Raw genomic sequence first — 57,671 nt, forward strand, 5'->3', positions numbered from 1 at the left:
CGTTGAAAGAAGGGGTATATAACCTGACGGTTGCGGTTGATGATACGATATTGCAAGTACCGGTGAACATTGCTGTGGGAGAAGGCGCGGTAACTGATGCTCCTGTTGAACTGGCGGATATTGTACTTCCTTTAGACAGGGAAGGCAAAATGGATGACCGTCTGAATCGCAATACACTGGTACTCAGGGACCGGAGTTGGGATTATTATAAAAATCTGCTGCGGGGGAAAGGGGCCTCTAATCAAGAGGTAGAAGCCATTCATCCTCTTACCCATTTGGGTTTGGATATTAAAAATACTGCTCGTCAACAAAGATTGGTGCTTGCTACCATCCAGCTGCTTGATGTGAATACCCAGCAACCGGTTCCCGGGCTGTTCACCCCGGGAACAACCAGCGAAGATCATGAAGCAGGCTCGATGGGGGGGCATGATGACCGGCTGGTAGCCTTAATTGCACTGAACGGTGATATGAGGCAGCGGATACAATTGCCGGTTTATGCAGATGAACAACTAGTCAGCGGCGGCGGCCGTTATTTGCTGCAAGTGGAGCTGAAGGACAAAGAAACTCCGCTGCTTGTCAAATCAATACCAATTACAATTATAAAAAAAGATAGGAAAGCAGCAGCAGTTGTTGGCATTGCTGTTGTTATATTAGCTACTGCCAGTTTATTTGCCTTACGCCGTCTGCGGCAGGCCTTAAAGATAATGAAAACTCGCTGGCTGGTTACTATTGCCCTATTTGGAGCAGCGGCATTTGCAGTTGTAAACGTTCCGGCCACGTTATTGAATGACTTTTTTCATATTTTGCTGGGGCCTTTTGGATTTATGGTTACCGGTCTGTTTCATGGTGTTTTTTTGTATATGATGATTGTGGCTTTAGTCATGCTTATTCCATACCCTGGTGTAGTGGCCTTGATGACGATTATCCGCATGCTGCTTGGCATGCTTGCCTTTGGACAATTATCTCCAATTGGACTGTTATCCTATGGTACCCATGCTTTCATGCTGGAGGTGCTGCTTATCGGGAGCGGCATGTACGGGCGGATTCAGGTAGGACATGCGGTCGAGCATGTTTCCTTCCGGCAAATTATCCAGTTAGCACTGATATGCGGTATTGCTGACTGTGTCGCTACCTATATCAATTTGCAGGGCATGGCTTTTTTGTACCGGCTGTATTATGCGGATTGGTATATTGCGCTGATCTTGCTGTTGAATGGGTTTGTTTATACTGCCATTGGTGCGGCCTGTGGTACCTTGTTAGGCAGCCGTCTGTCCAAAGTGGGAGGTGACTAGTGAATTGAAGCCAATCATAGGCTTGTGCAATGTATCTTTTACCTACAAGCATCGCAGTGTTGCCAGCGTTTCAGACATCAGCCTCGAAATATTTCCTGGGGAATTTGTTCTTTTAACCGGTGCAACCGGTTGTGGCAAGAGTACATTATTAAAAATGCTGAATGGCCTTATTCCTCATGCAAGCAGCGGTAGCATGAGCGGTGAAGTCCACATTGCAGGACGTAATACGCGGCAATGCGGGATTGCTGAATTGAGTCAAACGGTGGGAATGGTATTTCAGAGTCCGGAAGATCAAATTTTTTCAACAACTGTTTTTGATGAAACAGCTTTTATTCTGGAGAATATGGGGATGAAGCCGGACGAGATTGCTTCCCGTGTTCATGAGACGCTGGAACTGGTAGGAATGCTTGTTTATAAGGATGCCAGTATTCATGCGTTATCAGGCGGACAGAAACAGCGTCTGGCAGTAGCGTCTGTGCTTGCAGCCCGGCCTAGTATCCTTGCACTGGATGAACCGATTAGTCAGCTCGATCCGCAGGGGGCAGCTGAACTGTTGGCGGTGTTGCAGCGCATTAACAGAGAACTGGGAATGACAGTTGTTATAGTCGAGCATCGTTTGCATGAAGTAATGCCCTTATGCCGCCGTGTTGTTATCATGGATCAAGGAAAGCTTGCCTGGCAGGGCACTAGAGAGGAAGCATTCGGGCAGCCGGAAATGTTTGATTCGTATGGGCTAAGACTGCCGCAGACAATTGATATTTGCCGTCACTTAGCCGTAAATACGCAATCATCCCAGGTTGATCATGCCGTTGCTGCTATTAAAGAAAAATATCAGGTACCCCAGGATAATGGCTGTTGTACGGAGCCCGTCAATACGGGATCTGCTGATCGTGCTGCGGCGGTAATCGTTGAGCAGCTCAGCTTTCAGTATGACAAAACAAAACCACAGGTATTGAATCATTTGCAATTAACAATTCCTAGAGGTCAGTTTGTCGCGTTAATGGGCAATAACGGAGCGGGAAAATCGACTTTGCTTCATCAGATCGGCGGCTTGCTGCAGCCGGCAGCCGGGTATGTACAAGTGCTTGGCAGTCGTGTTACGTCAGTTATGCCAAATGTGGGGATGGTGCTGCAAAATCCGGATTTTATGTTGTTTAATAACACAGTTGCCGATGAAATAGCGTTTGTTTTGCGGCAGAAGAAAGAGTGCAACAGTTGGCCTGCTGTGTGCCGGGAACTAGTTGACCAATTAGGCCTTAGCGGCATGGAAGAGGATTTTCCGCTGGCGCTAAGCAGGGGACAGCGGCTGCGTGTGGCGATAGCGGCGGTATTGGCTTCCAAACCGGCAGTTCTCTTGCTGGATGAACCAACTACCGGGCAAGATATCGGACATATCGAAGATATTGTTCTCTTGCTGAAAGCGTTTACCGCTCAAGGCGGAACAGTGGTTTTTTGTACGCATGACACGGAAGTGGCGGCTCGATTTGCTGATCGCATCGTTATTATGTGCAAGGGGCAGATTGTGGCAGATGGTCCGGGGAATGTTGTGTTTAGAGAGCAGGCTGTTTTGCAGTCAACCGGACTTAAGCCACCTGCTGCTTTACTTGTTGCCCAGAATTTGTATGGAGGAAGAGCTGTGACTGTTAAGGAGGTGGTTACCTATGTACGACAGAAATGTCTGGGAAGCAACACCGGGGAATACCCTGCTTCATCAGTTGGATGTCCGAACTAAACTGATTGTGTTGATTAGTTTTGCAGTAGTAACGTTAACCATTGACAGTCCCCGTTCTTTATTTCTATTATTTGCTATTACGCTGATCTTTCACGCAATTAGCCGCTCTTCGCTGGCCAGATGGCGTATACTGGCTGTTTTTGTCCTGCTGGGAATATGGGGATCGATGGCCAGCCAGGCCTTGTTTTACAACCAGGAACCCCGTACGGTAATGGCTTGTCTAATTTCTCCGGGGTTTCCTGTGTTGGGCAAAATAACCGCTGGTGTATTTGTCTATCGTGAAGGCCTTCAATACGGTGCGGTGCAAGCTCTGCGATCTGGGATTATGCTATCCCTGGGGCTCTTGCTTAGCTGGACTTCTGATCCGCGGCAGCTGCTCAAAAGCTTCTTATCGTGGCGAATGCCCTATGAATTGGCTTTTATGGTGATTACCAGCTTGCGTTTTCTACCGGTTATATTTCAAGAGACGGCAATCGTATTGACAGCTCAAAGGCTGAGGGGATTTCAGCCCTTTAAGACGGCCTCGCCCCGCCATTTAATTCAAATGGCCTTCCAGACGTTGTTTCCCATTTTAGCCCGGACATTGCGCAGGGCGGCAACTTTGGCGTCTTCCGTGGAGAGCAGGGGCTTTGGCAGGGAAACCCAGCGCAGCTACGACAATCCCTGGTCAACGCTGGAACGAAGCTTCTGTTACATCGCTGCTCTACTGGTGGCAGGCCTGGTTTCTTTGAAAATACTGGATGTATTGCAATTTAACGGTCTAGTATATATACCGGCATGGCGCAGCTTGTATGATATGATGAAAGTATGGATGTGAAAGAACAATGAGAAAAATAAATAATATCGTATTATTAGCTTTGTTTGCCCTAACCATAGGGGCGTTAGCAATCCATATTTTTGAATCCGATACGGGGTTGACCGTAGCAACGCGCCAGAGCAGCCAGCACAGCGGGGAATATGAAAAGATAGCTGAGGTTTCTTTAGGCAAGGTTGAGGCTCATAACTATCAGCGGATGGGATTTACGAAAGGGTTTATTCAGTTTTCACCTGATAATATGCACTTGGCTGTTGGTACGGAAAATGGGGAAGTACTGCTGCTTACCAATACTGGAAAAACAGTATGGCGAAAGAATATCGGGTTAGGGAAAATGTCAGCGCTGGAGTTTAGCAGTGACAGCCGTTACATTTTAATAGGTGAATCCAGCCAGCAAGGATATTTGTTATGCCTTGATGCAAAAGATGGCAGTGAAATGTGGCGTCAGGCAAGCGTAAGTGAATTAGGTGTAGAGATAAAAGACAAAACTTATCCGTCCATTGTGGCAATCCGGACAGATGAGCAGGGCCGGATTTTTGCGGTGGGGCAGCGATACATCCGTTTTGCTGATGGCCGCAATGAATACCGGGGACGTATTTATAAATTTGACGGGAACGGCAAGCGGCTGGCCATGTTTCCTGCCGATCATAATCTTGATGCCTGGGTGAGCTGGGTAAGTGTTGATCAAAAGGGAGAGCGGGCAGTATTTGGCACGGCTAACTGGGATGCAATACAGACTAACCGCTATACGGACAATATGTATTGTTTGGATGGCAGTCTTAACCCACTATGGAGCACTTTGATTCCGCCGGTGTATCCTTATCAGAACACAACAATGCGCAGCAGTCCGGAAATCTCCGGTGATGGCAGATATGTAGCCGGTATTGCGAGTGATGGCCGGTGCTTTTTATATGATGGGGAGCAGGGCAGGGAAGTGTGGCGGCGCAATCTCAGTGAGCCACAAAAAATCAGCGGAATTTATATGAATGCAAATGGCGCAAATGTGCAAATTGTTGATGAACATTTTATTTTTACGACTGGTAATACCTATAACCGGGCAAACTGGCAGCTGCCGACGCCGGTTGAGCACCCCGGCTCGAATAGCATGTTTGTTTTCAATTTGCAAGGCCAACTGGTGAACCGGCATCGCTTTGGTGGCATGATTGAACAAATTGCGGTTAGTAAAAAAGAAGCAGCAATTGCTGTTGGTCGCAATGTCCGTACAAAAGATCTCGGAGTACACGGTTTGTATATTACTTCCCTGCCAGGGGCTCAAATGATTGACTATATCGCAACAAATGGCCCCTGTGTGGGGTCTGCAATTAGCTCAGACGGACGGTATATCGCAGCGGTTGAAGCTCCATTGCAGCTTGATGACGGACAGATCATTGGTGAATACAAACTGGTCCTGGCCCAAAGCAGGAATTAAGAGGAGGTAAATGGAATCTGTCTGAAGAGTAATGTGATCATTGCTTTGTCTCAGAAAAGCCAATAATGGAAGGTGAGTATATGGTAGAAAAGCAGGGATTGATCCTTGTCAATACAGGTAATGGTAAAGGGAAAACTACAGCAGCCTTGGGCTTGGCAATGCGGGCCTGGGGACAGGGCCTAAAGGTTCTGGTTGTGCAGTTTATAAAAGGAAATTGGAAATACGGGGAACTGGAAGCTGCTAAACGGATGGGACCTGATTTTGTCATTCGTCAGATGGGGGAAGGTTTTGTAAGAGGCTGTACCGAAAGCGAGCGGCACAGTCATGAGCAGGCGGCGGCAGAAGCCCTGCAAGCGGCCAAAACAGAGCTTGCTGCTGGGAAATGGGATATGATAATCCTGGACGAAATCAATTATGCGATTAAGTTTGGTTTAGTTCCGGTTGAAGAAGTACTGAGTTTGTTAGAAGCAAAGCCTGTACACCTGCATGTTGTGCTTACAGGCAGGGATGTACATCCGCAGATTGTTGAACAGGCAGATTTGGTTACAGAAATGAAAGAAATAAAGCATCACCACAAAAAAGGGATAAAAGCGCAAAAAGGAATTGAATTTTAATTTTGCTGCATATCTTAAATAGTTTGCATAATATTGATAAAAAAGTAGTTTGACAGGCAGTGGGAACAATGGTATCATAAACGTGGATGAAAACTGAATATTACGAGATAGGTGCCCGACAGGGCTTAATAGGGAAGTCCGGTGTAATGCCGGCGCGGTCCCGCCACTGTAATAGGGAGCAAACCCGATAAATGCCACTGAGATGAATATCTTGGGAAGGCTTGGGTGAGCGATGAACTAGAGCCAGGAGAACTGCCTATTTAACAGTCACCGTTATACCCACGAGCGATGGGGAGGGGATTATTCGAGCAATCGAATCCTTCCTGGCTATATTTGTATGCCAGGTTTTTATTTGGATTGATCACTCTTATAAACATGACCTTCCTGTGTTCTACGGGGAGGTCTTTCTTTCGTCGAAAAGTTTCCTCGCTTTAGGTTTTGGTGAGGACGTTAGCCATAAATGTCATGTTGTCTTCTTTCAGCGTTACGCCTGGGAAACGTCTCGCTGGCCCCCCTTTTTTAGGGGGTCTTATTTTTCCAACACATATTTGACATATATTGTATTTTATTTGATTGTATTTGTAGCAGCGAGAGGGGTAATGAACATGCAAAGTTCAGATAAGAAAAAAGCGATAGTAGTAGTCAGTTTTGGTTCAACTTATGAAGAAACAGTGAAAAAAAGCATTGAAAGTACGGAGAACAAAATCCGTACTGCTTTTCCAGGCTATGATGTGTTCCGGGCTTTTACGTCCCGCATGGTAATCCGCAGGTTGTCAGAGCGTGGTATTCAAGTTGATACGGAAAAACAGGCGATTGAACGCTTACAGGCTGAGGGCTATCAAGAGGTTTATGTACAGCCGCTCCATATTGTAGCTGGCGAAGAATATGACAAGGTTAAGAAAATTGTTGTTGAGTATGCTCATGCCAAAGACAAGGCATTTGAGCGCATTGTAATTGGACGGCCCTTGCTTTTCTATATGGGCCAGGAAGAGAAGCCTGATGACTATCTTATTGTTATTGATGCGGTGAAAAATCAGCTTGCAAAGCTGGAAAAAGATCAGGCAATTGTTTTCATGGGACATGGTGGAGTTCATCCTGCCAATGCTGCTTATGCTGTCTTACAAATGAAGCTGGAGCAAGCCGGTTTGGAACATGCTTATGTTTATACGGTCGAAGGATTTCCTTCATTAGATAATGTGCTTGAAAAACTGCAAAAGCAGCAAGTGCGCAAAGTGGCACTCCTGCCGTTCATGTTAGTTGCAGGTGATCATGCCCAAAATGATATGGCGGGAGATGAGCCTGATTCAGCTAAATCTCAATTGTTGGCAGCTGGCTTTGAAGTAGAAGCTTATTTATATGGCTTAGGCGAGAATGCAGCGATTCAGGATATTTATGTACAGCACCTTAGAGATGCTATGCAGCAGCCTGGACACAAATGCCATAAGAAGTAACGATAAGTAACCCTGTCTGTCATGCGCGGAGAGGGTTATTTTAATTGTTTGAAGGCGCTGCCTGTATATAACGAGATAAAACTTACAACTGCCCATTGTCGGGCTGAACGGAGTCAGAATATGACAGAGCAAGCTTTGGAACTGCTGGAGGTGAGTGACAAGATGCTGGAACTCGTAAATTTATCGAATTTTTCGTCTGATATGGAAATGATTCATAACAGTCCGGCTTGTCTGGAAGCATTTTTAAACCACCACCATCTTGATGGTTTGGAAATGATGTTTTGTGCTCCATGGGACCGGCATGTTCACAGACGGGAATGGATACAGGGAGTGCATCTCCGCTTTTGGCCGAACTGGCTGGATTTTTGGAGGGGAGACCGAAAAGCCTTATTGCGCGAATTTCCTAATGAAGCAGCAATTGCTGCCTATTACGGCGGACAGACGCGGGAAGCCTGGCTTGCTATATACAGGGAGAATATTCGGTTGGCTGTTCAGTCAGGCGCCAAGTACCTGGTCTATCATGTCAGTCATGCCCGTTTGTCTGAGTTGTATAACTGGAAGTTCAATGCTTCTGATCGCGAAGTAATTGAAGCGACAATTGAAGTGGTTAATGAACTTGCCAGTGAAATACCGGAGAATGTAACCTTGTTATTTGAGAACCTGTGGTGGCCCGGACTCACGCTGACTGACAGCAAGCAGGTACCATTTTTGCTTGAAGGCGTAAGGCATGCTAATGTTGGCATTATGTTGGATACAGGTCACTTAATGAATACAAACTCACGATTGCGAACGCAGGAAGAGGGCGTTGCATATATTTTGCATATTTTATCGCAATTAGGCGATAACAAGCGATATGTTAAAGGCATTCATCTCCATCATTCCTTATCAGGAGAATACATTGACAATACAAGAAACGAAGAAGCCTCATCCGATTTGACGATTGAACAAATTATGAGCCATGTTATGAAAATTGATCAGCACTTACCCTTTAGCACGTCTGAAGCTCGGCGTATTGTGGACTATGTACAGCCTGAATACCTGGTGCACGAATTCCTAAATACTTCCTTAAACGGCTGGGTAAATAATCTTTTGTGCCAGCAGCAGGCTCTAAAGTCCGGTATAGACTAAAGCTACTGTTTTATTACTTCCGTTCCTGCTTTATCCAGGGAGCGTAGAAATAATAGTACTGGGGTACAAATATAAGTAAATTACATAAGAATGGTTGACAATATAAGGCAGGAGATGCTATCCTAAGCTTGATCCTTCTACTAGGATGTAATTTCATAATGAGGTAGGTGCCCTTCGGGGCTTAATAGGGAAGACCGGTTAAAGACCGGCGCGGTCCCGCCACTGTAATGGGGAGCAAACTCAATAGTATGCCACTGGGACTTAACGTCCTGGGAAGGTTTGGGCGCGCCATGATCCAGAGCCAGGAGAACTGCCTATCTGACGATCACCGTTTGACCCACGAGCGATGGGAAGGGGATTATTCGAGCATTAATCTTTTCCGGTGTATTTTGCGCCGGGGGCTTATTCAGGTTGATCTCTCTTATAATACTTACCCTTCCTGTAGAACTCAGGGAGGGTTATTTTAGTGTCGGACTTTTCTGGATTTTTTAACTAGAGGAAGGGTTGGACATAGTTGCAGGTTTACAACTGAATACAGCCGATCGCTGTTGACCCGCGAGCGATGGGAAGGGGATTATTTGAGCAATCAAGTTGGTCTCTCTTATAATGAAAACCCTTCCCGTAAAACTCAAGGGATTGTTTAAATGAGGAGAGGACTCACTATGGAACTCAGACATTTGAAGTATTTTCAAGTCGTAAGCCAGTTAAACAGTTTAACGAAAGCTGCCGAGGTATTGCACTTAACCCAACCGTCGCTTACGGTTGCCATGCAGAAGCTGGAAGAAGAGTTAAAAGTACCCTTATTTGACCGGAGCCAAAGGAGTTTAAGCCTCACATTAGAAGGCAATTTATTTTTACAGCATGTGAATGATATTTTGCGACGTGTTAATGATTCCGTTTCAGAAATGCAGGATTACCGTACTATGCAGACGGGATCAATTAAAGTGGGAATTCCACCGATGATTGGTGTATTTTTGTTCCCCCACATTTTCAGTAAATTCCGAAGTTTGTATCCGAATTTTGAATTGACAATTGTCGAGCAGGGAACGCTTTCCATTTTGCGGCTGCTTGAGCAGGGCAAGCTGGATATTGGTTTTGGCGTTCTTTTTGATAATCAGTTAACAGCAATGGAAACAATGCCTGTTGTTCAACGTCAAATTGTCGTATGTCTGCCTCATGAACATCGGTTGAGTGCTTTGTCGCAAATACCGATTGCAGCGCTGCAGGATGAACCGTTTATTTTGCTGCAGGAAGATACCTATAACCGGCAGATTATTATGGAAGAATGTAAAAAGCATTTGTTTGCACCAAAAGTTATTTTTTCAACAAGGCAAGTACAAACCATTATTAATTTAGTGGAACAGGGGATTGGACTTTCCTTTTTGCTTGATGTAGTTGCCCAAAAACAGACCAATATTAGCAGCCGCCCTTTGGAACATCCCCTTAATATTCAAACAGGACTTGTTTGGCGTAAAGACAAATATCTATCGAATGCATTAAAAGCATTTATCGATTTTATTAAAGATTCATTTCCGGTAGAAAACTAGTGTCTTGTCAAAGTTGTGAATTAGAATTAGACAGTGTAGATTTTTTTGCAATGCAAGGCGGAGGAGTCCGCGCATATCGAGAATATGTAAGGCGACGACAACGCAGCAGTGCGAAAAAATCTACGCTGGCTAAACTAAGATTTAACTTTGTCAAGACACTAATTGCTTTGGTAGAAATCGTCAGATTTAAAAGAGATTTGACAAATATCAATAAATAGTGCTATTATCAATACAATTTCATGAGCGAAATAGGTGCCCTGCGGGGCTTAATAGGGAAGACCGGTGTAAAGCCGGCGCGGTCCCGCCACTGTAACGGGGAGCAAACCCAAGAGATACCACTGAGGCGAAAAGTCTTGGGAAGGTTTGGGTAAGTGATGATCCTAAAGCCAGGAGAACTGCCTGTTTAACAATCACCGTCATACCCACGAGCGATGGGAAGGGGATTACTAGAGCGATTTTCCTTCTTGGCTTTCCGGCCAGTTCTATCTGAAGATTTCTCTAATAACTAGACCTTCCTGGGCTGATCAGGAAGGTTTTTATGTTTTTGCCGGATGTTTCGCTTATATCCGTCATTTCCATTTTGCACAGTACGAGAGGAGAATGAAAGATGAGTTTTTTTGAGTTATTTAATAAGGGTGGTCTGGTTATGTATCCGCTACTCCTGTGTTCGCTGTTTGTGGTTGCTATAGCAGTTGAACGTTTTCGTTATTATCGCAGTGCTGATACGGAGCTGGAAAAGCTGCTGGCAGCTCTCAAACCCAAACTGAAGGCCGCGGACTGGCCGGGGGCAGCTGCGGTTTGCACGCAGACCCAAGGGGCTGTTTCGCAAGTTTTGCTTGCCGGTCTGACAAGGATAAAATATACCAGCAAGCTGGAAAGTACGTTAGAAAATGCGGCTCAGCTTGAGGCTGCTAATTTGCGGAGAAACCTTGGTTATCTGGATACGATTGTTACTTTGTCGCCATTGCTCGGATTATTAGGGACTGTTGTTGGCATGATTCAGTCCTTCAGCGTGTTTAATGTGAAATCAGGACAGCCAATGGCCATTACCGGCGGTGTGGGGGAAGCGCTTGTTGCGACAGCGGCAGGCTTGTGTGTAGCTGTTCTGGCTCTGCTTGTACATAGTTATTACAGTCATCGGCTTGATGCCGTCGTAACCGATATGGAGCAAGCCTGCTCTGTTTTTCTAGACAGTGTGGCAGGTGATGAGTAATGAAGCTGCGCAGTTCACGACTGGAGCGGTCGCCTAAGCTGATGATTATTCCCATGATTGATATTATTTTTTTCCTGCTGGTGTTCTTTATGATGAGCACGCTGTATATGGTAGAACAAAAGTCAATTCCCGTCAATTTGCCGCAAGCTGCTGTTGCGCAGACAGACTTGGAGAAACCGATTGCGGTGACAATAACGGAGACTGGCAAAGTACTTGTTGATCAGGAAGAACTCCCTGTAGAGGTGCTGGCAAAACGGATGCAAATCGAAGTTGCACGAAAATCGGATCTAGCGGTTGTTCTCCGGGCAGACCGGCATACGGAGCATGGCCGGGTTGTGGCTGTACTTGATGAGTTAAAACAGGCAGGTATTCGCAGAATTGCTATTGCCACAGAAGCTAAGGCAAGGTGAGCAGTATGAGCAAACGTAATGAATGGCTGCGGGCATTGGCGTTTTCTATTGTTATACATATAGGGCTGATCATTTGTATTGGCTGGTTTGCGGCACATATCTTTACGATTCCGGTGGCCGAGCCTGTTGTGGTGGAGCTGGATCTAATTGCAGATCCCGGAATGCAGGAAAGCTCTGCGCCAGGCAGTCCGGCACTGGCGGCTAGTCAGACGGTGCCACAGCAGGAAATGGTTATGAAGACGACTGTACCAGTAAAACAGCAGGTAATTGCAGAGATCGCAGAAGCTGAATCGGTCATAACGGAGACTGAGGCAGCTGCTCAAGCGTTTTCGAGCTCAGCTAATAGGTTCTCGTCGCAGGGAACTGGAAGCGGAGGTGAGTTTGCAGGAAGCGGTTCTGGATCAGGCTCAGGAGCAGGTTCGGGCGGCGGCACCGGCAGCGCGACAAAAGGTCTCATTTCGCCTCCCCGGATTTTGCAGAAAGTAGAGCCCCGTTACCCGGAAAGTGTCAGGCGCGATGGAGTAGAAGGAAGTGTAACCGTTAAAATGGAAATCATGGAGAATGGCAAGCCCAGCAATGTTTGGGTTGTAGGTTCTTCAGGGAGAAACGAATTAGATGAGGCTGCAGTAAAAGCGGTTGAGCGGTGGCGATTTGTGCCTGCCCGCGATTCCGCCAATGGGCAGCCGGTAGTGTGTATTACTACGGTAGAAGTTAAATTTCGTCTGAATTAAGCATATTTAAGTGCAGGCTTTTCCGTTTAGCTCATATCCCTGGAAGTTGCTGATTGCAGGCAGCTACTCAGCTGCCAAGCAATGGCCAGCGGTGAAAATGAGCGCATCGGTTAGGTGATGGGGCAGAAAAATATTGAGGAAAACCTGTAACTGAAAAAAATAATGAAAAAAAGTCAGCATGCACAGAAAAAAACGCTTGACGAAGGGATATTGTTTATGGTAATATTCTTATGTCAGGTGCGTGAGATCACATCAAGTGATCGCCTCCAGGAAAGGAAAATTCTCTGGAAGCTCGCAATTGCTGACTTCATACATGCGGGAGTGGCGGAACTGGCAGACGCACTAGACTTAGGATCTAGCGCTTTACGGCGTGCAGGTTCAATTCCTGTCTCCCGCACCATAGGATATAGGGGGCTTCAGAGTTTTCTCTGGAGCCTTTTTCCTTTTTATAATCGCTGATTGCAGATAGAAGAAGTATTCTGAATTCAGACGCTGGGGAAGAAGCGGGGGACGATCGTGGAATAGACTTCGTATTTAATGTAATAAAATTCCGTTTCCTGGAAAAGTAAAAAAGGAGTGAATCCTATGAGCAGCAATTTAAAAACTGAAAAAAACCAAATCAGCAGCAATCCCCATGTAATAGACACAGAAACGGGTGAGTTAAAGCGAAGCCTGCAAGCACGCCACATGAATATGATTGCAATCGGCGGTGCTATTGGTACGGGCTTGTTTGTCGCCAGCGGTGCCTCTGTTAGTACGGCAGGGCCAGGCGGAGCTTTATTCGCGTATGGTGTAATTGGCATTATGGTTTATTTTTTGATGACCAGCCTGGGAGAAATGGCTACCTATTTGCCTGTCTCCGGGGCATTTGGCACCTATGCCAACCGGTTTGTTGATCCTGCGCTAGGCTTTGCCGTAGGCTGGAATTACTGGCTGAACTGGGCTTCCTGTCTGGCAGTGGAGTTAGTTGCCGGAGCTATTATTATGAAATTCTGGTTTCCGGATATTCCTGCCATGGTGTGGAGTGGATTGTTTTTAGTCATGCTGTTTATATTGAACTTATTATCTACCCGCGCATACGGTGAAAGTGAATTCTGGTTTGCCGGGATTAAAGTAATCACAGTTGTCGTTTTTTTATTTGTTGGTGTTGCCGTGCTTCTCGGCTTTGGCAACACTTCATCACCCGGCTTTGCCAATTGGCATACCGGAGAAGCTCCTTTTGTGGGCGGATTTGGTGCGATATTAAGTATCTTTATGATCGCAGGATTCTCTTTTCAAGGGACGGAACTGGTGGGAATTGCTGCTGGTGAGAGTGAAGAACCGGAAAAAAATGTGCCTAAGGCTATTAATACTGTATTCTGGCGCATTTTGCTGTTTTACATTGGAGCTTTATTAATTATTGGTTTTTTACTGCCCTATACGGATGAAAATTTGTTGAAGAACGATGTAGAGAACATCGCTGTCAGTCCTTTTACATTAGTGTTTTCCCGTGCAGGCTTAGGAACGGCTGCATCTATTATGAATGCAGTTATTCTTTCTTCGGTGCTTTCAGCCGGGAGCTCATCTTTGTATGCATCCTCGCGAATGCTGTATGCTTTGGCCAAGGAAGGCAAAGCGCCACAGCTTTTTGGCAAAGTGAATAAGCGGGGAGTACCGGCTAACGCTCTTTATGCAACAACTGTTTTCGGATTACTTGCTTTTCTAACCTCGCTTGTCGGTGACGGTACCGCTTACACCTGGCTGTTAAATATAACTGGTGTAATTGGTTTTATCGCCTGGCTGGGAATCGCCATTAGTCATTACAGATTCCGGCGGGCCTTCATTAAACAAGGGAGGGACTTAAGCGAATTGAAGTATAAGGCTAAATGGTTTCCCTTCGGACCGTTGTTTGCCTTTGCCCTTTGTTCTATCGTCATAATTGGGCAAAATTACAATGCCTTTTTAGGCGGGACTATTGACTGGTATGGTGTAGCCGTATCGTATATTGGTATTCCCGTGTTTTTAGCAGCTTACTTAGGCTATAAATATGTGAAAAAGACAAAACTGATCCCTTTGGAGAAAGTGGATTTGAGCCGCTCTTAAATAACTGGATAGCCGGCTCATACGAAAGCCAATCACTCCCAACTTTAGGTAAATTAAAGTTGGAGTGATTGGCTTTTCTTATTACATAGCAACCACCGGCTTTGTTTTCATTGAATAGCAAATATGTTTGTGGCATAATGAAATTACAGATTTTTCACGCTATGACGTGAAATGGTAAAGTTCTGCTAGAAATCTTATTTATTTTTGGAGGGGTGAACATTTTGGCAGATGAAAAATTTCAGGTTATTGTCATTGGTGCCGGACTTGCAGGCAGCGCAGCTGCTTATCAGCTGGCAAAAGCCGGGCGGGAAGTATTGTTAGTCGACCGGGGCAAAGGGCCAGGCGCAAAAAATATGACGGGCGGTCGTATTTATACATATGCGCTTAAAAAACTATTGGGTGACGAATGGCAGGAGGCTCCGCTTGAACGGGAGGTAACGAGAGAAATGATGATGATGATGACACCGCAAACAAGCGTTGCCATCGACTCAACATTTTCATCGGTCAACCAGCAGTCTTATACGGTACTCAGGAGCAAGCTGGACGCGTGGCTAGCGGCAAAAGCAGAAGATGCGGGAGCCATGATGATTCCGGCCAGTACCGTTGACACGTTTCTTATGAGGGACGGGAAGGTCTGCGGTGTTAAAATCGGAGATGAAGAGCTTGAAGCTGATTTAGTGATTAGTGCTGAAGGCGTTAATTCTCTTGTGGCGGAGAGATCTGGGATTATTAAGCCATTAGAGCTCAAAAATATTGCATTAGGGATTAAGCATATCGTTCAACTGCCTGAAGCGGTAATTAATGAGCGATTTAATACAGTCAGTGATGTTGGTACGGCAATGCTGTGTGTTGGCGAATGTACGAAAGGCATCAGCGGCGGTGCATTTCTCTATACGAATAAGAACAGTATTTCACTGGGGATGGTCGTTGATTCTCTTAGCTGGAAGAATGCGAAACTTCCGGTAGCGGATATCGCTGAGGCGTTAAAACACCACCCATCTATTTCCCGTTATATTGAAGGTGGAGAGGTTATCGAGTATTCTGCACACCTTATTCCGGAAGGTGGGATTTCAGCGCTTCCTCAGCTTTTTGCCGATGGTGTTATGATTGCCGGTGATGCAGCAGGCCTGGTTGTTAATAGCGGATTTACTGTTCGGGGAATGGATTATGCTATTTTATCCGGCATTGCAGCAGCTGAGACGGCTAATGAAGCAATAGATGCAGGTGATTATTCCAGAAATATGTTAAAAGGTTACGAGACGCGATTGCAGCAAAGTGTGCTAAAAGATATGCATACTTTTAAAAATGCACATGATTATATGGCACATACGAGACAAGTTTTCACTACTTATCCTATGCTCGCGGCTGACTTAATGCGCAATATTTACGGTGTAGACGGTACTCCGGCTAAACGGGTGCTTGGTGTCGCCAGAGAGACTGTTGCGGATAAAATATCGTATTTTGATGTGTTTAAAGATATGGTTAAGGGGGCGCGGTCACTATGAAAAATCTCTCGATGGATGATCGTCTAGCTAAAAATCGCTTTGACAGCGATGATCATAATCCTCATATTGTTGTCGACAAAATTGCGTGTAAGACTTGCAGTCACCGTGCCTGTACCTACTCGTGCCCTGCAGAACGTTATAAATGGGATATGGTGAACGATGTACTCAGTTTTGATCATGTAGGCTGTCTGGAATGCGGCAATTGCCGGCTTGTATGCGAAAGGCTGAATCAGGGACTTGAAGGTTATTCCTGGAATTATCCCTCTTTCGGAAAAGGCATTATTTTTCGCGAAGGATAGCTGCTGCCGCTGTAGTAGACTCTCTTGTGACTTAAGTACTGGTTGACAAATACTACCAGGGGAGTATACTTACAACTGAGTGACTTATTCTCAGGGCGGGGTGTGAATCCCCACCGGCGGTATCCCAGGTAAACTGGGGAGCCCGCGAGCGCTCTTCGTTTTGAAGAGGTCAGCAGAACTGGTGAGAGGCCAGTGCCGACGGTACAGTCCGGATGAAAGAGGATAAGGCAGTGATAGTTTTTATTACATCTGCCTATCTGATGCCCTGATTCGAAAGTAAGTCCGACTATATGAGTAGGAGGAATACTAATTGAATCAGAATTTACTAGTTCGATTTGGCAATCCCGAGGAAAGAGTGAAAAAGGCCATTGAAGCACTGCGTAACGGACAGGGGATTTTGGTGACTGACGATGAAGAACGGGAAAATGAGGGCGATATTTTCTTTGCGGCAGAGCATTTGAATGAAGCACAAATGGCAATGCTCATTCGTGAGGGCAGCGGTATTGTTTGCTTATGTCTCCCTGAAGAGCGAGTGCAGGCTTTAGAACTGCCGATGATGGTAGAGCATAATACAAGCAGCTTTCAAACGGCATTTACTGTTTCCATTGAGGCGGCCTGTGGAGTCACAACCGGTGTATCCGCCGCTGACCGCGTGACAACAGTGAAAGCCGCAATTGCCGAACAGGCCTGTGCTGCTAATCTGAGACGTCCCGGACATGTCTTTCCATTAAGGGCTAAGGCTGGTGGCGTGCTTGAGCGTCCGGGTCACACAGAGGCGAATGTTGATTTAATGCGTCTTGCCGGGCTAAAACCGTACGGGGTTTTATGTGAGCTTACTAATCCGGATGGAACAATGGCTCGTTTACCGGAGATTGTAGAATTTGCTATGAATCATAATATGACGGTTGTTACCGTGAATGATCTTATTGAATATCGCAAGAAAAATGTGGATGTACAATAGTTGGAATATCAAGTATAGTAATAATAAGTGAATAAGACAGCTAGGGGTGCCGAAATGGCTGAGAGGACACATGTCCAACTCTTAAACCTGATGTGGTTAGTACCACCGGAGGGAAGCTTTTTAATTAATACTTTAAAGCCTGCCTTGTGGTAGGCTTTTTTGTTATTTAGGATGAGGAAGGGGAGTAGCAATGAATTACACGACACAAATGGATGCTGCCAAAAAAGGGATTGTCACTGAGCAAATGCGCATAGTAGCAGAAAAAGAAAAGATGAGAATGGAGACGCTGATAGAATTGGTCGCGGCAGGGAAGGTGGTTATCCCTGCTAATAAAGGACACATTAGCTTAAGTCCCGAAGGTGTCGGCGCAGGCCTTAGGACAAAGATCAATGTTAACTTAGGTGTTTCCAAAGATTGCTGTGATATTAATTTTGAGTTGGATAAAGTAAAAAAAGCGATTGAGCTGAAAGCTGAAGCGATTATGGACCTCAGCTGCTATGGAAAAACACAGGAGTTCCGTCAAAAATTGGTAGAAATATCTTCTGCTATGATTGGTACGGTGCCGATGTATGATGCCGTAGGTATGCTGGATAAGGAATTAAAAGATATTACGGTTGATGAGTTTTTTGCTGTTGTGGAAAGGCATGCCCAGGATGGCGTTGATTTTATGACGGTCCATTGCGGTATTAATACTACGACTGCCGAGCGAGTGAAAAACAACAAGCGATTAACCAATATTGTTTCACGAGGCGGTTCACTGCTGTTTGCCTGGATGGAGCTTAATAAACAGGAGAATCCGTTTTACGAATACTTTGACCGCTTACTGGATATTTGTGAGCAATATGATGTGACACTTAGTCTGGGGGATGCCTGCCGCCCTGGTTCCATTAATGATTCAACCGATGCTGCCCAAATTGAGGAGTTGATCGTTTTAGGAGAGTTGACTAAACGTGCCTGGGCGAGAAATGTACAGGTAATGATTGAAGGTCCCGGACATATGGCGCTCAATGAAATTGCAGCGAATATGACAATTGAGAAAAAACTATGCCATGGTGCTCCTTTTTACGTACTGGGACCGGTGGTTACTGATATTGCCCCTGGGTATGATCATATTACCAGCGCAATCGGGGGCGCGGTGGCGGCAGCTAATGGGGCGGATTTCCTGTGTTTTGTAACTCCGGCGGAACACCTGCGCTTACCCACTCTGGAAGATATGAAAGAAGGAATTATTGCTACTCGCATTGCCGCTCATGCAGCCGACATTGCAAAAGGAATACCCGGTGCAAGAGACTGGGACAATCAAATGAGTGCTGCACGGGCGGATGTTAATTTTCCGCGGATGATCGAACTGGCGATTGATCCTGAAAAAGCCAGAAGATACCGGGAAGAATCGAAACCGGAATGTGAAGACACCTGTACGATGTGCGGTAAGATGTGTCCGATGAAAAATATGAAAAAAATCTTAAACGGCGAAGAAATTACTTTGAAGTAACAAAAAGCAGGGTAGCGATTTTATCAATTGCTACCCTGCTTTTTGTTAGGGCAATGTTCTGTTCACGTACTCGATGTCGGGATATAAAGTAGGCACTGTATTTTGTGTTTTTTTATCAGTTGATTCTACTGGAGCCTGCTCATTGTCAACAGCTGCTGTGGTTTTTTCATTGTCCATGCGATCACCTCCTGGGCTTAGTGTCTTGACCAAGTTAAATCTTAGTTTAGCCAGCGTGTCTTTTTTCGCACTGCTGCGTTGTCGTCGCCTTACATATTCCCGATTTGCGCGGACTCCTCCGCCTTGCATTGCAAAAAAATCTACACTGTCTAATTCTAATTCACAACTCGGTCAAGACACAGTTTGCCCAGAATGCTGTAAATCTGTGCATTCTGTAATGAAGAATAAGGAAGAACACCGGAAAATATTACGTTTGTCAGCATTTATCGTCATAAGGTATAATGGCGGTGTATGTTAGTGACTGATGGATTGCCTTCTAGTAAGGATGGAAATAATGAAAAGTTCTTTTAAGATGCTTGTTTTTCTTGCGATCCTGTCCCTGGCGCTGCCGGTTAATGCTGCTTATGGGGCAGCGCATGCGGCTACATATGCCGGTGTGCAGGGAAAGACAATTGTGGTAGACCCCGGTCATGGTGGAAGTGATACGGGTGCTATTGGGAGTAATAATATTGTTGAAAAAGATGTGACTCTGGGGATTGCGCTGGAACTGAAGAAAATGCTTGCTGCCAGAGGGGCTAATGTCGTGTTGACCCGTACCGCTGATAAAGATGTAGCCTATAAAGGGGCTTCAGATAAGGAAGAGCTCGCGGCCAGGGTTAATGTTGCCAATCGCATGGATGCCGATTTGTTTGTCAGTATTCACGCTGATGCTTTTTCAACGAATGAGGCGCAAGGTACTACAACTTATTTTTATGAAAAAACGAATGAGGATCGCCGCTTTGCCCAAATTCTGCAGAGCAACCTTGTGCGGCAGGTGGGCCTCTCTGACCGTGGTTTTGAAGAAAATGATTTTTATGTGTTGGAAAACACACATATGCCAGCAATTCTGGCAGAGGTAGCTTTTATTTCTAATCCCCAGGAAGCCAGGCTGCTTAGCAAGACGACGTTCTGGCGTAAGGCTGCTTTGGGACTTTACAATGGAATAAACAGTTATTTTTCAACAGCGAAATAAAGAGCAGGCGCCGGTATATACCGCGCCTGCTCTTTGTTAGTTAATCACTCAAGTTCTTCCAGCCGCTGCAAGCCTTCAATGCCGCCAACCACGATTAATACATCTTCAGAAGTAATTTTATCGCTGGGATGGGGCGGTACAATGATTTTATCGGCCCGTTTAATGGCAACAACGTTCATTTCATATTTAGCGCGCAGATTGGCTTCAGCCAGGCTTTTGCCGATAAGAGACTGAGGTGCGTTGATTTCTACAAGGCTTAAGTTAGGTGAGAGCTCAATATAATCAAGAACGTTGGTGGAAACTAAATTATGTGCTACCCGCTGGCCCATATCGCGTTCGGGATAAACAATCCGGTCAGCGCCTATTTTTTTCAGCATTTTACCGTGCAGTTCGTTGCGCGCTTTTGCAACAATGTGCGTAACACCCATATCTTTTAACAACAATGTAGTCAGTACATTCGCCTGCATATCTTCACCAATTGCGACTACTACTACATCAAAATTACGTATTCCCAGTGTCTTGAGGGCAGCTTCATCTGTTGTATCTGCGACTGCTACATGGGTAACCTCATCACTGAGTTTTTGTGCTTTTTCCTCATCTGAGTCAACTGCTAGTACGTCGTGTCCGGAACGGGCCAGGGTAAGCGCTACACTTGCGCCAAATCGTCCCAGGCCTATTACTGCAAATTGTCGTTTTTTCTTCGCCATACACTCTATCTCCTATTATAAATTAGCCAATTATGATTTTTCCCTCAGGGAAATGAACGGACTGCTTCTTTTCTCTTAGTGCCAGAGCAAGTGCCAGCGTGACTGGACCGACCCGGCCGGCAAACATGGTAATGATTAACCAGAATTTGCTGGAATCACTTAAGGCAGGCGTAATTCCTGTTGAAAGACCTACAGTACCGAAGGCAGAAACAACTTCGAACAAAAGGCTGATGAAGGGGTGGTTTTCTTGAATTACCAACATCATTGTAATAAAGATAACAAGCAAAGAAGCAATAAAAGCTACTGCGAAAGCTCTGTAGATGATCTGCCGGGGGATGGATCGATGAAAGACCTCAATATCCTGTTTGCCGCGAATGATGGCCCAAACTACCAGCATGAGTACGGCAAAAGTTGAGGTTTTAATGCCGCCCCCCGTTGAGCCTGGCGCTGCGCCGATAAACATTAAGATACTCATGAAAAACAAGGTGGCTGTTTCTAAGCCGCTGATAGAGATTGTATTATAGCCGGCGCTGCGGGTAGTGACAGACTGAAAAAAACTGCTGAGAACTTTGTCCGGCCAACTGAGCGTTCCCAGTGTGGCAGGATTGTTATACTCGAGCAGGAAGATAACAATCGTTCCTGTCAGCAGCAGTACAGTGCTTGTTACTAGGACAATTTTAGTGTGTAACGATAGTCGTGTAAAGCTGCGTGTTGTCCATACATCGGCAATGACGGCAAAGCCCATTCCTCCTAACAGTACGAGCGTGGCGACTGTTAGGTTGATGGTAATGTCCGAAACATAGCCGGTAAGGCTTTTGGAGTTGCCGAGCAAATCAAAGCCCGCATTGCAAAAGGAAGAAATAGAATGCCAGTACCCCAGATAAATACTAGAAAGACCATATTCGCCATACCAGTGAAGGGCTAATATCGTGCCGCCAATAAATTCAATCAGAAAGGTCATTTTTAAAATGTAAATTGTGATCCGTACAATGCCGGACAACGTAAGCTGATTCAGTGCTTCTTGCATAATAAGCCGCTGTCGGAGATTAATCTTTTTTCCGATTAACAGGGCAATCAGGGTTGTCATGGTCATAATTCCTAATCCGCCGGCTTGAACCAGTAAAATAATGACAAGTTGTCCAAATAAGGACCAATAGGTTCCGGTGTCGACAACGATAAGACCGGTGATGCAAACCGCTGACGTAGCCGTAAACAAGGCGTCCACGAAATTGGTGGATTGTCCGCTGGCTGAAGAAATCGGCAGAGATAGCAGGAACGCTCCTAACAAGATGAGCGCAGCAAAGCTGGCTGATAAAATTTGATAAGGTGATAGTTTCCAACGGGAGATGTCAAGCAAGTTGCTTGTTCGATAGTTATTCAAAAAAGTCACTCCACTAATGCAATATGGTTGTACCTGGTAATTAGTAAACCCATTTTTTCCCTTTTTTATCCGGTCGCTTAGGAAGGAAGCACTGTCTATCTAATCGGAAAGCTGTTGCCGCTTTCCGATTAGATCAAACAAGAGAACTCATTATTATTATACAATACTAGCAGCAGAATAAAAGGGCATCAGCAGGAACATTTATTTATCTTCCCAAACGCCTGTATATGGATTGTAAGAGCATTCGGAGGAACAGGCCAGCCAGCGTTTTGAAGAGTCGCTTCCCTGCGCCAGCGGGCGGCAGTCACCGCAAGCATAGCGGTATTCACAGTCTTGGCACTTTTCTACTTTATCCTTGGTAGTATGCCAGCAGTTCTGCATTTTTTCACCGTTAACAATTGCGGGTAAAGAATCTTGCAGGACATTGCCGCAAATCTGATTGCGGGCAAATATGCAGGGAATAACATCGCCATCCGACGTGATAGCCAGCTTTCCGGACAGGCAGGGATGAAAGGCGGTTGCCCGTGCAAAAGACTGACTGTCGGTATGAAAGGGCGGTTTAATAGGCGGTTTGCGGTAAGTCTGTGGCAGCAGTTCTTTGTCGTCACCCCGCCCAGTCGGACGGACTACGTCAGGGGGATTCACTTCAACGCCCAGCTCATCGCATAATTTCATGATGTTGTCTACTTCCTGTTCATTGGGTTTCATAATGATGGATGCAATTCTAAGCGGAATCTCGGCTGCCAGGATCTTTTTGATATTGCCGAAGGTTTTGGCAAAACTTCCCGGATTAAGGGTTATTTGATCGTGAACAACGGCGTTGTCTGCATATATAGTCGTAGCAATACTGACGTTATGCTGTTTGAAAAACTCAATATCATCGTCGGTAATAATTGTGGCATTGGTAAATATTTCTATAAAATCATAGCCTTCGCTGGATGCTTTTTCCACTAATTGGCGCCACTGAGGATAGAATAAAGGCTCTCCGCCGATTAGCTGAATGGCAGTAGCGCCGATTTGCCGGGCCTCAGTGATTAAGGATAACCAACGTTCAAGCGGAACTTTGTCCGGCGTCTGGCAAGGGCCGCTGGCCGCATAGCAATGGAGGCAGCGGTTATTACAGTTGGAGGTCAGCTCAAGCCAGAGAAACTCGAGCGTTTCTTCGTTCCTTTGCAAGGCAGGATCAACGGCAGAGTCTTCTGAGCAGTCCGGCTCCAGGATATACATAGAGCCGAGCTCCTTGCTCACCAAATCGTTCAGGAATTTAAGAAAAATTTGATTGGCAGGATCGGAAATATCCATAAGGTCTTCAAGTGGAGCTGCCTGGCATTCTGTTATCAATTCAATGGCACCTCTGTTAATTGATAATACTTTGCCTGAATGTACGTTATATATGGCACCGCGTTTGGCTCCTTCTACAATATGGCAGTGCTTGTGCAATCGAAAATACAATGATAGGTCCCCCTTCCTCAATCTTTCCTACATCATATGAAGGGACACGGTCAGTTGTGAGAAAAGAAAAAGGCGCCAGCTGCAAGGCAGGCGTCTTAAGAAAATATTATCGTGGATAGCAATTCCAGGGGAAGCAGCCATTAGGGTTGCAGCTGATCCGGGGATAGCAGGAACGGGGAAAGCAACCAAAGCGAGGAAAGCATTGACGGCGCGGATTACAGCCAAAGCCGGCAATAAAGCCTACGCCTAAGCCGATTCCTAAAAACGGCAGACACCTTTCGTCGCGCCACTCGGCATCATCTTCATCATCCCAATCATCTTCAAAGCGGTCGCTCCAGTCGTATATTTCAGGATCTTCCCATCTGGGCCGGTTATATCGGTTGTTTCTCACGAGGCGCAGCCTCCTTTATTAAAAGTAGAGAATTACTCTTGGTACATAATATGTAGAAGTATAGGGAAGGGTGAAACATAAAATAGAAAATACATAAATCTGCGTTGACAATAACAGGCGGGCTGGCTATAATAGAAGATGTTGCCAAGCTAATAACACTTATGCGGAAGTAGCTCAGCGGTAGAGCATCGCCTTGCCAAGGCGAGGGTCGCGAGTTCGAATCTCGTTTTCCGCTCCACAAACCCGACAATTTTTGTTGGGTTTTTTCATGTTGCCGAATCAGGCACAATCTCTTGTTTTTGTCATACTCTTATGGTATGATTTAGGGTATGGCATGCCCTCGTTTTGCCTGCTGGTAATTTTTTCTGTCAATATGGGTATACTGTTTGACAGCCAGGTAATGCCGAACGCATTTCTAAGGAGGAAAGTACATAAATGAAGGTAATAGCGGAAAGAATAGACAATCATAAAATGGTGTTAGAAATGGAAGTGCCCCAAACCGAAGTAACAAAAGCGGTGAATAAGGCATATCAGAAACTGGCTAGCCGCGTAAATGTTCCGGGCTTCCGTAAAGGCAAGGCTCCCCGTAAAGTGCTTGAGTCACGTATTGGTAAAGAGGCAATTCTGGATGAGGCCTTTGAAATACTTGCTCCCGAAGCTTATAACAAAGCCTTGGAAGAACAAAAGGTTGAACCCGTGACCCGTCCGGAGATCGAGGTTATTACATTCCAGGAAGATCAACCATTAAAGTTCAAAGCAACAATTGTTACTAAACCTGAAATTCAATTAGGCGAATACAAAGGCGTTAAAGTTGAGAAAGCTGCTGCTGTAGTGCAAGATGAAGAAGTTGCCCGTCAACTGGACAGCCTGCGCAATCGTCATGCCAAAATGGTAGTAGTTGAAGATGCTGTACTTGCTAGTGGAGATTTTGCAATCATCGACTTTGACGGTTTCGTTGATGGTCAGCCTTTTAAGGGCGGCGATGCAAAAGGCTATCCGCTGGAAGTTGGTTCAGGCAGCTTTATCCCGGGCTTTGAAGATCAATTGCTGGGAGCAAAAGCCGGCGATGAAAAAACTGTAACTGTCACATTCCCCGAAGACTACTTTGTGCCTGAATTAGCAGGCAAAGCAGCCGAGTTCAAAGTAAAAATTCACGATATTAAACGCAAGGAAATGCCTGAAGTGGATGATGACTTTGCTAAAGATGTCAGTGAGTTTGAAAGCCTAGAGGAATTAAAGGCTGATTTGAAGAATAAGCTAGAACAGACTGCAGTTGAAAACGCCGAACGCGATTTCCGCAATAATTCCATTAAAGCGGCTGTAGACAATGCAACTGTTGAGATTCCGGAAGTAATGATTGAACAGCGCATCGGACAAATGATTCAGGACCTGCAGGTTAGCCTGGAAAACCGGGGAATGAAACTGGATGCTTATCTGAAATACTCCGGTATGGATATTGCCAAGCTTAGAGAGAATTACCGCGAAGCAGCTGCTGTCAATGTCAAAACTGATTTGCTTCTGGAAGCAGTGGCAAAAACAGAAAAAATTGAAGTAACTTCTGAGGATATGGATGCAGAAGTAGCTGGAATGGCCCAAAACTTTGGTGCAGACCCTAAAGATGTATGGGAAATTATTCGCAAAGAAGGCCGTATTATGGGACTGGTAGATTCAGTCGTACGGAAGAAAGCAGCCCAGTTTATTATTGATAACGCAGTTAAGGCGTAAGCAGCATAAAGTTGGGTAAATAAAATTAACCCGAGGTGGTTTTCGTGTCTTATGTGCCAATGGTAGTTGAGCAATCTAACCGAGGTGAACGGGCTTATGATATATATTCCCGTTTACTCAAAGACCGCATTATTTTCATAGGCGGTCCGATTGATGATCATGTGGCGAATTTAATCATTGCTCAATTGTTGTTTTTAGAAGCAGAAGATCCTGATAAGGATATTCACTTGTATATTAACAGCCCTGGTGGTGTTGTAACAGCCGGTTTGGCAATTTATGATACTATGCAGCACATCAAGCCGGATGTATCAACGATTTGCCTTGGCTCTGCCGCCAGCATGGGAGCACTTCTCCTTTCGGCCGGTGCTGCAGGCAAGCGGTATGCTTTGCCCTATGCGCGCATTATGATTCACCAGCCTTTGGGCGGCGCTCAGGGTCAGGCTACCGACATTGAAATTCATGCAAGAGAAATTCTACGGTTAAAGGATGTGTTGAATGGAATTCTCGTTCAGCATACCGGTCAACCTCTGGAGAAAATTCAGCGTGATACCGAACGCGACTTCTTTATGTCCAGCCAGGAAGCAAAAGAATACGGTTTAGTTGATTCTATATTGGTCCGGGGTGAGCAACGCAAAGAGAGTCCCAAATAGAGAGGTGGTATTATGTTGAAATTTGGGGATGACAGGGGTCAGCTAAAATGCTCCTTTTGTGGAAAACTACAAGAACAAGTTAAGAAATTAGTTGCCGGACCAGGTGTCTACATCTGCGATGAGTGCATCGAGCTTTGCAACGAAATTATTGAGGAAGAACTGAGTGAAGATGTAGGTCTTGAGCTTAGAGATATCCCCAAGCCAAAGGAAATTAAGGATATTCTTGATCAGTATGTCATTGGTCAGGATGAAGCTAAAAAGAGTCTGGCTGTAGCTGTTTACAATCATTACAAACGCATTAATTTAGGTGCTAAAGTAGATGATGTGGAACTGCAAAAGTCAAATATTGTTATGCTGGGACCTACTGGTAGCGGCAAAACATTATTAGCGCAGACGCTTGCTAAATTGCTTAATGTTCCTTTTGCAATTGCTGATGCCACCTCATTAACGGAAGCAGGTTATGTGGGTGAGGATGTGGAGAACATTCTTCTCAAGCTCATTCAGGCAGCTGACTATGATGTGGAAAAAGCAGAGAAGGGCATTGTTTATATCGATGAAATCGATAAAATTGCCCGCAAATCGGAGAACCCTTCTATTACCCGGGATGTTTCCGGTGAAGGTGTTCAACAGGCTCTGCTGAAAATTCTTGAAGGCACGGTGGCCAGTGTGCCGCCACAAGGGGGACGCAAGCACCCTCATCAGGAATTTATTCAAATTGATACAACCAATATCTTGTTTATTTGCGGCGGCGCGTTTGATGGTATTGATAAAATCATCAGCACCCGGACCGGCAAAAAGACAATGGGCTTTGGTGCTGAAGTTCAGAGCAAAGAAAAGAAAAACATTGGCGAAATGCTTAAAAACATTTTGCCTGAAGATTTGCTTCGCTTTGGCTTAATCCCTGAATTTGTTGGCCGGTTACCGGTAATTGTTACTTTGGATGCACTTGACGAGGCGGCTCTTGTCCGTATTTTAGTTGAACCTAAGAATGCTTTAATTAAGCAATATCAGAAGTTCATGGAATTGGATAACGTTCAGCTTGAGTTCAAAGAAGATGCATTAAAAGCAATTGCAGCCGAAGCCCTCAAGCGCAATACTGGTGCTCGTGGCCTCAGGGCAATCATTGAGGCTATTATGCGCAACGTGATGTATGAGGTTCCTTCCCGGGCTGATGTATCAAAATGCATAGTGACCAAAGAGGTAATCACCAATAAGGAAGAGCCTGTAATGGTGACTGTTGAACGTAAAGCAAAGAAAAAAGAAGAATCGGCTTAAAAAAGAGGAGATAGCATCTCCTCTTTTTTTGTGCGAATTACGGCAGCACATTGCCTCTTTTTGCCAGGATAAAATAGATTGGACTGCCGATACTAACAGTGAAAATTTATTTTGCTGTGGAAAGGAGGTCGTTGGCAAAGTGGATTATGCCGTAAATGTAATCAGTTTGATTCAATTCTTTTTTGCCATCGTGATCGGTTTCTATTTCTTAAATCTTCTGCGTTCTCAACAAGGAAATAAGGTGGCAGTAGAGCGGGAATCGAAAAAAGAGATGGATAAATTACAGCGGATGAGAGAAGTTTCGCTGACTGAGCCGCTGTCAGAGAAAACCCGTCCTCAGACATTTGCTGAAATTGTTGGGCAGGAAGAAGGTTTAAAAGCACTTAGAGCTGCTCTTTGTGGTCCTAATCCACAACATGTGTTGATTTATGGCCCTCCTGGGATTGGTAAAACCGCTGCAGCGCGTTTGGTACTGGAAGAAGCAAAACGTAATCCTTTATCACCGTTTAATCTCAGTGCCAAGTTTATTGAAATGGATGCTTGTACAGCGCGGTTTGATGAGCGGGGAATTGCCGATCCTTTGATCGGAACGGTACATGATCCTATCTATCAGGGAGCCGGTGCGATGGGGATGGCTGGCATTCCGCAGCCAAAACCGGGGGCAGTTACCAAAGCACACGGAGGAATTTTGTTCATTGATGAGATTGGTGAATTGCATCACATTCAAATGAATAAATTGCTAAAGGTGCTTGAAGACCGTAAGGTATTTCTCGAAAGCTCGTACTACAATAGTGAAGACACGAATATCCCTTCACACATTCATGACATTTTTCAAAATGGACTGCCTGCCGATTTTCGTATGGTCGGCGCTACTACCCGGATGGCAACTGATATTCCACCTGCAATTCGCTCCAGATGCGTAGAAATTTATTTTCGTCCTCTGCTGGCAGACGAAATTGCTGATATTGCAAACAATGCTGTCCGGAAAATTGGTTTTGAAATTGAACCAGGCGCATTATCGATTTTGAAATCTTATGCATCGAATGGCCGTGAAGCAGTCAATATGATTCAAATTGCTGCAGGGATAACATTAAATGAACACAAGAAAGTCATCAGCCAGGCTACGGCAGAGTGGGTAATCAATTTTGGTCAGTATAACCCAAGACCAGACAAGAAAATACCGCTGGTACCACAAGTGGGGATAGTGAATGGCCTAGCTGTCTTTGGTCCTAACATAGGGACTGTGATGGAAATCGAAGTATCAGCTGTTCCTAATCTGCACGGAAATGGCAAAGTCACGATTACCGGTGTAGTTGAAGAAGAAGAAATAGGAACTCCGGGAAGAACAATACGGCGCAAGAGCATGGCTAAGGGTTCAATGGATAATGTACTTACTGTACTCGCGAACCTTTTTGGTATTGAATTTCAGAAGTATGACATTCATATTAATTTTCCTGGCGGCGGACCAATTGACGGGCCATCAGCAGGGGTAACCGTGGCAACGGCAATTTATTCGGCAGTAAAAGGAATTCCCATCGACAATACGGTTGCTATGACAGGCGAAATCTCCATTCGTGGTTTTGTGAAGCCCGTTGGTGGCGTAAGTGCAAAAGTAATAGCTGCTAAGCAAGCCGGAGCAAAAAAAGTGATTATTCCTAAAGAAAACTGGCAAGAATTGTTTACTACCTTGGGTATTGAAGTCATCCCGGTAGAGTCAATTAGTGAGGTAATTAAGCATTCGCTGCTTGAGGTTCGTGAAGAAGCGCCGCGTCTTGAAGTGGCTGTGCCGCAAAATGATTTGCTTACGGCTGCTGGTGTGCCGATGTAAACGATATGAATAAAGCTAAGCCGGGAATTTTTCCTGGCTTTTTTATTTATTTAAAAATATTATTTTAAAATAATTGTTTTAATTTTCCTCTTTTATTAGCGAAGAAAAGGGATTTTGCTATCTTGCTAAGAATATTTATAAATAGTAACGCCAAACTAAGACTGACATTGTGCATTCATAAGGAGGTTCCCTATCGTGTCTAAAAAACGCTTAATTCCCTTATTGCCATTGCGCGGCATATTGGTTTTTCCATATATGATTATTCACCTGGATGTAGGTCGCGAAAAATCGATTAGTGCATTGGAAGAAGCAATGGTCCATGATCGCTTGATTATGTTGGCCAGCCAAAAAGATGCCCAAAATGATAAACCCCTCCCGGAAGATATTTTCTCGACCGGAACTGTTGCTGAAATTAAACAATTGCTTAAACTGCCTGGTGGTACTATCCGCGTATTAGTAGAAGGCTTGCATCGGGCTAAGATTGAAAAGTTTATTGAGCTTGATCCTTACTATCAAGTAGAAGTAAACGAGTTTGAAGAGATGGAAGGAAAGACCCCCGAAGTAGAGGCTCTCACTCGTTCTGTTATTCACCAATTTGAGCAATGGGTGAAATTAAGCAAGAAGATTCCTCCCGAAACCTTGGTTTCGGTGGTTACTGTGGAAGAGCCTGGCCGGCTCGCCGATCTGATTGCCAGTCATTTATCCTTGAAGATTGAAGATAAGCAAGCCCTGCTTGATGCTATCACGGTAAAAGACCGGCTGGAGAAGCTGTGCGAAATAATTGGCCGTGAAATGGAAATTCTTGAGCTGGAAAAGAAAATAAATGTTCGCGTTCGCAAGCAGATGGAAAAAACGCAAAAAGAATACTATCTGCGGGAACAGCTAAAGGCAATTCAAAAAGAACTTGGCGATAAAGATGATCGTATGGCGGAAGTCGATGATTACCGCCAACGGCTGAAGGAACAAGCTCTGCCCAAAGAAGTGGCAGAAAAAGTCACTAAGGAAATCGAACGATTAGAGAAAATGCCGCCGATGGTAGCAGAAAGTGCTGTTATACGTACTTATCTGGACTGGTTATTAGCGCTGCCCTGGAGCAAAGAGACAACAGACCGCTTGGATGTAAAGCTGGCGGAAGATACCTTAGATGAAGATCATTATGGGCTAGGCAAAGTGAAGGAACGGATTTTAGAGTATCTTTCCATCCGTAAACTGACACAAAGCATGAAGGGGCCGATTTTGTGCCTTGTGGGGCCGCCTGGTGTCGGTAAAACTTCCTTGGCTCGCTCCATTGCCCGTGCTATGGAGCGGAAATTTGTTCGTGTTTCACTTGGCGGCGTAAGAGATGAAGCCGAGATTCGCGGGCATAGGCGCACTTACGTTGGTGCATTGCCGGGGCGTGTCATTCAGGGAATGCGAACCGTCGGTTCCAAAAACCCCGTATTCTTATTAGATGAGATCGATAAGATGAGTTCTGATTTTCGCGGTGATCCATCGGCAGCGTTGCTTGAGGTGCTTGATCCGGAGCAGAATAACACCTTCAGCGACCATTATGTGGAAGTCCCTTTTGATTTGTCACGTGTGCTTTGGGTGGTAACGGCCAATGTTATGCACAATATACCGCGCCCCTTGCTTGATCGCATGGAGATTATTTCTATTCCTGGGTACACGGAAGAAGAAAAAGTGCAGATTGCCAAGCGCTATTTGATTCCGAAGCAAGTGCGTGAACACGGACTTACGGATAAGCAGGTCGTATTTACCGAAGGTACTGTCCAAAAAGTAATTCGCGACTATACACGGGAATCGGGAGTGCGCAATTTGGAGCGCAGTATGGCTACGCTCTGCCGGAAAGTGGCGCGTCAAATCGTACAGAATGAGCGTACCAGCATTAAAATTACGACGCAGAATCTGCATACGTTCCTTGGTGCTCCGAAATATCGCCATGCGCATGCTGAGAGCAATCATCAGATTGGAGTATCTACCGGCCTGGCCTGGACTGAAGTTGGCGGCGATGTTCTGGCAACAGAAGTATCCATTATGAAAGGGAAAGGCAAGCTTACGCTTACTGGTCAATTAGGAGAAGTCATGCGTGAATCTGCGCAGGCTGGTTTTAGTTATATCCGTACCAAAGCAAGCGACTTAGGCATTGATCCTGAGTTTTACGAGAAGACTGATATTCATATTCATCTTCCCGAAGGAGCGATTCCCAAAGATGGTCCTTCTGCCGGAATTACGATGGCAACGGCAGTAGCCTCTGCATTAACAGGCAAAGCAGTTCGGGCTGACCTGGCGATGACCGGTGAAATTACGCTTCGCGGTCGCGTATTGCCTGTTGGTGGGATTAAAGAAAAAGTATTGGCTGCTCATCGGGCTGGTATTAAGAAAATCATTCTTCCTCAGGAAAATAAACGCGATTTAGATGAATTGCCAGCAAATGTTAAACGAAGTTTAGAATTTGTGCTTGTTGAGCACATGGATGAAGTTCTTAAGAATGCATTGGTGGCTGAATGATGAATGGATCCGATGTTTCAAAACTTCATATATTAAATGCTAAATACCTGGCCTCTGCAGTACGCCCCGATCAATATCCACCTGGTGACGTGTTTGAAGTAGCGTTTATTGGACGCTCTAATGTGGGCAAATCTTCATTGATTAACTCATTGTGCCGTCATCGGGGCTTAGCGTTAGTTAGCGGCAGACCGGGAAAAACACAAACAGTAAATTTCTTTTCCGTTAATACTAAGCTGGATGATGAACAGCGCATGGAATGGTTTCTAGTTGATTTACCCGGATACGGCTATGCTAAAACGGCAAAATCTAATAAAATGCAATGGTCTAAGTTTATCAGTCAATATATAACAGAATCACCGCGTTTACGCTTAGTCTGCCAGTTGATTGATATTCGCCATGAGCCCATGGACAGTGATAAAGAGGCCTACAAGTGGCTTAGCCAGGGGCCGGCACCCGTGCAGCTGGTTGCTACTAAAGCCGATAAGCTTAACCGGTCGCAAATTAAGAAAAACACCGATACTATTGCTAAACAATTAGGTGCTTCAGGCGGCATCATTCCCTACTCGGCATTAAAGGGCGATGGCCGCAATGAGTTACTTGACGCAATTGCCAAAATTTTGCTACAATAATGATAAATGGCAGGTGACAGCGCCAGCTGTTACCTGCTATTTGTATAATCGGTACCTTTATTCTAATAATGAAAGGCAGTGAACTATGCTTGCTAACTTCATTTGATAAGGCGCTGCTGAATATTGTGCAGACAGATTTGCCTCTTACCAAACGGCCATTTGCTGATTTAGCTGCGCGGCTGGACGCCGAAGAGGCGACGGTATTAGAGCGTTTGCGCTATCTAAAGGACAATGGCTATATTCGCCGGATGGGTCCTTTTTTTGACTCCAACAAGCTTGGCTACCTAGGTACGCTGGTGGCTGCGAAGGTAGCACCGGAGAAATTGGCGGAAGTTGCACGGTTTATTAATGAGTATCCAGGAGTTACACATAATTACGAGCGTGAAGGAGAATTCAATCTCTGGTTTGCGTTGTTAACACCGGATCTTTGCCTGCAGGAACAAATTATAGCCGTTATTCAAGAGCAGCCGGGAGTTCAACGGATTATTAACCTTCCTGCAACGAAGAAGTATAAAGTCAGTGTTCAGTTTAGACTGGAATAATAGTCGTAATGAGTCAAGGTAGGTGTTGTATTTGTTAGATGCTTTGGATAAAAAGATCATTGCTGCCATGCAAGAAGAGTTTCCATTGACAGAAGAACCCTATCGTGTACTTGCTGATACATTACAGATCAGTGAAGATGAATTAATGGAGAGGCTGCAAAATTATAAGCAGAATGGCCAGATGCGCAAGCTGGGCGCCGTACTCAAGCATCGCGAAGTCGGCTATGCTGCAAATGCACTGTGTGCCTGGGTGGTACCGGTTGAGCAGCAGGATGATATTGGTAAAATGATGATTGATCATCCGGCGGTAACCCACTGCTACGGCAGGCAAGTCTCTGAGGGGTGGCCTTATAATTTTTATACAATGATCCACGCCCATACGCGCGAAACCTGTTGTTCGATAGCCGCTGAACTTTCGCAAAATGCGCAGATCCCCGAATATACCATGCTGTTTAGTACAAAAGAGTGGAAAAAGACAAGTATGCGTTATTTTCAGGAAACAAAATAAGAACGATGAAAGGGAGACTACCTCACTAATGCTTGAGGCAGTCTCTCTTTTTCTCTCTGCATTTTTTCGTGGTGACAGGTGGGGACGTTCCTTTTTTGTCATAAAGTTGACAAAAAAGGAACGTCCCCACCTGTCCATAAGAAGGACTTGGTGTAAACGAAGTCCTTTCTAATGCTCAAATGTATTTACTGGGATTTAAATGGATAGCCTATAAATTGCCCGGAAAAAATAGGTGTATAAAGACTGGCCGGAATGCGCTTGTTTTTATAGTAATGGCCTAAATTTATAGGAGGGTGTTTGTATGGCTGAAGTGTCACTAAAAGGTGAACAGAGAGTATTTATGACAGGTAATGAAGTCGTGGCCTGGGCGGCTGTAGCCGCAAAGGTTGACATTATCTATGGCTACCCCATTACACCGCAAAACGAAATTATGCACTATTGGACAAGGCTGGCTCCCAAGTATGACAAGAAGTTCTTGCAGACAGAGGATGAGATATCTGCAGGCTTTGCTACGCTTGGAGGAGTTCTTGCCGGCAGAAAGGCCTTTACTGCATCAGCTGGTCCAGGAAATGTATTGATGCAGGAATCAGCTAGTATGGCTGAGATGATGCGTTTGCCGATTGTTTATGTTATCCAGCAGCGGGGTGGACCTTCAACAGCTACTGTCATTTACGCACAGCAGGAGGTTACCCTCACGACCTTCGGCGGTAATGGGGAAGGCCACCGTATTGTCTATTCAACAGCAACACATCAGGAGATATTCGACTATACAATTAAGGCCTTTAATGTAGCTTGGACCTATCGTTTTCCTACTTTTATTTTAGGTGATGGTTATCAGGCTAAAATGAGAGAGCCGTTGACCATGTATGATCCCGAAGAAAGAGGCATTAAGCTGGTGAAGCCGGAGCCGATTATTGGGGATACGACTGCAGGCAAGAAATTTAAGCACTTACGCAATACATATAATACGGAAGATGAATTGTATGATGTGGTAATGTCCAATCAGCGGGACTGGGAAGCAATGGCGCCCGAGGTGATTGAGTGGGATGAAAAAGGCTGTGACGATGCTGAAGTTATCCTGCTAACCCATGGTATTGTATCCCGCGCTGCTAAAGGGGCGTACGACCAACTGCGGGCACAGGGCAAGAAAGTCGGTTTCTTCCGCCCGATTACACTGCGGCCTTTTCCGGATGAGCAGCTCAAAAAGGCGATTAAAAATGCTAAAAAGCTATTTATTGCCGAATCAGCATATGGGCAATTGGTCAAACTTGTACAAAATGCGCTGTACGGCAGCACAATAGAGATTGTTCCGATGCTGCGGCCGGGAGTCGGAATTACTACGGAAGAAATTATTGACGAATATAATAAATTGTAAAGTTGCCGAAGGAGGAAACGCTATGCAGGAAGTTAAAAAAGATCATGTTCTCCAGCCACCCATGCCTTCATGCTGGAATGAGGAAACCAAACCGCATAAATTCTGCCCGGGCTGTGGACATGGTATTATCCTAAAGGCTTTAGGTGAAGCGATTGATGAATTGGGGATCAAAGACAAGCTTGTTTATGGCTGTGACATAGGCTGCTCATTACTGGCCTGGGATTTCTTTGCTGTTGACACCGTACAAACCCACCATGGCCGTACTACCCCGGTTATTACCGGCATTAAGCGGGCAAACCCGGAGGTTATTGGGGTAGCGTATATGGGTGATGGCGGTGGCTATGCAATTGGCTCACAGCATTTATTCAATGCTGCTGTCAGAAATGAGAAGATTACCGTCATTTTATGCAATAACTGTAATTATGGAATGACTGGCGGGCAAATGGCACCAACGACCTTGCCTGGCATGAAAACAGAAACAACACCATACGGACGCGACACAGAGCAAACGGGTCAACCGACGAAAGGGCCTGAAATGGTTGCGGCAGTCGCTCCTGAGGGGGCATATGTTGCCCGTGGCACTATTGCCAATGTACGTCAGTTAAAAGGCTTTCTCAAAAAAGCACTGGAGAATCAAATTGCCGGCAATGGATTCTCTTTTGTCGAAGCCTTAGCCTCTTGTCCTACTAATTGGCGGACGAATGCTAAGCAAACCTGGGATTTTGTAGAAAAAGATATGCCTCAGTATTTTAAAGTTGGTGAACTGCGTACGCCGCAGGCAAAGGAGGGCTGATGTATGACAAAGGTCATTAAAATTGCCCTGGCCGGCGAAGGTGGACAGGGAGTACAATCGATTGCCGAAATTCTGGCAGAAGCTGCCAATGAAGAAGGAAAGCAGGCGCTTTATATTCCCAATTTCGGCGTAGAGCAGCGGGGCGGAGTATCCATAGCATATGTCCAGATCAGTGACGGGCCGATTGGTGCTCCTAAGTTTCAAAAAGCAGATATTCTTATTCCTCTTAGTCCGAGAGCCGTAAACCGGACCAAAATACATGCTGGTGCAAACACCGTTTATATTTATGACAATTCCCTCATTCAGGAGGGCGAAGTAAACGATAATATCGTTGGATTACAGTATTTTGATGTGACGCCACCCTGCCCCACGGCAGGGATGCCGGGCGCTCCCGAGACGACTGTTGAGCGGCCTAATCAGGATTTGCAGCAGGAGCTGATCGCGGGAGAACCTAAAACCTGTTCATTTACCAAAGAAGGGCCGGGAATTAATCCCTCAGAGGTACCCAGTGAGGTTAAGCGGGTCATACCCATTCCGGCAAATGACATTGCTAAAGAGGAATTTCATCCGCGGGTATTCAACATGATTATTCTTGGCGCCGTTATTGCCGCTACCGATGTACTGCCGCTGGAATCCATTAAGCAGGCATTGGAATCAAAGCTAGGCGACAAATTTAAAGCGAATCCCGATTTGCGGAATATGAATTTTAAGGCATTAGAGCGGGGTTATGACATTGTGAAGGGCTCGATGTAGGAGGGTTTGAAATGGGGAAAACAAATTGGGTTTCATCCAGCTATGAGAATGCTAAGGGAAGCTGGTCCATTTTTCCGGGGCTGTGCAAAGGCTGCGGATTGTGTATTGAGAAATGTCCGGTAAAGTGTATCAGCTGGTCCGATGATCTGGGCGTATATGGTACGCCGCGCGTGCAGGCTGATATGGAGAAATGCATCGTATGCGGCATTTGCCAAATGGTCTGCCCCGACTGTGCTATTCGAGTGGAAAAGAAGAAATAGTAGACGATGCTCGGAGAATCGTGTATTATAGAGAAAGAATTCCGATAAAGGTGATACGATAGTGAGGAATAGCTCTATTTTTGCGATGGTGACAGGTGATTTGACACTTGTCGAAGCTGAATTACTTTCTGTAATACAAACTCCGGTTCAAATGTTAGCCGATATTAGCGTACATCTTACTAAGGCGGGAGGCAAACGCTTGCGGCCCGCCTTATATTTATTGTGTGCTAAACAGGGGCTTTCGAGCAGCAATGATAAAATTTCCGTAGCAGTAGCCATTGAACTGATTCATATGGCTACTTTGGTTCATGATGATGTTATTGATAATGCCGCTACACGGCGAGGAATTGCGACTGCCAACGCGCAATGGGGAAATCATGCATCCGTACTATCAGGTGACTATCTTTTTGCAAAAGCGTTTTCAATGGTTGCCGCTAAAGGAAATAATGAAATCTTGCGCATCTTGGCGGATATTATTAGTTCCATGTGTGAAGGTGAGATTGTTCAAATTAAAGAGAGCTTTAACCCAGACCAGTCGGAAGCTGATTATTATGATCGCATAGCGAAGAAGACGGCTGATTTCATTGCCGGCAGCGCCCGCATGGGAGCAATTACGGCGGGTATGTCTGCAGCAGATACGCAGGCTCTCCATGATTATGGATATGCTCTCGGAATGGCTTTTCAAATTACAGATGATATTCTTGATTTTACTTCTTCTGTGCAGCAGATGGGGAAACCGGCTGGTAATGACTTGCGTCAAGGTATTATTACACTGCCGATTATCCATGCGTTACGGGATCGTACCTCCGGGCAGCAGTTAAGGGAGATTATCCTGCGGCGGCAGATGAATGAAGCAGATCTAGAACAAGGTTTGTCGATCGTTCACAATGCGGGATCAATTGAGTATTCTTATAGCCAGGTTGCCCGCTATCTACAACAGGCACAAGATGTCCTGCCCCGCTCGCTTAACGAACCAGTGAGGGCAGCTTTGCTGGAGATGGCTGCTTTTGTGGGAAAACGTAACTATTAACCGTGGAGGCGACATGTTTAAGCCGGTTAAAACAACTAAAATATATGAAGAGATTATTCAGCAAATAAAAAAGCTGATTGTTGACGGCAAATTGCAGCCTGGTGATAAACTGCTTTCTGAGCGGGAACTGTCAGAAAAGATGGCGGTCAGCAGGCCGTCTGTCCGTGAAGCCTTTAGTGCGCTGGAAATGATGGGAATTATTGAGATACGGCCTGGTGAAGGAAGCTTTGTCCGGCAAATATCCTATGAAGGAATGCTTGAGCCGCTTTCGTTTCTGCTTCAGGTTGAAATCGATGATATCCTTCAGCTCCTTGAAGTCCGAAAAATACTGGAAATTGAAACTGCCGCACTCGCGGCAATTCGCGCGAGCAGTGATGATATAAAAGAGCTGGCGCAGGCATTGGATACAATGAAGGTTCAGGTTGGGGAAGGTGAAATTGGTGATGGCAGTGATGCTGCCTTTCATTTCACGATTGCCCGGGCGTCCGGCAATGCCATCCTTGTTCGCGTAATGAACAGTATATCTGACTTAATGACAAACACCTTTAAAACTGCACGGCAAAAGCTGTTTTTAGTAGAAGACATGCCGGACATTTTATATCATTCACATGAGTTGATTTTTACAGCAATAGCAGGTCATAATCCGCAATTGGCCCGCAGGTATATGCGTGAGCATTTAATATTGGTTGAGGATGTTATGAAGGGCTTGAAGACTGGCGGCATGACGTCAGTGAAAAAAATGAAAAGAATTGGCCCGGAACACGAAATCACCAAGGATTTTGGCTTTCCCTCGTAGAATAAGTGTACAATATTACAACTTATCTCTAAGACAGAGGGAAAGTTATTTTTTTCACAATAAAAATTCAGAATACTCTGACTTATGTTACTTATTTCACATACTTATCACATTGTGTTATGAGAATGGTATATTTTTCACAAAGTGTCAGTATTTTTTGGGGGAGGTGATAGAAGCGTAGCAGGTAGTTTAGGTAAAGGTCACTAACATTGCAAAGGAGTGTATTAAATGACGTGGGTCCAAGAGTATAATCCGCTTGGTAATATCGGTCTTTCTGCGCTGGTTGCTGCTATTCCGCTGTTCTTATTATTATATATGCTTGGAGTTAAGCGGGTTAAAGGTCATATTGCAGCTGCAGCTGGAGTGACTTCGGCTGTATTAGTAGCAATAGTAGTCTGGAATATGCCAATCAGCTTAGCAATCAGTGCGACGCTTAATGGAGCTCTTTATGGAATTTTTCCTATCGTGTGGATTGTAGTTACTGCTATTTGGGTCTACAATATGTCAGTTGAGTCAGGAGAATTTGAAATCATTAAGAATTCCCTAGCTTCCATTACGGATGACCGGCGTCTGCAGGCGTTATTTATCGCCTTTGCATTCGGCTCTTTTATTGAAGGGACAGCAGGGTTTGGTACACCTGTAGCAATTACTGCCGCCATGCTGGTAGGGTTGGGCTTTAACCCTGTATATGCGGCAGGCATTTGTTTAATAGCGAATACTGCACCGGTTGCCTTTGGTGCTATTGGTATTCCTATTGTAGTTGCAGCTCAGGTATCGGCTCTGGATATTATGAAAATCAGTCAGGTTGTTGGGCGCCAGCTGCCGTTTCTTTCGCTGATTGTGCCATTATGGCTGGTTGTTACGATGTGTGGCTGGAAGCGGGCTATGGAAGTTCTTCCCGCTGTTCTTGTTGCTGGTATCTGTTTTGCCGGCACACAATTTTTCACATCGAATTATGTCAACGCATATTTGCCGGACATTACGTCCGCAATTGTCACTATAGTCGGGCTGCTTGTTTTCCTGAAGTTCTGGAAACCGGCTAAGGTGTGGCATTTCCCGGATGAAAAACCTGCTGCAGGCGGCAAAGTACAGTTAAAGTACTCGACAGGCGAAGTATTGAGAGCCTGGGGTCCTTATTTGATATTAGCCTTATTGGTATTCTTATGGGCCGATGATAAGTTCTTAAAATTCAAACTCACTTTATTGAAAATCGATCAGTTAAATCCCTTATTCCTAATCTCGTGGCCCGGACTTGACGGCCTCATCCAGAAAGCTCCCCCTGTAGTCGCTAAGGTAAGTGCATATCCGGCGAAATACATGGTTAATCTCCTGTCTGCTGCCGGAAGTGCTATCTTTATTTCGGGGCTGTTATCGGTATTGATTATTCCTAATTATAGTTTTGGCAGAGCATTTAACTGTCTTGGACGTACCATTGTGCAGCTGAAGTTTCCCATTGGTACGATTGCGATGATCTTGGGATTAGCCTATATCATGAACTATTCTGGCATGAGCTCAACTCTCGGTCTGGCTTTTACGGCCACTGGTTCCATGTTTCCTTTCTTTGCGCCTATCCTGGGCTGGCTGGGTGTATTCCTTACCGGTTCGGATACATCGGCGAATGCCTTGTTCGGTTCTATGCAAAAGACTGCAGCCGAGCAGATTGGCGTGGACCCACACCTGACTGTTGCTGCTAACTCATCAGGTGGTGTTACTGGCAAGATGATTTCTCCCCAGAGTATTTCGGTAGCAACTGCTGCAACCGGGTTAGTGGGTGAAGAAGGCACAATCTTCCGGTTTACAGTACTTCATAGTTTGGCGATGTTGTTATTTATGTCGGTGCTTACCTTACTTCAAGCTTATGCTTTACGCTGGATGCTGCCTTAACAAGGCGGAGAGATAACAGTCTGCCGGGTCTAATAGCCCGGCAGACTGTTTGTTTTTTCGAGCTTTGGTGTACCTACGAGCTTTTGTCAGAATTGTTTTTTACATGACCGGCAGGTATAATAGAAGAGAGCAAGAACAGTGTTTTTTATGCTGCCAGTAGCAAGTACGCTGTAGAAGTGAAAAAAAGTGAGGATACTATAATGCCAGAAACGATACCGCCAACTGCTTCCGAGGATTCGTCACGTCAGCTTGTTGCTGTTTCAGAAGCACCGGCTGAAGAAGTTAATGAAGCGGAAATGTCCTTAATTGATCATTTGCAGGAACTTAGACGCCGTTTAATTATTTCTATTATTGCCGTTGTCATATGCAGCGGTATTACCTACTTTTACTCAGAAGAACTGATTCATTTTATTACGGCACCAGCAGGTAAACTGTATTATATGAATCCGGCTGAAGCTTTTTTCACCTATTTAAAAGCCTCTTTTTTTGCGGGCCTGCTTTTAGCTTTGCCTGTGGTTTTGTACCAGCTATGGGCATTTATTTTACCGGCTCTTACCAGGCAGGAGCGTAAGGTTTCTTTTGTACTGGTGCCTTCATCAGTATTGCTGTTTTTTACGGGTCTGGCTTTTTCTTATTTTTTCGTTTTACCTGCAGGTATTAAGTTTTTTGTTGGATTTTCTACTGCTGAGTTACAGCCGCTCTTTTCGATAGGCCAATACTTTTCCTTTGTAGTCTCTTTCTTACTGCCCTTTGGAGTTGTTTTTGAATTGCCATTATTTTTGGTTGTTTTAGCTAAAATGGGAGTGATCACATCAGCGTATCTGATCGGTAAGCGAAAGATGATGCTAGTCATGTCTTTTGTTGTGGGAGCGGTCATCTCGCCTACTCCGGACGTTTTTTCGCAGACAATGATCGCCATTCCAATTCTTGTATTGTATGAGCTTAGTATTTTATTGGTAAAATACATATTGGGCAAATAATAACTGCTGCTGGAGATGGACATTCTTGACATAAGAGTTATGAATTGGTATGATAATGCCAATATAATAAAAAACGGCAATGACAGGAAAGAGTAGCGGCATACTCCCTCAGAGAGAGCGTCTCCCGGCTGAAAGGGCGCTTGGGAAAAAAGATGCTGCCAAGTCGTCCTTGAGCTGACAGGCTGAATGTAAGTAGGTTTGTCCGTAGCCGGCACGTTACGCCGTATGAGAGCCTGCTTATGCAGGAATATAGGTGGTACCACGGAAGCAAACTCTTTCGTCCTAATCAGGATGGAAGAGTTTTTATTTTAGGAGGAATTGATGATGGCTGATAATAATATTCCAACTGTTTACGATCCGCAGGCGGTTGAAGCTAAATGGTATAAGTTTTGGGAAGAGCATAATTTGTTCCATGCAGAGGTGGAGCCCGATAAAGATCCTTTTAGCATCGTTATTCCGCCGCCCAATGTTACCGGACAGTTGCATATGGGGCATGCTCTTGACAATACTCTCCAAGATATTCTTATTCGTTTAAAAAGAATGCAGGGCTATAACACACTGTGGATGCCAGGTACAGATCACGCTGGTATCGCAACACAGATTAAAGTAGAAGAAATGCTGCAGAAAAACGAAGGCTTAAGCCGCTATGATATTGGGCGGGAGAAGTTTATTGAACGCGTCTGGGAATGGAAGCACCAATATGGTGCACGCATCAGCGATCAGCTGAAAAGTCTGGGCGCCTCCTGTGACTGGAGCCGTGAGCGTTTTACAATGGACGAAGGCTGCTCGAAGGCTGTTCGTGAAGTATTTGTAAGCCTGTACGAAAAGGGCCTGATTTATCAGGGAAACCGTATCACCAACTGGTGCCCACGCTGTAATACCGCACTTAGTGATATAGAAGTGGAACATGAAGAAAAACCAGGTAATTTATATCATGTTCGCTATCCGGTAGAAGGAAAAGACGGCGAGTATGTGACTGTGGCTACTACAAGACCGGAAACAATTCTGGGGGATTCAGGGGTGGCTGTTCATCCCGACGATGAACGCTATTCGCGTTATGTCGGACATTACCTCATTTTGCCTTTGGTCGGACGGCGCATTCCTATTGTGGCTGACGAATACGTAGACCCTGCTTTTGGAACAGGTGCAGTTAAAGTGACTCCTGCTCATGATCCAAACGACTTCGATATGGGACTCAGACATAAGCTGGAGCAAATCGTCGTCATTAATCCTGACGGAACAATGGCCGCCGATACCGGTAAATATGCAGGGCTGGATCGCTATGAGTGCCGCAAACAACTGGTAAGCGATCTAAAAGAGGCGGGGAATCTTGTTGCTGTGGCTGAGCATACGCACTCAGTCGGACATTGCCAGCGCTGCACGACTGTTGTTGAGCCGTTAGTATCCAAGCAGTGGTTTGTCAAAATGGAGCCGCTGGTTAAGCCGTCAATAGAAGCAGTCACATCTGGCAGAATTAAATTTGTTCCTGAGCGCTTCACGAAGATATATATTAACTGGCTGGAAAACATTCGCGACTGGTGCATTTCCCGTCAGATTTGGTGGGGGCATCGTATACCTGCCTGGTATTGTGAGTGCGGTGAAACAATCGTTTCCCGTGATGCTGTTGCCGCCTGTCCAAAATGCGGTGGCAAAGTAGAACAGGATGCCGATGTACTTGATACTTGGTTCAGCTCAGCTTTATGGCCGTTTTCGACAATGGGATGGCCTGACAAAACGCCGGAGCTGGCACAATTCTATCCTACAAGTGTACTTGTAACCGGTTATGATATTATCTTTTTCTGGGTTGCCCGCATGATTACAATGGGGCTTGAATTTCAAGGTGAGATTCCCTTTCATCATGTCTTTATCCACGGCTTGATTCGCGATCCTCAAGGTCGTAAAATGAGCAAGTCCTTAGGCAATGGGATTGATCCCTTGGAAGTGATTGAAAAATATGGAGCCGACACGCTGCGCTTTACACTTGTAACCGGTAATACGCCAGGCAATGATATGCGCTTCTACTGGGAACGGGTAGAGTCGAGCCGTAACTTTGCCAATAAGATATGGAATGCATCCCGGTTTGTATTAATGAATCTCGAAGATTTTAAACCGGAGCAGCATTCGTTTCCGACTACACTGACGCTGGCTGACCGATGGATCTTGAATCGTTATGCTCACACCGTCAGTGAAGTAACGCGTAATATTGATAAGTTCGAGTTAGGTGAAGCTGCGCGTTTGGTTTACGAATTTATCTGGAACGAGTATTGCGATTGGTATATCGAGTTAGCAAAAAATCGTTTGTATAATAAAGAGGATGTCCAAAGCCGTGCTGCCGCTCAATATATTTTATGGTATATATTATCAAACACACTAAAACTCTTACATCCGTTTATGCCTTTCATTACTGAAGAGATCTGGCAGGCTCTGCCCCATGACGGGGAAAGTATAATGACGGCCGGGTGGCCTAAGCTGCAGCCTGAACTTCTGGATGAGGCCGCAGAGCAGCATATGATGACAATTATGGAAGCCATCAAGGCTATCCGTAATATGCGAGCCGAGGTAAATGTTCCGCCTGGCAAAAAAAGCGAAGTGATACTTCAAGTGGTTGCTCCCGAATTAATGACGGTGGTAGGGCAAAATGAACAATACTTTAAATCTCTTGCGGCTGCTGAAAGCGTTATGCTGCTTAACCGTAGTGCCGATAAACCGGAAAACGCAATGACAGCTGTAGTCAGCGGTATTGAAATTTATCTGCCGCTGAAAGGTCTTATTGATATAGAGAAAGAGACAGGAAGATTGAATAAAGAATTAGCTGTTTTGGATAAAGAGATTGCCCGGATTGTATCGAAGTTATCTAATGAGGGCTTTATTGCGAAAGCTCCTCCTGAAGTAATCGAGAAGGAGCGGGCAAAGGAACTGGAGTACCGTGAAAAACAGAGCGCAATCAATGAACGCCTGCAATATTTAGCCAGCTTATAATGATGGAAATGACGTATGAACAAGCACTTCTTTACTTGGAGTCCACTGGTAAATTCGGCATCAATCTAGGACTAAAACGCATTGAAAAAATGTTGGAGCTTATGGGCAATCCTGAGCGATGCTATAACACTGTTCATATTACCGGGACAAACGGCAAAGGTTCAACAACGGCAATTACTGCGGCTATTTTACAAGCTAGCGGCATTAAGACAGGCATGTATACTTCGCCTCATTTAATTGAGTATACAGAACGCATTGTAATTGACGGGCATCCTATTACGCAGCAGGAATTTGGGCGGATTGTTGCCTATACTAAGCAGTTTATCGAGCAAATGGTAACAGAGGGATGGGAACATCCTACGGAATTTGAAATTTTGACGGCGGCAGCATTTCATTGTTTTGCTGTTGCCGGCGTGGAGTATGCTGTAATTGAAGTGGGTTTAGGAGGCTTGCTGGACTCAACCAATGTAATTTTGCCGCAAGTGTCCGTTATTACGAATGTTACGCTTGAACATACCGATCGCTGCGGGACTACTGTCACTGAGATTGCCGGTCATAAGGCTGGCATTATTAAAAGCGGGATACCTGTAGTTACCGCGGCTGTCGGGCCGGCACTGGAAGTAATCCGCAGTCGGGCGGCAGCTGAGAACGCCCCTTTATTTGTAATGGATAGTGATTTTTCAGGTGAACGGCTGGCTGGAGAGAATGGTTTGCAGCAAGTGACAGTACGAACCAAGCTGTATGGTGACAATGCTGACTTGCCGCTTACGTTAGCAGGCCGTCATCAAGCCGCCAATTGTACTGTTGCCGTAATGGCTGTTAAAATCCTTGCGAGAAAAGATAGGCGAATAACGGATGAAGCGATTGCCAGAGGGGTAGCTGGTGCTGTCTGGCCCGGGAGATTTGAATTATTCATAGGGCAGCCGGTCATAATAATTGATGGAGCCCATAATGCTGCCGGAGCACAAGCTTTAAGACAAACGCTTGATGAAGTATATAGCGGCCGGCGGATAACCTTTGTACTCGGCATACTTCAGGATAAAGATATTTCCGGTATAACAAATACGTTGATTCGTCCCGACGATGAGGTTATAACAGTTGCTCCGCTTTCTGTACGGGCTGCTGATCCCAGAGAATTAGCTGCTGCTATTACAGCAAGCCGGATCGAAGCAGCATCAACTGTGGAAGGTGCAATCAGCAAGGCTGCGGATTGGGCGGGACAAACGGGAGTTATCTGTATTTGCGGTTCTTTATATTTAGTAGGTACGGCTAGGAATATTATCCTCAGTAGACAAACTACCGTCCCAAGGGTATAATAAATATGGTCTGTTAAACAGGCACGTTACAGAAAATGAACAAGGTGAACTTGTGCGAACATTATTTCAGCCAACCTCAACGCAATATCATTTAAATTATTTAATAGAGCACTGCATTTTTGCGGTTGCCTTTTTTTTGCCATTGTCATTAGATGTTACTAGTATTTTTCTTTCTGCAGGCTGTTTGCTATGGTTTGGCAAAATGGCAGTTACGCGGCAAATGAATTTAAAGCGTACACCTTTTGACGGGGCTGTTATTGCACTGGTCGTTTTATCGGCCGCATCAGTCCTGGGATCGCCGGACCGCGGCTTTAGTTTCTACAATTATTATCATTTGATGGGAAGATATATTATTGTATATTACCTGGTTATTAATAATGTACATTCCTTAGAACAGGTGAAACGCTTGGTATACTCCTTACTTGCATCGGCGTTAGTCGTCGCTGCCTATGGCTTTTACCAATACATACATGGCATGGATATTTCGGCGTTTGAATGGGTAGATGGCGAACAGTTTCCTGATTTGAAGGTGCGGATTTTTTCAACATTAAAAAATCCCAATCTGCTGGCAGGGTTCTTGGTTGTCATCATGGCACTGGCAGCCGGGCTGGGACTATGCAGTGACAAGCTGCTCTATAAATGCGGCCTGCTTAGTTTGGTGCTTATTTTAGGCTGCTGTCTGGTATTGACCTATTCACGCGGTGCCTGGCTCAGTGTTCTGGCTGTTTGTGCAGCTTACGGCGTACTATATAACCGGAAGATTTTTTGGGTGCTGCTCACGGTGCCGCTGTTAATTATTTATGGGTACGATGGTGTAATGGACCGGCTGGCTTCCATTATCAATCCTACTGACACATCGTCTACGCTGCGACTGGCCTTATGGGAAAGTACAGTCGCTATGATTATGGATAAGCCAATCTTAGGTATTGGCTGGGGAGCGTATTGGCTGGTTTATCCGGAATATGACTTTTTCGTGCAAAATACGGCAACTACGATCTTTCATGCTCACAATATGTACTTGCATATTGCGGCGGAAATCGGCTTGCCTGGGCTAGCGGCTTTTCTGGTCATCATGTATGGTCATGCCCGCTTAGCCTTATCCGTAGTGGCTGAGACATCCAATCGCTGGATCAATGGTTTAATGCTGGGGGCAGTATCGGCTTTGCTAGGCTTGGCAGTAAGCGGTTTTACAGATTATGTCATGTATAATATTCAAATGTCGATGCTCTTTTGGCTGCTGAACGCCTTAGTCGTTACTGTTTGGCAGGCCAAGTACCGTTATTAACTGGGGTCCTGGTAAAAAACAAAAATAATCTTGCTGATAAGTGATTTGCCGGCAGGGATTTTCTAAGTTTTTTCGAATATTATTCAGTAAATATAGGAACAAAAAGCTTGTGGGGCCTTTAGCCCCGCTAATTTTTTGTCCAAAATATTGTGAAATTTCGTACAAAGTAAAATTCTCCATTAGGAGGTGGTACTCCGGTGAAGTTATTTGATATACAGGCGGCGCTTAAAGCGGAAGTTTTAATAGGCGCAGAATGGTTGCACAGAGATGCAAACGGTGCCTGTGGTGCAGATTTAATGAGTGATGTTTTGGCCTTTACAAAGGAACGGGCAATTTTATTGACAGGGTTAACCAATGTACAAGTGATTCGAACTGCCGAAATAAGCGATTTGGTAGCCATTATTTTTGTAAGAGGCAAGCGCCCTGGCAAAGATGTGATTCAAATGGCGGCAGAAAAAGAAATTCCTTTAATGGTATCGGAATATCCACTGTATGAGGCCTGTGGATTGTTGTATCAACAGGGCTTGCCCGGATGCTCGCGCCAGGTGGCATATTGTGAGTAATGAACAGGCAATTGCGCTTGAGTTTCCTCTTGAAGGAGCGAATTTTGATATTGCAGGTGAAGCCTCCAGCAAGATAAAACGGGTACTACAACAGATTGGAGTGAAGGCGGATGTAATCCGGCGAATTGCTATCAGTTCGTATGAAGCGGAAATGAATGTCATTATCCATGCGAAGCAAGGGCAGTTACGCGTGTGGATATATTCAGACAGGACTAAAGTGATTGTAGAAGACGAAGGGCCTGGAATCGCTGATGTAAAGCAAGCTATGGAAGAAGGCTATTCAACTGCGCCTGATCATATCCGTGAGTTAGGCTTCGGCGCAGGAATGGGATTGCCGAATATGGCCAAGTGTGCGGATGAATTTGATATATATTCTGTAGTGGGAACAGGGACTAAAATTACTATGGTTATTCGCCATTAGAATGTGTGGTGCTTGCTGTGTCTGAATGCTTTCACTCGGTTCGCTTAATTGCCAACCGCTGTCAAGGATGTGTTAATTGCATAAAGAGGTGTCCTACGGAAGCTATCCGTATTCGCAGTGGTAAGGCTCGCATTATAGAGGCTCGCTGTATTGATTGCGGGGAGTGTATTCGCTGCTGTCCCAGTCATGCTAAAACTGCAGTGACTGATTCACTGGCAGACTTAGAGCATTTCCGATATAACATTGCACTTCCGGCACCTTCTCTGTATGCGCAGTTTCCGGTTGAATATCCCATAGAAAGCATTCTATGCGGGATATTGAATATCGGCTTTGATGAGGTATTCGAAGTCGCCCATGGAGCAGAAATTGTATCGCTGGCAATACGCGATTACCTACAGCGAAGTGATATACCACGGCCAGCTATTTCTTCTGCCTGTCCGGCTGTGGTACGGCTTATTCAGGTAAAATACCCTGAATTAATTAGCCATTTGGTTCCCATTGATGCTCCCGTAGAGGTTGCTGCCCGGATTGTGCGGGCAGAAGCGGCGCAGAAGCAAAAGCTTGATCCGGAGGAAATTGGTATTTGGTTTATTTCGCCCTGTGCGGCCAAAATGACTGCCGTGCAGCAGCCCTTGGGTTCGGAGAAATCCAATATCACCGGAGTGATTGGTATTTCTAAGTTATACAGTGCGCTGCTAAAGGCGCTTCCAAAGGAGGGCCAGCATTCCCATTGCAAGCGAGCGTCCTGGATAGGTGTCGGCTGGGCAATGGCTGGTGGGGAAACGACGGCGGTAGAAGCCTCAAATGCCCTGGTTGTCCATGAAATTCACAATGTAAATGAAATGCTCGAACAAGTAGTGATGGGGAAATTGGCTGGTATTCAATATATCGAAGGATTAGCATGCTCGGGGGGCTGCATAGGTGGTCCTCTGACGGTAGAAAACCGGTTCGTGGCAGAATACTGCATGCAAAAACGGGCAAAGCGTATGGCTGAGGAAGATAAAATAAGCGGTATCCTTCCACACCAGGCTTATCTGGAGTCACAACTCGGCGTGGATGAACGCAGGGCAATTGAGCCCCGGCCTATTTTGCGCCTTGATGAAGATATCTTCAAAGCTATGTATAAAGTAGAAATAATGGAAAAAACGTTGGAAACATTGCCTGGCTTAGACTGTGGTTCCTGTGGTTCTCCCAGTTGCAAGGCTTTAGCTGAAGACATCGCACAAGGCAGTGCTACAGAAGCCGATTGCGTATTTAAACTCAGGGAACATGTACGTGACTTAGCGAAAGAAATGGTAAATCTTGCGGAGAAACTGCCTCCGCCTCTCGATAAGGAACCAAAAGAATAAAGAGGGTGAAGTAAATGACTGTTCAAGAAATTATTTCGGCCTTAGCACTCACTGTTATAACGGGAGAAAACTTCGAACAGCCGGTTAGCGGTGGTTATGTGTCTGATTTGCTGAGCAATGTGATGGGGCAGGCTGGTTCAGATAATGTTTGGATTACGATGCAGGGACATCAAAATGTTGTGGCCGTTTCCCTGTTAGCGGGGTTAGCGGCAGTTATTATTGCCGGTGGAGTAAAGCCGGATGAGGGAGCGATAAATAAAGCTAAAGCTGAGGGCTTAATAGTACTAACAACCGAATTACCTGCTTATGAGGTAGTTGGTCAGTTGTATGCGCTCGGTATTCGGGGGGCTTAATGCGTAATTTTGCTGCCGATCTTCACATACATTCTCTGCTGTCGCCCTGTGCGGCGGTAGAAATGACACCTCGCAACATTGTATGGCATGCGGCGGCAAAAAAACTGGATGTTATTGCAATCACTGATCATAATGCCTGTGATAATGTAGCGGCTGCTCTTGTTGCGGCTCAGGATGCCGGTATCACTGTGTTGCCGGGAATGGAAGTGGAAACCCGGGAAGAAGCACATTTTATTGTACTGTTTGATAAGATGCGGCAGTTAAAAGAATGGGAACGCTTTGTCGCGGCCCATCGTCCGTTACTCAAGAATAATGATGAGAAGTTTGGCGCTCAGTTTATCGTTGATGCAGAGGACAATTTCGCTGGCATTAAAGAAGAATTACTGCTTTGCTCACTAACGATTAATGCCGCTCAATTATCGGCAAAGGTGAGGGAACTTGAGGGATTATTAATCGCAAGTCATGTAGACCGGCCCGCATACAGTATTATTTCTCAACTTGGATTTATCCCGCCGGATTTGGCACTCGATGCAGTGGAAGTGTCCCGCCGTATTAAGCGAAACGAGGCTGCTATTCGAGTTCCTGTTATTGGCAACTATCCGGTAGTAACAGCTTCAGATGCTCATACTATTGAAGATTTTGTAAGCGGCCCTATGGTGAATTTTTTTCTGGCGGAACCGACAGTGGCCGAAATACGACAGGCTTTACTCGGGGTTAACGGTAGAAAAGTTACAGAAATCGTCAGTTCGTGACACCGCCTTTATAGGCAAAGGTTACAAACTGTTTCGAGATAAACTTACAAAGAGGAGGGGTTTTATGACTAGCGCAATTGGCAAGACCTGTTGTTGTTCAGGCGGTGAAGTGAATCAGTTTGTTGAACTGGATGAGATTTTGCACAAATATGAGGGGGTAAAGGGAGCTCTTATACCGGTATTGCAAGAGACGCAACATGCATATGGCTACTTGTCACGGGAAGCCATTCGCCACATTAGCGACAAAATGGACATTCCTGTAAGCCAGATATATGGGGTAGTAACCTTCTATTCCCAGTTTCACTTGAATCCTCGTGGTAAAAATATCATTCGCGTTTGTCAGGGGACAGCTTGCCACGTGCGGGGAGCAAAAGCTATTTTGACCGCACTGGAAGACATTTTAAAAGTGGCACCTGGCGGTACAACGGCAGACCTTAAATATACATTAGAAACGGTGGCTTGTATCGGTGCCTGCGGTTTGGCTCCGGTTATGATGATTAATGATGATACTCATGGCAGGCTGACTCCGGAAGCTGTCACGCAAATACTTGCTAAGTATGCCTGAGTATGAGAGAGTTGGCGCTTCATATATTGGATTTGGTTCAAAATGCGATTGAAGCACAAGCCAGCCGTGTTGAGCTTTGCATTAACGAGGATTGTGCTAAGGATGTGCTGACAATAAGGGTGCTTGACAACGGACGTGGAATGAGTGAGGAAATGGTCAGAACTGTGCGGGATCCCTTTGTTACTACCCGTTTTACCCGCCGGATTGGCTTAGGCTTAGCGCTGCTGGATATGTCCACCGCCCGGTCTGGCGGATCTGTGGAGATTGAATCCGAGCCCGGCAGAGGAACAAAGATTACGGCCAGTTATCAATACAGTCACTTTGACAGACCGCCTTTAGGCAACATGGCAGCAACAATACAAACGCTGATTACGCTTAATCCTCAGTTGGATTTTTCCTATCATCACATAGTGATGAAGCGGGCGTTTTCTGTTGAAACCCGTGAATTGGCTGCTGCTATCGGTGATATTCCATTCACGCATCCGGAAATAATTGAGTGGCTTAAAGAGTATTTAGCAGCTGGCATTGCTAATTTATATGGAGGTGAACAATTTGAAGACTGTTGAGGACTTGAAAAGACTCCGTGAACAGCTCCAATCACAAAATCGAATTCGTCATAATGACGGTACCCAGATTATTGTTGGCATGGGAACGTGCGGTATTGCTGCCGGTGCCCGGGAAATAGTAACGGCTGTAATGGATGAAATTGCGAAACGCAAGCTGGATAATGTTACGGTACAGCAGACCGGCTGTATTGGGATGTGCGAGAAAGAGGTGCTTGTAGATATTGTTCGTCCAGGTGAGCCTCGTATCACGTATGGCAGAGTAACTCCAAGTGCTGTAGCAAGGATCATAACTGACCACGTAGTAAACGGCAGAATAGTGGAAGAATGGGTTGTTGGCAAAATAATGCCCTAGCTTATGTTTACAATTGGAGGGGAAAAAATGGATCACAGTAGAGCACATGTGCTCATTTGTGCCGGAACTGGCTGTGTCTCTTCAGGCTCAAAGAAAGTGGAAGCGGCACTATCAGCTGAACTGGTCAAAAGGGGACTGGAAAAGGAAATAAAGGTTATTGAAACAGGCTGTCATGGCTTTTGTGAAATGGGTCCTGTTGTAATCGTGTATCCTGAAGGAGTTTTTTACTGTCGTGTGCAGGATACAGATGTGCCTGAATTGGTGGACAGCCATCTATACAAAGGGCGCATTGTGGAACGCTTGCTGTATAAAGAGCCTGTTTCCCATGAAAAGATCCCGAATTATAACGATATTACATTTTATAAAAAACAGATGCGCAAAGTTCTTGCAAACTGTGGACATATCAACCCTGAGTCCATTGAAGATTATATTGCTGTCGGTGGTTATGAAGCATTGGGGAAAGCGCTTAGTGAAATGACTTCCGAGCAAGTTGTTATGGAACTGAAAAAATCTGGTTTACGCGGCAGGGGCGGCGGTGGTTTTCCTACCGGCTCTAAATGGGAGTTTACGCGTAATGCTCAGGGGGATAAAAAATACGTAGTCTGTAACGCCGATGAAGGTGATCCAGGCGCTTTTATGGATCGCAGCGTATTAGAGGGAGATCCTCACCGGATTATTGAAGGAATGGCAATCTGTGGTTATGCGATCGGCGCGGATGAAGGGTATGTATATGTGCGTGCAGAGTACCCGCTTGCTATTAAACGCTTGCGGATTGCAATAAAACAAGCAGAAGAATTAGGCTTATTAGGAGATAATATCTTCGGCTCCGGATTTAACTTCCGCTTAAAAATCAAAGAAGGGGCCGGAGCATTCGTGTGCGGCGAAGAAACAGCTTTGCTTGCATCAATAGAGGGAAAACGCGGAATGCCGCGCCCCCGTCCGCCCTTTCCTGCTATTTCAGGCCTGTGGGGAAAACCGACTAATATTAACAATGTAGAGACCTTTGGCAATGTTCCTCAGATTATCACCCAAGGTGCAGAGTGGTATGCGGCTATTGGCACGGAGCGCAGTAAAGGGACTAAAGTCTTTGCGCTTACCGGGCGAATTAACAATACCGGCCTGGCAGAAGTACCCATGGGTATTAGTATGAGGGAAATCATTTTTGATATAGGCGGCGGTATTCCGGAAGGTAAAAAATTCAAAGCCGTTCAGATCGGTGGCCCTTCAGGCGGTTGTCTGCCAGAAGAATTGCTTGATTTGCCAGTTGATTATGACTCGCTCATCCAGGCGGGTGCAATGATGGGGTCAGGCGGCTTAGTTGTTATGGATGAAACGACCTGTATGGTTGATGTGGCTAAATTTTTCTTGAATTTCACCCAGTCCGAATCATGCGGCAAATGTACTCCTTGCCGGGAAGGCACAAAGCGCATGCTGGAAGTGCTTACCCGTATTACGGATGGGGATGGCCGCCATGATGACATTGCCTTATTAGAGGCGATGGCTAAAAATATTAAAACAACGGCACTTTGTGGTTTGGGGCAGACTGCGCCGAATCCAGTACTCAGTACACTGCGCTATTTCCGTCATGAATATGAGGCTCACATTCATGACAAGCGTTGTCCGGCTGGTGCCTGCACAAAACTATCCGGTTTCAGCGTAACCGAATTGTGCAAAGGCTGCAGCCTTTGTAAAAAAGCATGTCCTGTTCAGGCGATCACCGGTGAAATCAAAGGCCGTCATATAATTGATCCTGTTAAATGTATTAAGTGCGGTGCCTGCGTAACTAAGTGCCCCTTTAAAGCAATTATTAAAGGCTAAGGCCGGCCAGAAGGAGAGTGATATCATGGAAAAGGTGAATATAACAATAGATGGACAAAAGGTGCAAGTTGCCAAAACCGCTACTATTCTGGAAGCAGCAAGCCAAATCGGCGTAAATATTCCTACCCTTTGCTATCATCCTGAATTGCGGCCGGAAGGGGCATGCCGGGTTTGTATGGTAGAGGTGGAAGGTGCACGGACGCTGGTTGCTTCCTGTGTTTATCCGGTGAATGAGGGCATGGTGGTGCGGACAAATTCGGCGTCCATTCGGGAAGCCCGTAAAATGGTGGTAGAACTGCTGTTAGCGAATCATCCGCAAGATTGCTTGTCCTGTCAACGTAATTTAAATTGTGAACTCCAGACTATTGCCGGTGATTTGGGTATCCGAAAGGTGCGATTTGACGGAGAACGGAAAAAATATCCGCTCGATGCTTCTAATCCTTCTTTGGTACGGGATCAGGAAAAATGCATTTTATGCGGACGGTGTATCCGGGCTTGCAGTGAGCGGCAAGGGGTACATGTCTATAGTTTTGTCAGCCGCGGTTTTAACACTACGGTGGCGCCTGCGTTTAGCCAAGGTCTTGATGAAGCTGCCTGCACGTATTGTGGGCAATGTGCGGCTGTCTGTCCTACCGGCGCTATTGTAGAAAAAGATGATACTGATGCCGTTTGGCAGGTTCTTAGTGATCCTACCAAGCACGTTATTGTGCAAACTGCGCCGTCAGTGCGGGTGGCGCTGGGGGAAGCACTGGGCATGGGGCATGGGCAGATTGTTACCGGTCAAATGGTTGCTGCTTTGCGTCGCTTGGGTTTTGCCCGTGTTTTTGATACGGATTTCTCGGCTGATCTTACAATTTTGGAGGAAGGGCACGAATTTATTCATCGCCTGACTCATGGTGGCAAGCTGCCGATGATTACATCTTGCAGCCCAGGGTGGGTCAACTTCATTGAGCTATTCTATCCCGATCTGCTCGATCATTTGTCGACTGCGAAATCTCCACAGCAAATGTTCGGCGCCCTGGTAAAAACGTATTACGCTGAAACGGCAGGAATAGATCCTAAGGATATCGTATCCGTTTCTATTATGCCTTGTACGGCTAAAAAGGCGGAAGCAGCCAGGGAAGAGATGGCTACGGAAGGCGGCCAGGATGTAGACTATGTTCTGACAACGCGGGAGCTTGGCCGTATGATTCGTGAAACGGGCATGGACTTTGTTAATCTGCCATCGGAAAAATTCGACGCTCCCATGGGAATTGCAACCGGAGCGGGGGTAATATTTGGGGCAACTGGCGGGGTAATGGAAGCAGCACTTAGGACGGTGTCCGAAGTTGTAACAGGGAAACCGCTGGAATGCATCGATTTTCATGGCGTACGCGGTCTTACGGGGATGAAGGAAGCCGAGGTGAGCCTGGATGGTACTGTTGTTAAAGTTGCGGTAGCTCATACACTGGCTAATGCGAGGCTTATTTTAGAAAAAATTCGTCGCGGCGAAGCAGATTATCATTTCATTGAAATTATGGCATGTCCCGGAGGCTGCATTGGCGGCGGCGGGCAGCCGGTTCCCATATCGGCAGATATACGGCAAAAGAGAATTGACTTGATTTATGAATGTGATCAAAGTCATGAATTCCGTAAGTCTCATGATAATCCAGCCATTAAGGAACTTTATGATACATGGCTGGGGAAACCAAATGGAGAAAAAGCGCATCATATCCTCCACACGCACTATCAACAGCAGAAAAGGCAATAAGGTATAAAGGTATTGTCGGAAAAGTATAAAAATAATCCAAATTCTTTCCTGCCGCCTTTTGGGCGGCAGGATTTTTACTGTGACATGAGAATAAGATATAGATATATGATTTTGGCGTGTAGAACGTGCCACTAAATGAAGGAGTGTGCTGCTTTGAAAAGCCATATTGTTATTTCCAAAGCTACCATTGACCGCTTACCGCTATACTTTCGCACGCTGCGCCATATTCAAGAAGAAGGTATTGAAATCATTTCCTCTGAAGAATTGGGACGCCGCATCGGAGTAACACCTGAACAAATCCGTAAAGACCTGGCTTCTTTTGGCGAGTTTGGCAAAAAAGGTGTAGGTTATTTTGTCCGCGAATTAATCCGTAATATCGGCGAAATTCTGGGCTTACACCGCAATTGGAATATTAGTATTATTGGTATTGGACATCTTGGCTGGGCTTTGGCTAATTATAGAAATTTTTCTTCACTGGGCTTTAACCTGGCAGCGATATTTGATGTGGATCTTAGTAAAGTGGGACTTACCATTAATGGCGTGGAAGTACAACACGCAAGTGCGTTGGAAGCAGTATTGCAAGAACGCAATATACATATTGGTGTTATTACCGTTCCTGCTGAACAAGCTCAAAAAATTGCAGACAGGCTTGTTGCGGCAGGCGTAAAGGGTATTTGGAATTTCGCGCCTATACGACTAAATGTACCTAGCCATGTACGTATTATCAGCGAAGATTTATCAGTAGGGCTAAGCAGTTTATCCTATTTCTTATCACGGCAATCAATTGATTAAAAAAAAATAAATAAGCAGGAATTCGACAAGTGGTATAGAATATGTCAATGTCAGGAAGCAATTAACTATTTCCTGCTTGAAGAAAAAAGCAATTAAGCTCCGCATTATGTCGACTTATGAGATTTCTTATGAGTAGATGATAAGCTAGGCATCCAATTCTGGTGTAAAAACTATCAGAGCCTTGGATGCTTTTGGTTTGTTCGACAAAGGTATATTAAATTTTTTCGGTTTAATATAAAAAATATGAAAACTTTTTAAAAAAAATGTCAACTTATAGAAGGAATATATACAGTCATAGAGAATATAGATATCTCGGAAAGCAATGAATTATTAAAAAATTTCCGCATGGACGGTTCTGGCAATGGATGCCAGATTGGAAGTGCTTACACAAACACGATTGCTTATGGCTCTGTGCCCAAACGGCAAAAGAGTAACAAGTAGGCACATCCAAGTTTGCTTTGTGTATATTTTCACGTACACAAATTGACTTTGGGTGTTTTTTATTTTCCGAGCCTTCCTTAATCTAAAAAGTTAATCTTTTGCAGAGAAGTTTTTCGCAATTGCAAAATCTTCGCAGGACTGTATGAAATTCTCTTTGAGCAAGATAATATATACGAAGTAGTCTTATGTCCATTTTTCTTTTGGAAATGCTGCAACAGAGCAATGCTCTGGTGGCATGGAATTATATAATACTTAATACAGGAGGAGAGAGTGCGATGATCGATATTCGCGATCGAGTACGCAACAAAGCTCTGCACGCAAAAATTGTTAGTGCAGAAGAAGCTGCAGCCATCATTAAGCCTGGTATGAACATAGGTACTAGCGGCTTTACTCCCGCAGGTTATCCGAAAGCTGTTCCACTTGCTTTAGCTGAACGCATTAAAAAAGAAAACTTTAAAGTTAACTTGTGGACAGGCGCTTCAGTTGGTAAAGAGTTGGATGGCGCATTAGCACAAGCTAATGGGATTGACAAACGTCTTCCTTACCAAACAAATGATGAAATTCGCAAACAAATCAACAGCGGCAAAATTCAATACATTGATATGCATTTGAGCCACGTTGCCCAGCAATCCCGTTACGGATTCCTTGGTGGCAAAGTGGATGTCGCTATTGTGGAAGCTTGCGCTATCACAGAAGAGGGACATATTGTTCCGACTACATCCTTGGGTAACTCAGCTTCTTTCGTTCAAAGTGCTGATATTGTTATTGTTGAAATTAACACAAGCCAGCCTCTTGAATTAGAAGGTATGCATGATATTTACATTCCGCTTGATCCACCCCATCGTCAGCCTATACCTCTGGTAAAATCCGACGATCGTATCGGCACTCCTTACATCCCATGCGGTTTCGACAAGATTACATATATTGTACCTTGCGATTTGCCTGATGCAGTGCGCCCGCTGGCTCCGATTGATGACGATGCTAAAGCAATGAGCGGTCATTTGATTGAGTTC

53 protein-coding genes, 2 tRNA genes, 5 riboswitches and 1 other annotated feature (2 of these 61 running past the window's edge) are annotated in these 57,671 nt (G+C 45.3%); of the genes, 50 read left to right on the top strand and 5 right to left on the bottom strand.

Annotated features, from left to right (window positions below; all coding sequences use genetic code 11):
* From RTR76_RS02550 to thiC, 17 genes are all read left to right on the top strand, one after another.
* Nucleotides 1-1,292, top strand: the 3' portion of a protein-coding gene (locus RTR76_RS02550; protein ID WP_312516389.1) for a hypothetical protein. It extends 376 nt beyond the left edge of the window; only the last 1,292 of its 1,668 coding nucleotides appear in the window; the start codon falls outside the window, past its left edge; its stop codon occupies nucleotides 1,290-1,292.
* Between the two features lie 4 nt (nucleotides 1,293-1,296).
* Nucleotides 1,297-3,024 carry an energy-coupling factor transporter ATPase gene (locus RTR76_RS02555; RefSeq protein ID WP_312516391.1) on the top strand — a complete coding sequence of 576 codons (1,728 nt, stop codon included), beginning with the start codon at nucleotides 1,297-1,299 and terminating at the stop codon, nucleotides 3,022-3,024.
* The gene (locus RTR76_RS02560) at nucleotides 2,954-3,841 is read left to right on the top strand and encodes an energy-coupling factor transporter transmembrane component T (protein ID WP_312516393.1); all 888 of its coding nucleotides are present in this window, start codon (nucleotides 2,954-2,956) and stop codon (nucleotides 3,839-3,841) included. Before RTR76_RS02555 ends, RTR76_RS02560 begins: the two co-directional genes overlap by 71 nt.
* 7 nt (nucleotides 3,842-3,848) lie before the next feature.
* Nucleotides 3,849-5,267, top strand: coding sequence for a PQQ-binding-like beta-propeller repeat protein (locus tag RTR76_RS02565; protein ID WP_312516396.1), 1,419 nt, complete (start codon nucleotides 3,849-3,851; stop codon nucleotides 5,265-5,267).
* Between the two features lie 80 nt (nucleotides 5,268-5,347).
* Nucleotides 5,348-5,881: a cob(I)yrinic acid a,c-diamide adenosyltransferase gene (gene cobO, locus RTR76_RS02570; RefSeq protein ID WP_312516398.1), complete on the top strand. Its 534-nt coding sequence runs from the start codon at nucleotides 5,348-5,350 to the stop codon at nucleotides 5,879-5,881.
* 92 nt (nucleotides 5,882-5,973) lie between these two features.
* A riboswitch (cobalamin riboswitch) is annotated at nucleotides 5,974-6,156 on the top strand.
* Nucleotides 6,157-6,486: 330 nt separating this feature from the next.
* On the top strand, nucleotides 6,487-7,332 hold the full coding sequence (locus tag RTR76_RS02575; RefSeq protein WP_312516400.1) for a sirohydrochlorin cobaltochelatase: 846 nt from the start codon (nucleotides 6,487-6,489) through the stop codon (nucleotides 7,330-7,332).
* Between the two features lie 120 nt (nucleotides 7,333-7,452).
* The gene (locus tag RTR76_RS02580; RefSeq protein ID WP_312516402.1) at nucleotides 7,453-8,460 is read left to right on the top strand and encodes a TIM barrel protein; all 1,008 of its coding nucleotides are present in this window, start codon (nucleotides 7,453-7,455) and stop codon (nucleotides 8,458-8,460) included.
* A 148-nt stretch (nucleotides 8,461-8,608) separates the two neighbouring features.
* A riboswitch (cobalamin riboswitch) is annotated at nucleotides 8,609-8,793 on the top strand.
* A 329-nt stretch (nucleotides 8,794-9,122) separates the two neighbouring features.
* Entirely contained in the window at nucleotides 9,123-10,007 is an 885-nt protein-coding gene (locus RTR76_RS02585; RefSeq protein ID WP_312516404.1) for a LysR family transcriptional regulator, read from the top strand.
* A 233-nt stretch (nucleotides 10,008-10,240) separates the two neighbouring features.
* Nucleotides 10,241-10,425: riboswitch (cobalamin riboswitch) on the top strand.
* Nucleotides 10,426-10,614: 189 nt separating this feature from the next.
* Nucleotides 10,615-11,220: a MotA/TolQ/ExbB proton channel family protein gene (locus RTR76_RS02590; protein WP_312516406.1), complete on the top strand. Its 606-nt coding sequence runs from the start codon at nucleotides 10,615-10,617 to the stop codon at nucleotides 11,218-11,220.
* Nucleotides 11,220-11,630 (top strand): biopolymer transporter ExbD, encoded by a 411-nt coding sequence (locus RTR76_RS02595; protein WP_312516408.1) that lies wholly within the window; start codon nucleotides 11,220-11,222, stop codon nucleotides 11,628-11,630. Before RTR76_RS02590 ends, RTR76_RS02595 begins: the two co-directional genes overlap by 1 nt.
* A gap of 5 nt (nucleotides 11,631-11,635) precedes the next feature.
* Entirely contained in the window at nucleotides 11,636-12,361 is a 726-nt protein-coding gene (locus tag RTR76_RS02600) for an energy transducer TonB (RefSeq protein ID WP_312516412.1), read from the top strand.
* A 315-nt stretch (nucleotides 12,362-12,676) separates the two neighbouring features.
* Nucleotides 12,677-12,761, top strand: a tRNA-Leu gene (locus tag RTR76_RS02605).
* Between the two features lie 287 nt (nucleotides 12,762-13,048).
* Nucleotides 13,049-14,443, top strand: coding sequence for an amino acid permease (locus tag RTR76_RS02610; protein WP_396144167.1), 1,395 nt, complete (start codon nucleotides 13,049-13,051; stop codon nucleotides 14,441-14,443).
* A 221-nt stretch (nucleotides 14,444-14,664) separates the two neighbouring features.
* Complete coding sequence (locus tag RTR76_RS02615; RefSeq protein ID WP_312516416.1) at nucleotides 14,665-15,948, top strand: FAD-dependent oxidoreductase; 1,284 nt, start codon at nucleotides 14,665-14,667, stop codon at nucleotides 15,946-15,948.
* Nucleotides 15,945-16,247 (top strand): ferredoxin family protein, encoded by a 303-nt coding sequence (locus RTR76_RS02620; protein ID WP_312516418.1) that lies wholly within the window; start codon nucleotides 15,945-15,947, stop codon nucleotides 16,245-16,247. The genes RTR76_RS02615 and RTR76_RS02620 overlap by 4 nt, the downstream gene beginning before the upstream one ends.
* A gap of 82 nt (nucleotides 16,248-16,329) precedes the next feature.
* Nucleotides 16,330-16,475, top strand: a riboswitch (FMN riboswitch).
* Nucleotides 16,476-16,557: 82 nt separating this feature from the next.
* Entirely contained in the window at nucleotides 16,558-17,208 is a 651-nt protein-coding gene (gene ribB / locus RTR76_RS02625; protein ID WP_312516420.1) for a 3,4-dihydroxy-2-butanone-4-phosphate synthase, read from the top strand.
* 32 nt (nucleotides 17,209-17,240) lie between these two features.
* Nucleotides 17,241-17,339: riboswitch (TPP riboswitch) on the top strand.
* A gap of 59 nt (nucleotides 17,340-17,398) precedes the next feature.
* Nucleotides 17,399-18,700 (top strand): phosphomethylpyrimidine synthase ThiC, encoded by a 1,302-nt coding sequence (gene thiC, locus RTR76_RS02630; RefSeq protein WP_312516422.1) that lies wholly within the window; start codon nucleotides 17,399-17,401, stop codon nucleotides 18,698-18,700.
* Nucleotides 18,701-18,745: 45 nt separating this feature from the next.
* Here the strand turns inward: thiC and RTR76_RS02635 are convergent, their stop codons facing one another.
* Nucleotides 18,746-18,877: a hypothetical protein gene (locus tag RTR76_RS02635; RefSeq protein WP_312516424.1), complete on the bottom strand. Its 132-nt coding sequence runs from the start codon at nucleotides 18,875-18,877 to the stop codon at nucleotides 18,746-18,748.
* A 334-nt stretch (nucleotides 18,878-19,211) separates the two neighbouring features.
* On the opposite strand from RTR76_RS02635, the gene RTR76_RS02640 reads away from it, so the two are divergent.
* Nucleotides 19,212-19,889, top strand: a complete 678-nt coding sequence (locus RTR76_RS02640) for an N-acetylmuramoyl-L-alanine amidase (protein WP_312516426.1) — start codon at nucleotides 19,212-19,214, stop codon at nucleotides 19,887-19,889.
* Nucleotides 19,890-19,933: 44 nt separating this feature from the next.
* Here the strand turns inward: RTR76_RS02640 and RTR76_RS02645 are convergent, their stop codons facing one another.
* The 4 genes from RTR76_RS02645 to RTR76_RS02660 form a co-directional block, all read right to left on the bottom strand.
* Nucleotides 19,934-20,596, bottom strand: a complete 663-nt coding sequence (locus tag RTR76_RS02645; protein WP_312516428.1) for a TrkA family potassium uptake protein — start codon at nucleotides 20,594-20,596, stop codon at nucleotides 19,934-19,936.
* 22 nt (nucleotides 20,597-20,618) lie between these two features.
* Entirely contained in the window at nucleotides 20,619-21,977 is a 1,359-nt protein-coding gene (locus RTR76_RS02650; RefSeq protein ID WP_312516430.1) for a TrkH family potassium uptake protein, read from the bottom strand.
* Nucleotides 21,978-22,178: 201 nt separating this feature from the next.
* Nucleotides 22,179-23,429, bottom strand: coding sequence for a radical SAM/SPASM domain-containing protein (locus RTR76_RS02655; protein WP_312516432.1), 1,251 nt, complete (start codon nucleotides 23,427-23,429; stop codon nucleotides 22,179-22,181).
* Nucleotides 23,430-23,535: 106 nt separating this feature from the next.
* Nucleotides 23,536-23,820, bottom strand: a complete 285-nt coding sequence (locus RTR76_RS02660; RefSeq protein WP_312516433.1) for a hypothetical protein — start codon at nucleotides 23,818-23,820, stop codon at nucleotides 23,536-23,538.
* 163 nt (nucleotides 23,821-23,983) lie between these two features.
* On the opposite strand from RTR76_RS02660, the gene RTR76_RS02665 reads away from it, so the two are divergent.
* The 32 genes from RTR76_RS02665 to RTR76_RS02820 form a co-directional block, all read left to right on the top strand.
* A tRNA-Gly gene (locus RTR76_RS02665) sits at nucleotides 23,984-24,058 on the top strand.
* Between the two features lie 197 nt (nucleotides 24,059-24,255).
* A complete protein-coding gene (gene tig, locus RTR76_RS02670; protein WP_312516435.1) occupies nucleotides 24,256-25,545 on the top strand; it encodes a trigger factor in 1,290 nt (429 codons plus the stop codon).
* A 44-nt stretch (nucleotides 25,546-25,589) separates the two neighbouring features.
* Entirely contained in the window at nucleotides 25,590-26,195 is a 606-nt protein-coding gene (gene clpP / locus RTR76_RS02675) for an ATP-dependent Clp endopeptidase proteolytic subunit ClpP (protein WP_312516437.1), read from the top strand.
* Nucleotides 26,196-26,207: 12 nt separating this feature from the next.
* Complete coding sequence (gene clpX / locus RTR76_RS02680; protein WP_312516439.1) at nucleotides 26,208-27,470, top strand: ATP-dependent Clp protease ATP-binding subunit ClpX; 1,263 nt, start codon at nucleotides 26,208-26,210, stop codon at nucleotides 27,468-27,470.
* Between the two features lie 139 nt (nucleotides 27,471-27,609).
* Nucleotides 27,610-29,298 carry an ATP-dependent protease LonB gene (gene lonB / locus RTR76_RS02685; protein ID WP_312516441.1) on the top strand — a complete coding sequence of 563 codons (1,689 nt, stop codon included), beginning with the start codon at nucleotides 27,610-27,612 and terminating at the stop codon, nucleotides 29,296-29,298.
* Between the two features lie 195 nt (nucleotides 29,299-29,493).
* Complete coding sequence (gene lon, locus RTR76_RS02690) at nucleotides 29,494-31,806, top strand: endopeptidase La (RefSeq protein WP_396144119.1); 2,313 nt, start codon at nucleotides 29,494-29,496, stop codon at nucleotides 31,804-31,806.
* Nucleotides 31,806-32,435, top strand: coding sequence for a ribosome biogenesis GTP-binding protein YihA/YsxC (gene yihA / locus RTR76_RS02695; RefSeq protein ID WP_312516762.1), 630 nt, complete (start codon nucleotides 31,806-31,808; stop codon nucleotides 32,433-32,435). The genes lon and yihA overlap by 1 nt, the downstream gene beginning before the upstream one ends.
* Before the next feature lie 89 nt (nucleotides 32,436-32,524).
* Entirely contained in the window at nucleotides 32,525-32,977 is a 453-nt protein-coding gene (locus RTR76_RS02700) for an AsnC family transcriptional regulator (RefSeq protein WP_312516443.1), read from the top strand.
* A 31-nt stretch (nucleotides 32,978-33,008) separates the two neighbouring features.
* A complete protein-coding gene (locus tag RTR76_RS02705; RefSeq protein ID WP_312516764.1) occupies nucleotides 33,009-33,485 on the top strand; it encodes an AsnC family transcriptional regulator in 477 nt (158 codons plus the stop codon).
* A 301-nt stretch (nucleotides 33,486-33,786) separates the two neighbouring features.
* On the top strand, nucleotides 33,787-34,860 hold the full coding sequence (locus RTR76_RS02710; protein WP_312516444.1) for a ferredoxin oxidoreductase: 1,074 nt from the start codon (nucleotides 33,787-33,789) through the stop codon (nucleotides 34,858-34,860).
* A gap of 22 nt (nucleotides 34,861-34,882) precedes the next feature.
* Nucleotides 34,883-35,653: a thiamine pyrophosphate-dependent enzyme gene (locus tag RTR76_RS02715; RefSeq protein WP_312516448.1), complete on the top strand. Its 771-nt coding sequence runs from the start codon at nucleotides 34,883-34,885 to the stop codon at nucleotides 35,651-35,653.
* Nucleotides 35,654-35,656: 3 nt separating this feature from the next.
* Entirely contained in the window at nucleotides 35,657-36,406 is a 750-nt protein-coding gene (locus RTR76_RS02720) for a 2-oxoacid:acceptor oxidoreductase family protein (RefSeq protein ID WP_312516450.1), read from the top strand.
* 11 nt (nucleotides 36,407-36,417) lie between these two features.
* Complete coding sequence (locus RTR76_RS02725) at nucleotides 36,418-36,666, top strand: 4Fe-4S binding protein (RefSeq protein WP_312516452.1); 249 nt, start codon at nucleotides 36,418-36,420, stop codon at nucleotides 36,664-36,666.
* Between the two features lie 61 nt (nucleotides 36,667-36,727).
* Complete coding sequence (locus tag RTR76_RS02730; protein WP_312516454.1) at nucleotides 36,728-37,696, top strand: polyprenyl synthetase family protein; 969 nt, start codon at nucleotides 36,728-36,730, stop codon at nucleotides 37,694-37,696.
* Nucleotides 37,697-37,709: 13 nt separating this feature from the next.
* On the top strand, nucleotides 37,710-38,492 hold the full coding sequence (locus RTR76_RS02735) for a FadR/GntR family transcriptional regulator (RefSeq protein WP_312516456.1): 783 nt from the start codon (nucleotides 37,710-37,712) through the stop codon (nucleotides 38,490-38,492).
* Between the two features lie 228 nt (nucleotides 38,493-38,720).
* On the top strand, nucleotides 38,721-40,376 hold the full coding sequence (locus tag RTR76_RS02740) for a lactate permease LctP family transporter (RefSeq protein WP_312516458.1): 1,656 nt from the start codon (nucleotides 38,721-38,723) through the stop codon (nucleotides 40,374-40,376).
* A 200-nt stretch (nucleotides 40,377-40,576) separates the two neighbouring features.
* Nucleotides 40,577-41,356 (top strand): twin-arginine translocase subunit TatC, encoded by a 780-nt coding sequence (gene tatC / locus RTR76_RS02745; protein WP_312516460.1) that lies wholly within the window; start codon nucleotides 40,577-40,579, stop codon nucleotides 41,354-41,356.
* A 70-nt stretch (nucleotides 41,357-41,426) separates the two neighbouring features.
* Nucleotides 41,427-41,644, top strand: a binding site (T-box leader).
* A gap of 36 nt (nucleotides 41,645-41,680) precedes the next feature.
* On the top strand, nucleotides 41,681-44,335 hold the full coding sequence (locus tag RTR76_RS02750; protein ID WP_312516766.1) for a valine--tRNA ligase: 2,655 nt from the start codon (nucleotides 41,681-41,683) through the stop codon (nucleotides 44,333-44,335).
* Nucleotides 44,335-45,651 (top strand): folylpolyglutamate synthase/dihydrofolate synthase family protein, encoded by a 1,317-nt coding sequence (locus tag RTR76_RS02755; protein ID WP_312516462.1) that lies wholly within the window; start codon nucleotides 44,335-44,337, stop codon nucleotides 45,649-45,651. The genes RTR76_RS02750 and RTR76_RS02755 overlap by 1 nt, the downstream gene beginning before the upstream one ends.
* Nucleotides 45,652-45,703: 52 nt before the next feature.
* A complete protein-coding gene (locus tag RTR76_RS02760) occupies nucleotides 45,704-46,936 on the top strand; it encodes an O-antigen ligase family protein (protein WP_312516464.1) in 1,233 nt (410 codons plus the stop codon).
* A 197-nt stretch (nucleotides 46,937-47,133) separates the two neighbouring features.
* Nucleotides 47,134-47,499, top strand: a complete 366-nt coding sequence (locus RTR76_RS02765) for a DRTGG domain-containing protein (protein ID WP_312516466.1) — start codon at nucleotides 47,134-47,136, stop codon at nucleotides 47,497-47,499.
* The gene (locus tag RTR76_RS02770; protein ID WP_312516468.1) at nucleotides 47,492-47,920 is read left to right on the top strand and encodes an anti-sigma regulatory factor; all 429 of its coding nucleotides are present in this window, start codon (nucleotides 47,492-47,494) and stop codon (nucleotides 47,918-47,920) included. Before RTR76_RS02765 ends, RTR76_RS02770 begins: the two co-directional genes overlap by 8 nt.
* A gap of 17 nt (nucleotides 47,921-47,937) precedes the next feature.
* Nucleotides 47,938-49,269 (top strand): [Fe-Fe] hydrogenase large subunit C-terminal domain-containing protein, encoded by a 1,332-nt coding sequence (locus RTR76_RS02775; protein WP_312516470.1) that lies wholly within the window; start codon nucleotides 47,938-47,940, stop codon nucleotides 49,267-49,269.
* Between the two features lie 14 nt (nucleotides 49,270-49,283).
* The gene (locus RTR76_RS02780; protein ID WP_312516472.1) at nucleotides 49,284-49,622 is read left to right on the top strand and encodes a DRTGG domain-containing protein; all 339 of its coding nucleotides are present in this window, start codon (nucleotides 49,284-49,286) and stop codon (nucleotides 49,620-49,622) included.
* Entirely contained in the window at nucleotides 49,622-50,374 is a 753-nt protein-coding gene (locus RTR76_RS02785; protein ID WP_312516474.1) for a PHP domain-containing protein, read from the top strand. The genes RTR76_RS02780 and RTR76_RS02785 overlap by 1 nt, the downstream gene beginning before the upstream one ends.
* A 64-nt stretch (nucleotides 50,375-50,438) precedes the next feature.
* On the top strand, nucleotides 50,439-50,939 hold the full coding sequence (gene nuoE / locus RTR76_RS02790; RefSeq protein ID WP_312516475.1) for an NADH-quinone oxidoreductase subunit NuoE: 501 nt from the start codon (nucleotides 50,439-50,441) through the stop codon (nucleotides 50,937-50,939).
* Between the two features lie 2 nt (nucleotides 50,940-50,941).
* Entirely contained in the window at nucleotides 50,942-51,505 is a 564-nt protein-coding gene (locus tag RTR76_RS02795; RefSeq protein WP_312516476.1) for an ATP-binding protein, read from the top strand.
* The gene (locus RTR76_RS02800; protein ID WP_312516477.1) at nucleotides 51,492-51,857 is read left to right on the top strand and encodes a (2Fe-2S) ferredoxin domain-containing protein; all 366 of its coding nucleotides are present in this window, start codon (nucleotides 51,492-51,494) and stop codon (nucleotides 51,855-51,857) included. Before RTR76_RS02795 ends, RTR76_RS02800 begins: the two co-directional genes overlap by 14 nt.
* A 27-nt stretch (nucleotides 51,858-51,884) precedes the next feature.
* Nucleotides 51,885-53,675: an NADH-quinone oxidoreductase subunit NuoF gene (gene nuoF / locus RTR76_RS02805; protein WP_312516478.1), complete on the top strand. Its 1,791-nt coding sequence runs from the start codon at nucleotides 51,885-51,887 to the stop codon at nucleotides 53,673-53,675.
* A 25-nt stretch (nucleotides 53,676-53,700) separates the two neighbouring features.
* The gene (locus tag RTR76_RS02810) at nucleotides 53,701-55,425 is read left to right on the top strand and encodes an NADH-dependent [FeFe] hydrogenase, group A6 (RefSeq protein WP_312516480.1); all 1,725 of its coding nucleotides are present in this window, start codon (nucleotides 53,701-53,703) and stop codon (nucleotides 55,423-55,425) included.
* A 153-nt stretch (nucleotides 55,426-55,578) separates the two neighbouring features.
* Nucleotides 55,579-56,217 carry a redox-sensing transcriptional repressor Rex gene (locus RTR76_RS02815; protein ID WP_312516482.1) on the top strand — a complete coding sequence of 213 codons (639 nt, stop codon included), beginning with the start codon at nucleotides 55,579-55,581 and terminating at the stop codon, nucleotides 56,215-56,217.
* 716 nt (nucleotides 56,218-56,933) lie between these two features.
* Nucleotides 56,934-57,671 carry the beginning of an acetyl-CoA hydrolase/transferase family protein gene (locus RTR76_RS02820; protein ID WP_312516483.1) on the top strand. 768 nt of this gene lie beyond the right edge of the window, so 738 of the gene's 1,506 nt are visible here — the first part of the coding sequence; its start codon is at nucleotides 56,934-56,936; the stop codon falls past the right edge of the window.

The sequence above is a fragment of the Anaerospora sp. genome, from assembly GCF_032013335.1.
In the GTDB taxonomy this organism is placed as follows: domain Bacteria; phylum Bacillota; class Negativicutes; order Sporomusales; family DSM-15969; genus Anaerospora.

Bases quoted from the DNA above. Each gene is read 5' to 3' on its own strand.
- RTR76_RS02560 (WP_312516393.1), top strand. From the start codon at position 2,954: ATGTACGACAGAAATGTCTGGGAAGCAACACCGGGGAATACCCTGCTT.
- RTR76_RS02565 (WP_312516396.1), top strand. From the start codon at position 3,849: ATGAGAAAAATAAATAATATCGTATTATTAGCTTTGTTTGCCCTAACC.
- cobO (WP_312516398.1), top strand. From the start codon at position 5,348: ATGGTAGAAAAGCAGGGATTGATCCTTGTCAATACAGGTAATGGTAAA.
- RTR76_RS02575 (WP_312516400.1), top strand. From the start codon at position 6,487: ATGCAAAGTTCAGATAAGAAAAAAGCGATAGTAGTAGTCAGTTTTGGT.
- RTR76_RS02580 (WP_312516402.1), top strand. From the start codon at position 7,453: ATGACAGAGCAAGCTTTGGAACTGCTGGAGGTGAGTGACAAGATGCTG.
- RTR76_RS02585 (WP_312516404.1), top strand. From the start codon at position 9,123: ATGGAACTCAGACATTTGAAGTATTTTCAAGTCGTAAGCCAGTTAAAC.
- RTR76_RS02590 (WP_312516406.1), top strand. From the start codon at position 10,615: ATGAGTTTTTTTGAGTTATTTAATAAGGGTGGTCTGGTTATGTATCCG.
- RTR76_RS02595 (WP_312516408.1), top strand. From the start codon at position 11,220: ATGAAGCTGCGCAGTTCACGACTGGAGCGGTCGCCTAAGCTGATGATT.
- RTR76_RS02600 (WP_312516412.1), top strand. From the start codon at position 11,636: ATGAGCAAACGTAATGAATGGCTGCGGGCATTGGCGTTTTCTATTGTT.
- RTR76_RS02610 (WP_396144167.1), top strand. From the start codon at position 13,049: ATGAATATGATTGCAATCGGCGGTGCTATTGGTACGGGCTTGTTTGTC.
- RTR76_RS02620 (WP_312516418.1), top strand. From the start codon at position 15,945: ATGAAAAATCTCTCGATGGATGATCGTCTAGCTAAAAATCGCTTTGAC.
- thiC (WP_312516422.1), top strand. From the start codon at position 17,399: ATGAATTACACGACACAAATGGATGCTGCCAAAAAAGGGATTGTCACT.
- RTR76_RS02635 (WP_312516424.1), bottom strand. From the start codon at position 18,877: ATGGACAATGAAAAAACCACAGCAGCTGTTGACAATGAGCAGGCTCCA.
- RTR76_RS02640 (WP_312516426.1), top strand. From the start codon at position 19,212: ATGAAAAGTTCTTTTAAGATGCTTGTTTTTCTTGCGATCCTGTCCCTG.
- RTR76_RS02645 (WP_312516428.1), bottom strand. From the start codon at position 20,596: ATGGCGAAGAAAAAACGACAATTTGCAGTAATAGGCCTGGGACGATTT.
- tig (WP_312516435.1), top strand. From the start codon at position 24,256: ATGAAGGTAATAGCGGAAAGAATAGACAATCATAAAATGGTGTTAGAA.
- clpX (WP_312516439.1), top strand. From the start codon at position 26,208: ATGTTGAAATTTGGGGATGACAGGGGTCAGCTAAAATGCTCCTTTTGT.
- yihA (WP_312516762.1), top strand. From the start codon at position 31,806: ATGAATGGATCCGATGTTTCAAAACTTCATATATTAAATGCTAAATAC.
- RTR76_RS02710 (WP_312516444.1), top strand. From the start codon at position 33,787: ATGGCTGAAGTGTCACTAAAAGGTGAACAGAGAGTATTTATGACAGGT.
- RTR76_RS02715 (WP_312516448.1), top strand. From the start codon at position 34,883: ATGCAGGAAGTTAAAAAAGATCATGTTCTCCAGCCACCCATGCCTTCA.
- RTR76_RS02720 (WP_312516450.1), top strand. From the start codon at position 35,657: ATGACAAAGGTCATTAAAATTGCCCTGGCCGGCGAAGGTGGACAGGGA.
- RTR76_RS02725 (WP_312516452.1), top strand. From the start codon at position 36,418: ATGGGGAAAACAAATTGGGTTTCATCCAGCTATGAGAATGCTAAGGGA.
- RTR76_RS02735 (WP_312516456.1), top strand. From the start codon at position 37,710: ATGTTTAAGCCGGTTAAAACAACTAAAATATATGAAGAGATTATTCAG.
- RTR76_RS02740 (WP_312516458.1), top strand. From the start codon at position 38,721: ATGACGTGGGTCCAAGAGTATAATCCGCTTGGTAATATCGGTCTTTCT.
- tatC (WP_312516460.1), top strand. From the start codon at position 40,577: ATGCCAGAAACGATACCGCCAACTGCTTCCGAGGATTCGTCACGTCAG.
- RTR76_RS02750 (WP_312516766.1), top strand. From the start codon at position 41,681: ATGGCTGATAATAATATTCCAACTGTTTACGATCCGCAGGCGGTTGAA.
- RTR76_RS02755 (WP_312516462.1), top strand. From the start codon at position 44,335: ATGATGGAAATGACGTATGAACAAGCACTTCTTTACTTGGAGTCCACT.
- RTR76_RS02780 (WP_312516472.1), top strand. From the start codon at position 49,284: ATGACTGTTCAAGAAATTATTTCGGCCTTAGCACTCACTGTTATAACG.
- RTR76_RS02785 (WP_312516474.1), top strand. From the start codon at position 49,622: ATGCGTAATTTTGCTGCCGATCTTCACATACATTCTCTGCTGTCGCCC.
- nuoE (WP_312516475.1), top strand. From the start codon at position 50,439: ATGACTAGCGCAATTGGCAAGACCTGTTGTTGTTCAGGCGGTGAAGTG.
- RTR76_RS02795 (WP_312516476.1), top strand. From the start codon at position 50,942: ATGAGAGAGTTGGCGCTTCATATATTGGATTTGGTTCAAAATGCGATT.
- nuoF (WP_312516478.1), top strand. From the start codon at position 51,885: ATGGATCACAGTAGAGCACATGTGCTCATTTGTGCCGGAACTGGCTGT.
- RTR76_RS02810 (WP_312516480.1), top strand. From the start codon at position 53,701: ATGGAAAAGGTGAATATAACAATAGATGGACAAAAGGTGCAAGTTGCC.